This window comes from Ottowia sp., from assembly GCF_035444425.1.
GTDB lineage: Bacteria > Pseudomonadota > Gammaproteobacteria > Burkholderiales > Burkholderiaceae_C > Ottowia.
In genome coordinates, this window is the sequence record NZ_DAOMOQ010000017.1 from 1 (window position 1) to 53,629 (window position 53,629).

General features: G+C 68.8%; 46 protein-coding genes. 22 read left to right on the plus strand and 24 right to left on the minus strand.

All coding sequences use genetic code 11. The features are described 5' to 3' along the window. Both PK606_RS08510 and PK606_RS08515 read right to left on the minus strand, forming a co-directional pair. Positions 1-303 (minus strand): ribulose bisphosphate carboxylase small subunit (locus PK606_RS08510; protein WP_324562766.1); only part of this gene is annotated, 303 nt, incomplete at its 3' end. 59 nt (positions 304-362) lie between these two features. Then, complete coding sequence (locus PK606_RS08515) at positions 363-1,835, minus strand: form I ribulose bisphosphate carboxylase large subunit (protein WP_324562768.1); 1,473 nt, start codon at positions 1,833-1,835, stop codon at positions 363-365. Between the two features lie 101 nt (positions 1,836-1,936). Between PK606_RS08515 and PK606_RS08520 the strand changes: the two genes are divergently transcribed. Next, the gene (locus tag PK606_RS08520; protein ID WP_324562771.1) at positions 1,937-2,917 is read left to right on the plus strand and encodes a LysR family transcriptional regulator; all 981 of its coding nucleotides are present in this window, start codon (positions 1,937-1,939) and stop codon (positions 2,915-2,917) included. A gap of 52 nt (positions 2,918-2,969) precedes the next feature. On the opposite strand, the gene ppc is transcribed toward PK606_RS08520, so the two are convergent. Both ppc and PK606_RS08530 read right to left on the minus strand, forming a co-directional pair. Continuing rightward, on the minus strand, positions 2,970-5,792 hold the full coding sequence (gene ppc / locus PK606_RS08525) for a phosphoenolpyruvate carboxylase (RefSeq protein WP_324562773.1): 2,823 nt from the start codon (positions 5,790-5,792) through the stop codon (positions 2,970-2,972). 220 nt (positions 5,793-6,012) lie between these two features. Next, entirely contained in the window at positions 6,013-6,948 is a 936-nt protein-coding gene (locus PK606_RS08530; protein ID WP_324562776.1) for a LysR family transcriptional regulator, read from the minus strand. Positions 6,949-7,037: 89 nt separating this feature from the next. On the opposite strand from PK606_RS08530, the gene PK606_RS08535 reads away from it, so the two are divergent. The 3 genes from PK606_RS08535 to PK606_RS08545 are packed head-to-tail and all read left to right on the plus strand — an operon-like array spanning position 7,038 to position 9,795. Then, positions 7,038-8,426 carry an acyclic terpene utilization AtuA family protein gene (locus PK606_RS08535; protein ID WP_324562778.1) on the plus strand — a complete coding sequence of 463 codons (1,389 nt, stop codon included), beginning with the start codon at positions 7,038-7,040 and terminating at the stop codon, positions 8,424-8,426. Next, on the plus strand, positions 8,423-8,788 hold the full coding sequence (locus PK606_RS08540; protein WP_324562780.1) for an AtuA-related protein: 366 nt from the start codon (positions 8,423-8,425) through the stop codon (positions 8,786-8,788). Before PK606_RS08535 ends, PK606_RS08540 begins: the two co-directional genes overlap by 4 nt. Before the next feature lie 44 nt (positions 8,789-8,832). Further along, positions 8,833-9,795 carry a Bug family tripartite tricarboxylate transporter substrate binding protein gene (locus PK606_RS08545; RefSeq protein ID WP_324562782.1) on the plus strand — a complete coding sequence of 321 codons (963 nt, stop codon included), beginning with the start codon at positions 8,833-8,835 and terminating at the stop codon, positions 9,793-9,795. 97 nt (positions 9,796-9,892) lie between these two features. Here the strand turns inward: PK606_RS08545 and PK606_RS08550 are convergent, their stop codons facing one another. The 7 genes from PK606_RS08550 to PK606_RS08580 all read right to left on the minus strand — a co-directional run bounded on the left by PK606_RS08550 (position 9,893) and on the right by PK606_RS08580 (position 18,658). Beyond that, positions 9,893-11,323, minus strand: a complete 1,431-nt coding sequence (locus tag PK606_RS08550; protein WP_324562784.1) for an MBL fold metallo-hydrolase RNA specificity domain-containing protein — start codon at positions 11,321-11,323, stop codon at positions 9,893-9,895. Further along, positions 11,320-12,861: an efflux transporter outer membrane subunit gene (locus PK606_RS08555; RefSeq protein ID WP_324562787.1), complete on the minus strand. Its 1,542-nt coding sequence runs from the start codon at positions 12,859-12,861 to the stop codon at positions 11,320-11,322. Before PK606_RS08555 ends, PK606_RS08550 begins: the two co-directional genes overlap by 4 nt. Next, entirely contained in the window at positions 12,858-13,976 is a 1,119-nt protein-coding gene (locus tag PK606_RS08560) for an ABC transporter permease (RefSeq protein WP_324562789.1), read from the minus strand. Before PK606_RS08560 ends, PK606_RS08555 begins: the two co-directional genes overlap by 4 nt. Before the next feature lie 4 nt (positions 13,977-13,980). Next, positions 13,981-15,150 (minus strand): ABC transporter permease, encoded by a 1,170-nt coding sequence (locus PK606_RS08565; protein WP_324562791.1) that lies wholly within the window; start codon positions 15,148-15,150, stop codon positions 13,981-13,983. Continuing rightward, the gene (locus PK606_RS08570; RefSeq protein WP_324562793.1) at positions 15,147-16,919 is read right to left on the minus strand and encodes an ATP-binding cassette domain-containing protein; all 1,773 of its coding nucleotides are present in this window, start codon (positions 16,917-16,919) and stop codon (positions 15,147-15,149) included. The genes PK606_RS08565 and PK606_RS08570 overlap by 4 nt, the downstream gene beginning before the upstream one ends. Position 16,920: 1 nt before the next feature. After that, the gene (gene hlyD, locus PK606_RS08575) at positions 16,921-17,961 is read right to left on the minus strand and encodes a secretion protein HlyD (RefSeq protein ID WP_324562795.1); all 1,041 of its coding nucleotides are present in this window, start codon (positions 17,959-17,961) and stop codon (positions 16,921-16,923) included. Between the two features lie 88 nt (positions 17,962-18,049). Beyond that, positions 18,050-18,658, minus strand: a complete 609-nt coding sequence (locus PK606_RS08580) for a TetR/AcrR family transcriptional regulator (protein WP_324562798.1) — start codon at positions 18,656-18,658, stop codon at positions 18,050-18,052. Between the two features lie 336 nt (positions 18,659-18,994). Here PK606_RS08580 and PK606_RS08585 point away from each other — a divergent pair, with 336 nt between their 5' ends. The 4 genes from PK606_RS08585 (at position 18,995) to PK606_RS08600 (ending at position 23,836) form a co-directional block, all read left to right on the plus strand. Continuing rightward, complete coding sequence (locus PK606_RS08585) at positions 18,995-20,752, plus strand: PHA/PHB synthase family protein (protein ID WP_324562800.1); 1,758 nt, start codon at positions 18,995-18,997, stop codon at positions 20,750-20,752. A 109-nt stretch (positions 20,753-20,861) separates the two neighbouring features. Continuing rightward, complete coding sequence (locus PK606_RS08590; protein WP_324562801.1) at positions 20,862-21,305, plus strand: hypothetical protein; 444 nt, start codon at positions 20,862-20,864, stop codon at positions 21,303-21,305. A 141-nt stretch (positions 21,306-21,446) separates the two neighbouring features. Next, positions 21,447-23,396 (plus strand): alpha/beta fold hydrolase, encoded by a 1,950-nt coding sequence (locus PK606_RS08595; protein ID WP_324562803.1) that lies wholly within the window; start codon positions 21,447-21,449, stop codon positions 23,394-23,396. A 125-nt stretch (positions 23,397-23,521) separates the two neighbouring features. Further along, the gene (locus PK606_RS08600; protein WP_324562805.1) at positions 23,522-23,836 is read left to right on the plus strand and encodes a hypothetical protein; all 315 of its coding nucleotides are present in this window, start codon (positions 23,522-23,524) and stop codon (positions 23,834-23,836) included. A 197-nt stretch (positions 23,837-24,033) separates the two neighbouring features. Here the strand turns inward: PK606_RS08600 and glmS are convergent, their stop codons facing one another. Then, complete coding sequence (gene glmS / locus PK606_RS08605; protein ID WP_324562807.1) at positions 24,034-25,953, minus strand: glutamine--fructose-6-phosphate transaminase (isomerizing); 1,920 nt, start codon at positions 25,951-25,953, stop codon at positions 24,034-24,036. 151 nt (positions 25,954-26,104) lie between these two features. On the opposite strand from glmS, the gene PK606_RS08610 reads away from it, so the two are divergent. From PK606_RS08610 to PK606_RS08640, 7 genes are all read left to right on the plus strand, one after another. Continuing rightward, positions 26,105-26,584 (plus strand): Lrp/AsnC family transcriptional regulator, encoded by a 480-nt coding sequence (locus PK606_RS08610; RefSeq protein WP_324562810.1) that lies wholly within the window; start codon positions 26,105-26,107, stop codon positions 26,582-26,584. A gap of 244 nt (positions 26,585-26,828) precedes the next feature. Next, positions 26,829-27,629, plus strand: coding sequence for an ABC transporter ATP-binding protein (locus PK606_RS08615; RefSeq protein ID WP_324562812.1), 801 nt, complete (start codon positions 26,829-26,831; stop codon positions 27,627-27,629). Then, positions 27,619-29,568, plus strand: coding sequence for an AMP-dependent synthetase/ligase (locus tag PK606_RS08620; protein ID WP_324562813.1), 1,950 nt, complete (start codon positions 27,619-27,621; stop codon positions 29,566-29,568). Before PK606_RS08615 ends, PK606_RS08620 begins: the two co-directional genes overlap by 11 nt. Then, positions 29,565-30,443 carry a branched-chain amino acid ABC transporter permease gene (locus PK606_RS08625; RefSeq protein WP_324562816.1) on the plus strand — a complete coding sequence of 293 codons (879 nt, stop codon included), beginning with the start codon at positions 29,565-29,567 and terminating at the stop codon, positions 30,441-30,443. The genes PK606_RS08620 and PK606_RS08625 overlap by 4 nt, the downstream gene beginning before the upstream one ends. Further along, on the plus strand, positions 30,443-31,516 hold the full coding sequence (locus PK606_RS08630) for a branched-chain amino acid ABC transporter permease (protein ID WP_324562818.1): 1,074 nt from the start codon (positions 30,443-30,445) through the stop codon (positions 31,514-31,516). Before PK606_RS08625 ends, PK606_RS08630 begins: the two co-directional genes overlap by 1 nt. A 71-nt stretch (positions 31,517-31,587) precedes the next feature. Then, positions 31,588-32,853 (plus strand): ABC transporter substrate-binding protein, encoded by a 1,266-nt coding sequence (locus PK606_RS08635; RefSeq protein WP_324562822.1) that lies wholly within the window; start codon positions 31,588-31,590, stop codon positions 32,851-32,853. Further along, entirely contained in the window at positions 32,850-33,641 is a 792-nt protein-coding gene (locus PK606_RS08640) for an ABC transporter ATP-binding protein (protein ID WP_324562824.1), read from the plus strand. The genes PK606_RS08635 and PK606_RS08640 overlap by 4 nt, the downstream gene beginning before the upstream one ends. 87 nt (positions 33,642-33,728) lie before the next feature. Here the strand turns inward: PK606_RS08640 and PK606_RS08645 are convergent, their stop codons facing one another. Genes PK606_RS08645 through PK606_RS08675 form a run of 7 tightly spaced genes read right to left on the minus strand, consistent with a single transcriptional unit; the run spans position 33,729 to position 38,894 of the window. Continuing rightward, positions 33,729-34,910 carry a DSD1 family PLP-dependent enzyme gene (locus tag PK606_RS08645; RefSeq protein ID WP_324562826.1) on the minus strand — a complete coding sequence of 394 codons (1,182 nt, stop codon included), beginning with the start codon at positions 34,908-34,910 and terminating at the stop codon, positions 33,729-33,731. Continuing rightward, positions 34,894-35,544 (minus strand): histidine phosphatase family protein, encoded by a 651-nt coding sequence (locus PK606_RS08650; protein WP_324562829.1) that lies wholly within the window; start codon positions 35,542-35,544, stop codon positions 34,894-34,896. Before PK606_RS08650 ends, PK606_RS08645 begins: the two co-directional genes overlap by 17 nt. Before the next feature lie 31 nt (positions 35,545-35,575). Beyond that, on the minus strand, positions 35,576-36,250 hold the full coding sequence (locus tag PK606_RS08655) for a hypothetical protein (protein ID WP_324562831.1): 675 nt from the start codon (positions 36,248-36,250) through the stop codon (positions 35,576-35,578). 52 nt (positions 36,251-36,302) lie between these two features. Beyond that, positions 36,303-37,253 carry a tRNA 2-thiocytidine(32) synthetase TtcA gene (gene ttcA, locus PK606_RS08660; protein WP_324562834.1) on the minus strand — a complete coding sequence of 317 codons (951 nt, stop codon included), beginning with the start codon at positions 37,251-37,253 and terminating at the stop codon, positions 36,303-36,305. 41 nt (positions 37,254-37,294) lie between these two features. Continuing rightward, the gene (locus PK606_RS08665; protein WP_324562837.1) at positions 37,295-37,690 is read right to left on the minus strand and encodes a dihydroneopterin aldolase; all 396 of its coding nucleotides are present in this window, start codon (positions 37,688-37,690) and stop codon (positions 37,295-37,297) included. Next, complete coding sequence (locus PK606_RS08670) at positions 37,687-38,097, minus strand: dihydroneopterin aldolase (protein WP_324562839.1); 411 nt, start codon at positions 38,095-38,097, stop codon at positions 37,687-37,689. Before PK606_RS08670 ends, PK606_RS08665 begins: the two co-directional genes overlap by 4 nt. After that, positions 38,094-38,894, minus strand: a complete 801-nt coding sequence (locus PK606_RS08675; RefSeq protein ID WP_324562842.1) for an SDR family oxidoreductase — start codon at positions 38,892-38,894, stop codon at positions 38,094-38,096. Before PK606_RS08675 ends, PK606_RS08670 begins: the two co-directional genes overlap by 4 nt. A gap of 271 nt (positions 38,895-39,165) precedes the next feature. Between PK606_RS08675 and PK606_RS08680 the strand changes: the two genes are divergently transcribed. Next, positions 39,166-40,251: a class I SAM-dependent methyltransferase gene (locus PK606_RS08680; RefSeq protein ID WP_324562891.1), complete on the plus strand. Its 1,086-nt coding sequence runs from the start codon at positions 39,166-39,168 to the stop codon at positions 40,249-40,251. Positions 40,252-40,261: 10 nt separating this feature from the next. Continuing rightward, positions 40,262-40,465, plus strand: coding sequence for a DUF2905 family protein (locus PK606_RS08685; protein WP_324562844.1), 204 nt, complete (start codon positions 40,262-40,264; stop codon positions 40,463-40,465). Between the two features lie 38 nt (positions 40,466-40,503). On the opposite strand, the gene fdhD is transcribed toward PK606_RS08685, so the two are convergent. From fdhD to rodA, 5 genes are all read right to left on the minus strand, one after another. Continuing rightward, on the minus strand, positions 40,504-41,397 hold the full coding sequence (fdhD, locus tag PK606_RS08690; protein WP_324562846.1) for a formate dehydrogenase accessory sulfurtransferase FdhD: 894 nt from the start codon (positions 41,395-41,397) through the stop codon (positions 40,504-40,506). Continuing rightward, entirely contained in the window at positions 41,394-44,180 is a 2,787-nt protein-coding gene (locus PK606_RS08695; RefSeq protein ID WP_324562848.1) for a molybdopterin-dependent oxidoreductase, read from the minus strand. Before PK606_RS08695 ends, fdhD begins: the two co-directional genes overlap by 4 nt. 436 nt (positions 44,181-44,616) lie before the next feature. Further along, positions 44,617-46,284, minus strand: coding sequence for a phospholipase D family protein (locus tag PK606_RS08700; protein ID WP_324562851.1), 1,668 nt, complete (start codon positions 46,282-46,284; stop codon positions 44,617-44,619). A gap of 145 nt (positions 46,285-46,429) precedes the next feature. Next, complete coding sequence (locus tag PK606_RS08705; protein ID WP_324562853.1) at positions 46,430-46,768, minus strand: YegP family protein; 339 nt, start codon at positions 46,766-46,768, stop codon at positions 46,430-46,432. 183 nt (positions 46,769-46,951) lie between these two features. Further along, complete coding sequence (gene rodA / locus PK606_RS08710; RefSeq protein ID WP_324562855.1) at positions 46,952-48,106, minus strand: rod shape-determining protein RodA; 1,155 nt, start codon at positions 48,104-48,106, stop codon at positions 46,952-46,954. Between the two features lie 511 nt (positions 48,107-48,617). On the opposite strand from rodA, the gene PK606_RS08715 reads away from it, so the two are divergent. Genes PK606_RS08715 through ruvC form a run of 5 tightly spaced genes read left to right on the plus strand, consistent with a single transcriptional unit; the run spans position 48,618 to position 53,547 of the window. Further along, positions 48,618-49,202, plus strand: a complete 585-nt coding sequence (locus PK606_RS08715; RefSeq protein WP_324562857.1) for a YqiA/YcfP family alpha/beta fold hydrolase — start codon at positions 48,618-48,620, stop codon at positions 49,200-49,202. Positions 49,203-49,253: 51 nt separating this feature from the next. Beyond that, positions 49,254-51,329, plus strand: a complete 2,076-nt coding sequence (locus tag PK606_RS08720; RefSeq protein WP_324562860.1) for a ribonuclease catalytic domain-containing protein — start codon at positions 49,254-49,256, stop codon at positions 51,327-51,329. Beyond that, positions 51,326-52,231, plus strand: a complete 906-nt coding sequence (locus PK606_RS08725; protein ID WP_324562862.1) for an energy transducer TonB — start codon at positions 51,326-51,328, stop codon at positions 52,229-52,231. The genes PK606_RS08720 and PK606_RS08725 overlap by 4 nt, the downstream gene beginning before the upstream one ends. Continuing rightward, on the plus strand, positions 52,231-52,956 hold the full coding sequence (gene mtgA, locus PK606_RS08730; protein WP_324562864.1) for a monofunctional biosynthetic peptidoglycan transglycosylase: 726 nt from the start codon (positions 52,231-52,233) through the stop codon (positions 52,954-52,956). Before PK606_RS08725 ends, mtgA begins: the two co-directional genes overlap by 1 nt. A 51-nt stretch (positions 52,957-53,007) precedes the next feature. Further along, complete coding sequence (gene ruvC / locus PK606_RS08735; protein WP_324562866.1) at positions 53,008-53,547, plus strand: crossover junction endodeoxyribonuclease RuvC; 540 nt, start codon at positions 53,008-53,010, stop codon at positions 53,545-53,547. Positions 53,548-53,629: the final 82 nt, after the last annotated feature.

The following is a 53,629-nucleotide window of genomic DNA, read 5'->3' on the forward strand; positions in this document are numbered from 1 at the left end:
GGCGATGCTTTCCACGCCGCGCGTGGAATCGAAGGCCATCAGGCGGATGTAGTGGCCGGGGAAAGCCTTGCGGCAATCCTTCAGCTCGCCCAGCACGCCGGCGGCGTCCTTGAGGTCGAACATCGGCATGCCGTACATCTCCCAATAGGTGTTGCGCGGGTGCGGGTCGTCGGTGTATTCCACGCTCCAGGCGTAGCCCTTGTTCAGGCCGTATTCGATCTGCGCCGTGATCTCGGCATCGGTCAGGTCGGGCAGGAAGCTGAACTGGCCTTGCGTGAGGCGGCCGGTGGGGTTGGTCATCATGGCTAGTGCTCCTGATTTAATAGCTTGTTGCGCTTGTTTGGCGGCGGCTGGATGCCTTTTCAGGCCACAGCCGGCGTGACGGCGTAGTCGCTGGTGTCGGTGCTCGCGTAGTTGAAGGTGATGTCGCCCCACGTATCCAGCGCGGCCTTCAGCGGGCCGCAGTGCCTGGCGGCGTCCTTCAGGATCTGCGGGCCTTCGTTGGCGATGTCCTTGCCCTCGTTGCGCGCCTTGATCATGGCCTCCAGCGCCACGCGGTTGGCCACGGCGCCGGCCTGGATGCCCTGCGGGTGGCCGATGGTGCCGCCGCCGAACTGCAGGATCACGTCGTCGCCGAACAGTTCCAGCAGCTGGTGCATCTGGCCCGCGTGGATGCCGCCCGAGGCCACGGGCATGACCTTCTTGGTGTCGGCCCAGTCCATGTCGAAGAACAGGCCGCGCGGCAGGTCGGTTCGGGTGTAGCTGTCACGGCAGACGTTGTAGTAGCCCTGCACGGTGAGCGGGTCGCCCTCCAGCTTGCCGACCGCGGTGCCGGTATGCAGGTGGTCGCAGCCGGCCAGGCGCAGCCACTTGGCGATCACGCGGAAGCTCACGCCGTGGTTCTTCTGCCGCGTGTAGGTGCCGTGGCCGGCGCGGTGCATGTGCATGATCATGTCGTTCTTGCGGCACCAGTTGGCCATGCTCTGGATGGCCGTCCAGCCGATCACCAGGTCGACCATGACGACCACGCTGCCCAGGTCCTTGGCGAACTCGGCGCGCTCGTACATGTCTTCCATGGTCGCGGCGGTGATGTTCAGGTAGCTGCCCTTCACCTCGCCGGTGGCGGCGCTGGCCTTGTTGACGCCGTCCATCACGTACAGGAAGCGGTCGCGCCAGTGCATGAAGGGCTGCGAGTTGATGTTCTCGTCGTCCTTCATGAAGTCCAGGCCGCCCTTCAGGCCCTCGTAGATCACGCGGCCGTAGTTGCGCGCCGACAGGCCCAGCTTGGGCTTGGTGGTGGCGCCCAGCAGCGGGCGGCCGAACTTGTCGAGGCGCTCGCGCTCGACGATCAGGCCGGTGGGTGGGCCCTTGAAGGTCTTGACGTAGGCCATCGGGATGCGCATGTCCTCCAGCCGGGCAGCCTTCAGCGGCTTGAACGAGAACACGTTGCCGATCAGGCTGGCCGTCATGTTGGCGATCGAGCCTTCCTCGAACAGGATCAGGTCATAGGCGATCCAGGCGAAGTACTGGCCGGGGGTGTTCGGCACCGGCTCGACCTTGTACGCCTTGGCGCGGTAGCTGTCGCAGGCGGTGAGGCGGTCGGTCCAGACCACGGTCCAGGTGGCGGTGCTGGATTCGCCCGCGACTGCGGCAGCCGCCTCTTCGGGGTCGACGCCTTCCTGCGGCGTGATGCGGAACAGGCACAGGGTGTCGGTGTCCTTGGGCTGGTAGTCGGGCACCCAGTAGCCCATCTGCTTGTACTTCAGCACGCCGGCGCTGTAGCGCTTCCTGGCATCGGTGATCTGACCGGTCTCTTCCTTGGTGATGGCGTTCATGCGGCTCTCCTGCGCGGTTTGGTCGGGACTGGTGCCACTGTAGAAACATGATCAATTAAGGTAAAGTCAGTTTTCGTTTCCCCATAGTTAACGTTTTTTTAATGAAAAACGCCACCCTCAGGCAGTTCCGTGTCTTCAGCGAGGCGGCGCGCCACCAGAGCTTTGCCGAGGCGGCGCGCGTGCTGCACCTGACGCCGCCGGCGGTGTCGATGCAGATCAAGGAGCTGGAAGCCCACGTGGGCCTGCCGCTGTTCGAGCGCAGCGGCCGCAAGGTGGCCCTGACCACGGCGGGCGAGTACGTGCTGGTCTATGCGCGCCGCATCCTGGCCAGCCTGAAGGAGGCCGAGGATGCCGTGGCTCGGCTGCGCAAGCTGGAGGCCGGTCAGCTCACCATCGGCATGGTCAGCACGGCCAAGTACTTCCTGCCGCGCCTGCTGGCCCGGTTCCGGCAGGACCACCCGGGCGTCGAGCTGCACCTGGCGGTGGGCAACCGCGAGCAGCTGGTGAAGATGCTGCAGGCTGGCGAGGTGGACATCGCCATCATGGGCCGCGCGCCGAAGGAGTTCGCCACCCGCGCCGAGCCCTTCGCGGCGCACCCGCACGTGTTCATCGCCGCACCCGGACACCCGTTCGCGCAACAGGGCACGCTGGCGCCGCAGCAGTTGCGCGAATACCCCTTCATCAGCCGCGAGCCCGGCTCCGGCACGCGGGCGGCGCTGCAGCGCTTTCTGGACGAGCGGCGCAGCAGCGTGAACGTGGCGATGGAGATGTCCAGCAACGAAACCATCAAGCAGGCCGTGATGGCCGGCATGGGCATCAGCTTCCTGTCGCTGCACACCATCGGCCTGGAAGTGCGGCAAGGCCTGATCGCCGTGCTCGACGTGCATGGCAGCCCGGTCGTGCGGGCCTGGAACTGCGTGCACAGCATGGCCAAGCTGCTGTCGCCGGCGGCCGAGGCGTTCCGCTACTTCATGCTGGAGCGCGGCGAGGCCTTTCTGGCCGCCGAGTTCGGTGAGCTGCACGCAGGCACCGGCAGCGACGCCGGGCAGGCGCCCGTCGAAGCCCCGGCTGCATCGGGCTGAACCCGTCTGCCTGCTGATCGGCACACGCCCGGCACCGCCGCAGCGAACAGCCTCAACCAGTGTTGCGCAAGGCCGCCGCGATGCCGTTGATGGCGATGTGGATGCCACGCTGCAGGCGCTCCTCGGTGCTGCCGGCGCGGTGGCGGCGGATCAGCTCGATCTGCAGATGGTGCAGCGGGTCGATGTAGGGAAAGCGGTGGCGGATCGAGCGCGCCAGCGCCGGGTTGCCGGCCAGGCGCTGCCGGTCGCCGGTGATGCGCTCCAGCGCCGCCACGGTGCGGTGCCATTCGGCCTCGATCGCGCTGAAGACGCGCTGGCGCAGTTCGGCATCGGGCACCAGTTCGCTGTAGCGGCGTGCCAGCGCCAGGTCGCTCTTGGCCAGCACCATGTCGATGTTCGACAGCAGGGTGGCGAAGAAAGGCCAGTCCCGATACATTTTCTGTAGCAGCAAACCCTTGTCCGAGACTGGTGAATCGCCTGCATCGCCCAGCATCTCGGCGACGGCGCTGCCGAAACCATACCAGCCGGGCAGCGTGGCGCGGCACTGGCCCCAGCTGAAGGCCCAGGGAATGGCGCGCAGGTCCTCGATGCGCTGCGTGGCCTTGCGCGAGGCCGGACGCGAGCCGATGTTGAGCTGCGTGATCTCGCGCAGCGGCGTGGCGGCGAAGAAGTAGTCGGCGAAGCCGGGCGTTTCGTACACCAGCGTGCGGTAGGCGCGCATGGCGGCCTCGGAGATCGCCTCGGCCATGGCCAGGAACTCCGGCGGCACCGCCTGCGCCGGCGGCAGCAGGGTGGCTTCCAGCGTCGCGGCGACCAGCGTCTCCAGGTTGCGGCGACCGATCTCGGGGTTGGCGTACTTGGCACCGATCACCTCGCCCTGCTCGGTCAGGCGCAGCTGCCCTCGCACCGTGCCGGGCGGCTGCGCCAGGATGGCCTGGTAGCTGGGCCCGCCGCCACGCCCCACGGTGCCGCCGCGGCCGTGGAACAGGCGCATGCGGATGCGCGGCGCCGCGCCGTCCTCGCCCCGCACCACAGGCGAATCGAAGAAGCGCGCCAGCGCCACCTCGGACCGGTACAGCTCCCAGTTGCTGGTGAAGATACCGCCGTCCTTGTTGCTGTCGGAGTAGCCCAGCATGATGTCCTGCACACCGCCGCTGGCACGCACCAGCTCAGGCACGCCGGGGATGGCGTAGAACGCCTGCATGATGTCGGCGGCCTGGCGCAGGTCGGCAATGGTCTCGAACAGCGGCACCACGATCAGTTCGGCCATGGCGGTGCCCTTCCCGCCTGCGCCCGGCTCCAGCACGCCGCGCATCAGGCCGACCTCCTTCTGCAGCAGCAGCACCTCCAGCAGGTCGCTCACGCTCTCGGTGTGGCTGATGATGCAATGGCGGATGGCGTCGGCGCCATAGCGCTGGCGCAGCTGGCGCGCGGTCTCGAAGATCGCCAGCTCGGCGCTGGTCCAGTCGCTGTAGGCAGCCAGCGGCACGCGCAGCGGCCGCGGCTCGCGCAGCAGGCGCACCAGCAGCTCGCAGCGCCGCGCCTCGTCGAGGCCGGCGTAGTCGGCCTCGACACCCGCCACCTTCAGCAGTTCGGCCACCACCGCTTCGTGCTGGTCTGAGCTCTGCCGCAGATCCACCGTCGCCAGGTGGAAGCCGAACACGCGCACCGCGCGCATCAGCGCCTGCAGGCGCTCGCCGGCCAGCGCCTGCAGCGAGGACGCCGCCAGTGCGTCGGCGATGATTTTCAGTTCGTCTAGGAACGCCTGGGCGTCAGAGTAGGGGTCCTGCGGCTCGACCGCGTGGCGTGCCGCATCGCCCTGGGCCAGCTGCTTCAGCGTCGCCGCCAGGCGGGCGTAGATGCCGATCAGCGCGCGCCGGTACGGCTCGTCGGCGCGGTGCGGGCTGGTGTCGGGCGAGGCCTCGGCCAGCGCCTGCATGGCCGGCGTCGGCGGCACCAGCAAGCCCGACATCGACAGCTCGCCGCCGAGCCGGTGCACCTCGGTCAGGTAGTGGCGCAGCACCACGTCGGCCTGCAGGCACAGCGCCTCGGCGAGCGTCTGCGCCGACACGTTCGGATTGCCGTCACGGTCGCCGCCCATCCAGTGGCCCATGCGCAGGAAATCGCCCACGTCCTCGCCGGGCAACTCGGCCTCGACCGCAGCATAGAGCCGCGGGATCTCGCGCAGGAAGGTGGCGTGGTAGTAGCCGAGCGCGTTCTCGATCTCGTCGTGCACCGTCAGCTTGCTGAAGCGCAGCAGCCGCGTGTGCCACAGCTGCAGCACGCGCACGCGGATTTGCGCCTCGTTGGCGGCCAGCGCCGCCGCGCCCTCGGCGCGGCAGGCATCGCGCTGCACCAGCAGGCGGGCGATGGCGCGCTCGGCCTGCAAGATGCTCTGGCGCTGCACCTCGGTCGGGTGCGCCGTCAGCACCGGTGACAGGTGCGCCTGCGCCAGCATGCCGGTGATCGCCGGATCCGGCACCCCAGCCTGCCGCAGCCGCTGGAACGAATGCGCCAAGCCGGCCTCGTGCAGCGTGCCCTGGCTTTCGTGCAGCATGCGGCGGCGCACGTGGTGGCGGTCCTCGGCCAGATTGGCGAGGTGGCTGAAATAGGTGAAGGCGCGAATCACGCTGCTCGCCTGCGCGGCACTCAGCGATTCGAGCAGCGTCTTCAATCGGCTCTCCACGGCCGCATCCTCGTCCCGGCGAAAGGCGACCGAAAGCTGGCGGATCTGCTCCACCAGCTCATAGGTCGCCGCGCCCTCCTGTTCGCGGATCACGTCACCCAGCAGGCGACCGAGCAGGCGGATGTCTTCGAGCAGGGGTGCTTCGCTGGCGAGTGCGGTGGTGGTTGCGTTGTTTGCTGGATCGGTCATGAATCGGTTGTCGCCGTCGGACTGTGGTCAGGGCCGAAGGGTACCGCGTGCGTGTTCATCGATCAGCAAGCAGCGACCGCACCCGGCACACATGGGTGCGGCGCAGCGCCATGTTGATCTGACCGCACGTCGAGTCAAGGCCGTCGATGCACAGCCGGCACGGCTCGCGATCCACCGTCTGCGTGCAACCGAGCCGAGAACCTGGATGAGAAACCTCGCTCTACCCGAGCCTGTCGGAGCTTGTCTCGCGACCAGGGCGCGCCCCAAAGCGTTCCACGACCAGATCGTGCATGGCCTGCGCAGCACTGGACAGACTGGCATCGCGGCGTATCAAGACAATCGAGCGGGTCAGCGTGGGCAGTGGGAGCGGACGCACCACGATGCGAGGACTGCGGAACTGATACAGCGTGAGCGTCGGGACGGCGCTGATTCCCAGCCCTGCCTCGACCATGCCGCCCACAGTGGCCAACTGCTCCACCTCCAAGATCGTCTTCATGGACAACGGATGCAGTGCTGCATCGAGCGCCTGACGAACGCTTGTGCTGCGAGCCATCTGGATGAACGGATACCCCGCGAGCGACGCGAGTGTCAGGCGTCGTTGCTGTGCCAGTGGATGTCCCGCCGGGCACAACAAATGAAAGCCGTCGCTGCGCAAGACACGCGACACCAGTCCATCCACACCATTGACCGGTAGCGCGCCCGAAGCCAGTGCGAAGTCAGCCTGGCCACTTCGCACCAGTTCGATGCACGGATCGGACAGCACATCGGACAGGCGCAATTCAATCCCCGGAAAGCGCGCCCGGAAATCCGCAAACACCTCCGGCAACCAGCCTGCCGACAGCGAGGGCAGAGCGGCCAGGTGGACACGCCCCCGACGGCGCTCCACATGGTCGGCGAGGTCCGCAAGAGCCAACCGGGTGTCCTGAAGCAGGCGCCGCGCGGCTTGCTCGAAGCGTTTGCCCTCGACCGTCAGTCGCACGCGGCGCGTGTCGCGGTCGAACAGGCGCACGCCGACGGATTCTTCCAGGCCGCGGATCAGCGCACTGAAGGCTGGCTGCGACAGATGGCAGGCCTGCGCCGCACGCGTGAAGTTGAGCAACTCCGCCAAACACACGAAAGCACGCAACTGGCGCGTGGAGAAGTCCGGACGGTCCACTTATTTGGATAACAGATCAAATGATCAGAACTTTCTATTTTACGGATCATTTCGCGAAGCTTACATTGGGCTGGAAACACCGCTAGGACATGGTAAGTTCATCACCCTCCCCTTTGCTGATCGGCTGCGCCGCAGGGTTCTCAGGTGACCGCACGGATGCTGCTGGCCCGGTTGTCGACACCTTGATCACTCGCCTGCAAGGCGGCCCAACGGGGCAGCGCGCGTTTCTCATCTTCGAGACGCTCGCGGAACGCACGCTGGCGCTGGCCCAGCTGCGCAAGCGCGCTGATCCTGCCGCAGGTTACGAACCGCTGCTTGATGAGATGCTGCGCCCGGTGCTGGCACGCGCCCTGGCCGCGGGCATCCGCATCGTCAGCAACTTCGGTGCAGCCAACCCCCGAGGGGCTGCGTTGCACATCGCCCGCATGGCACGCGAACTGCGCGTGCCGCAGCCTCGCATTGCGGTGGTTGAGGGCGATGATCTCGCGGCGCCGGCACAGCAGGCACTGCTGCGTGAGCGACTCGGCAGTACGCTGGACGGACTGCGGGTCGTCAGCGCCAACGCCTATATCGGCGCCGAGGCGATCGCCGCTGCACTGCGCGACGACGCACAGATCGTGGTTTGTGGGCGTGTTGCCGATCCCTCGCTGGCGGTCGGTCCCGCGCTGGCGCACTTCGGCTGGGCCGCCGACGACTGGAATCGCCTGGCACGGGCAACCATGGCCGGGCACTTACTCGAATGCGGTGCACAGGTTTGCGGCGGCTATTTCGCCGACCCCGGCTACAAGGATGTCGCCGACATGGCCCACATCGGCTTTCCGGTGGCGGAAATCGAAGCCGACGGCCATTTCATCGTCGGGAAGGCGGACCACACCGGCGGCCTGGTGACCGAGCGCACCGTAACGGAGCAACTGCTTTACGAGGTGCACGACCCTGAGGCCTATCTGACCCCCGATGTGGTCGCGGATATCAGCGAGGCGGAGGTCAGCGCCGTGGATCAGGACCGTGTCCGCGTGAGCGGTGTCCGCGGCCACCCACGGCCAACCGAGTTGAAGGTGAACGTCTGCCATGAAGGCGGTTGGTTGGCAGAGGGCGAGATCTCGTACGCCGGCGCTCGTGCGGAAACGCGGGCCCGGCTGGCTGCCGACATCCTGCGCCAGCGCCTGCCCGATCTGGAGCTGCGTGTCGACCTGATCGGCGTGTTGAGCGTCTTCGGCGACGACGCTGGGCGCCTGCTCTCCGCCACGCCGAATGGTGATGCCCGAGACGTGCGTCTGCGCGTGGCCGCCACGCACGACGAGCGGCATGTGGCCGAGCGGCTCACGCGTGAGGTCACAGCACTGTATACCTGTGGACCGGCCGGCGGCGGCGGCGTGCGGACAGCACTCACTGCACGCTTGAACACCGTTTCATGCACGCTGCCACGCGAGGCCGTGCCGACCCGCCACGAGATCGTCCACGCAGGAAGTGCGGCATGACCAAGACCGTGACCGTTCCGCTCCACCGAGCCGCCCACGGCCGCACCGGCGACAAGGGCAACCGCTCCAACATCAGCGTGATCGCATGGCATCCGGCGTTGTGGCCGTTGCTGGTTGACCAGGTCACAGCCCAGGCCGTGACCGATCGCTTCATGGCACGCAGACCGAGCCAGGTGCGCCGCTATCTGCTGCCACGCCTGCACGCCATGAACTTCGTGCTCGACGATGTGCTGGACGGAGGTGTCAACGACGCCCTCAATCTGGATACACACGGCAAGTCACTTTCCTACTGGTTGCTCGAGATACCGATCCAGGTACCTCTCGATCTCGTTGCGCATCTCGCCGGGCACAGCGACCGCTGAAGGCTCGTTTCTCTCTTACCCACTTCGTCACAGGAGACATATTCATGACCAAGTTCCGCAACATGGCAATCGCTGCCACCTCCTTGCTGTTCGCGGCCAGTGCGCTGGCGCAGGACTTCCCCACCAAGACCATTACCTTCATCGTGCCGTTTGCCGCTGGTAGTGCCACCGATCAGCTGGCGCGCGCGCTGGGTCAATCGGTGTCCGATCAGGCCAAGCAAGCCGTCGTCGTCGACAACAAGGGGGGTGCCAGTGGCCAGATTGCGGCAGCGCACGTCGCGCGTGCAGCCGCCGACGGCTACACGGTGCTGATCACCACCAACACCACGCATGCCGCCAACGAGCACCTGTACAAGAAGCTCAGCTACGACCCGGTCAAGGACTTCGCTCCGATCACGGGCCTTGGCAAGGGCGGTCAGGTCCTGGTCGTGCGCACCGATGCACCCTACGGCAACGTGATGGATCTGGTCGCTGCGGCCAAGAAGGCGCCTGGCAAGCTCACTTTTGGAAGCGGCAGCTCGTCAAGCCGAACTGCGGGTGAGATGTTCAAGCAGTTGACGAACACCGACATCCTGCATGTGCCCTACAAGAGCAATCCGAACGCCATCACCGACCTGCTGGGCGGGCAGATCGACTTCATGATCACCGACACCTCCACCGGCGTGCCGCAGGTCAAGGGCGGCAAGCTGAAGGCGCTGGGCGTATCTACCACCGAGCGCAACGCACTGCTTCCAGACGTGCCGACGATCGCGGAAGCCGGCGTGAAGGGTTACGACATGGGCTACTGGTTTGCTGCCTACGCTCCCGCCGGCACCCCGCCAGCCGTGGTCGGGAAACTCCGCGATCTGCTGGCGAACGCCGCGCGAAGCACGGCAGCCAAGAGCTTCTTTGACGGCAGTGGCTCGGTAGCGTGGACCACGACACCGGAGGAATTGGCGAAGTTCCAGCACGCAGAAACAGCCAAGTGGGGCAAGGTCATCAAGGCCGCAGGAATCGAGGCTGAATGAAGGGCCAAAGCGCTGTTCACGCGTCGCTTCCCAGAGAGCTTGTTCACCCGAGGTGGAACAGGATGGAGACGATTGAAGAACGGCGCGCCGGCGCGCATCAGGATCCTGCGGAGGGTTCATCGTTCGTCCGCAGGAAGTCCGGCCAGCGCAATGCATGGCCATGCTCGGGCACCGTGACTTGCCAGCGCAGTTGCTGCTGCAGGAGCTGGGCGAAGGCCTGCGCGGCCAACGGCTCGCCATGCACCACGAAGGTTTGCCTGGGCGCACGGGTGAAGCCACGGGCCCAATCCAGCAGTGCTTTCTGGTCGGCGTGCGCCGACAAACCCTCCACGCTGTAGATCGCGGCACGCACCGGGATTTCCTCGCCGAAGATGCGCACCCGCGAGGCGCCATCGATCAGGCGGCGGCCCAGTGTTCCCTGCGCCTGGAAGCCGGGAAACACGACGCTGCACTCGCGCCGCGGCAGGTTGTGGCGCAGGTGGTGTCGGATGCGCCCCGCGTCGGCCATGCCGCTGGCCGAGATGATGATGGCACCCGAGCGGATCTGGTTCAGCGCCTTGGACTCCTTGACGCTCGCGGTGAAATGCAGCCGGGGCAGGTTCTCGCCGCGCGAGTGCCATCCGGCCAGTTGCCTGGCCTGTTCATCGAACAATTCAAGATGCTCGCGCGTGATGCGGGTGGCTTGCGCAGCCATGGGCGAATCGACATACACGGTCGGCTGCTGCAGGCGTCCTTCGCTGGCGAGACGGTGCAGGTGGTAGAGCACCTCCTGGGTTCGGCCCACGGCAAAGGCCGGCACGATGACGTTGCCGCCACGCTCGAACAAGGTGTGCTCGATGATGCCGATCATCTGCGCTTCGGTGGCCGAAAAGTCCTTGTGCCGGCGGTCGCCATAGGTGGACTCGATGACGAGGATGTCGGCGTCCTCGATGGGTGTCGGATCGCGCAGTATGGGGCGCCCCGGCTGACCAAGGTCACCGCTGAACACGATCTTGGTCGGATGGCCGTACTCCGTGACCCAGACTTCCACGATGGCCGATCCGAGGATGTGTCCGGCATCCCGAAACCGGACACGCACGCCGACACGGGGCGCAAACTCCCGCTCGTAGTCCACGCTTCGCACCTGCTTCAGGCAGGCGTGCGCATCCGGCAGGGTATACAGCGGCGTCGGCTTGGCCTCGCCCCGCAACCGCCTGGACGCCCGCTTCGCCTCGCTCTCCTGGATGTGCGCGCTGTCCGGCAGCATCACCTGGAGCAGGTCGGCCGTGGCCGGCGTGGCGTAGATCGGCCCGTGGAAGCCGGCACGCGTCAGCTTGGGCAAAAGTCCGCTGTGGTCGATGTGGGCATGGGTCAGCAGGACGAAATCGATCGATGCCGGGTCGAACCTGAAGTCCTCCTGGTTGCGCGCCGAGGCCGCGCGACCACCCTGGACCATGCCGCAATCCACCAGGAAGCGCGCATTCACCGCCTGCACCAGGAAGCACGATCCGGTGACTTCGCGCGCCGCGCCCAGGAAGTTCAGCTTCATGGCGTGGCGGGCGCGCTGGCGATCGGCTCGGCATCACGCACCGGACCCACGCCTCGCGAGGCTGCTGCCGGAGCCTCCCAGCCGCCGCCGAGCGCCTTGTACAGCGCCACCAGCTGCATGGCTGCGCCGGTGTGCGCGCGCACGGTGGCGGTTTCGGCCTCGTGCACGCTGCGCTCGGCCGCCAGCAGCTCGATGAGGGCGATGTCGCCCGCCGCGTAGCGCGTCCGGGCGTGGCCGTGGCTGGTGCGGGCCGCATCGAGCGCCAGCCAGCGGCGCTCGAGCGTGCGCAGTCCGGCGTGGTAGTCGCCCAGCGCGCGCTCAGCATCGCCCAGCGCCGCCAGCACGGCTTGTTCGTAGGCGAGCGCGGCCTGTCGCTCGGCGGCCTCTTTCGCCCGGATCTCGGCGCGCACGCGCCCGCCGTCGAACAGGCGCCAGGAAATCAGCGGCAGGATGGAAAAGCGCGCGCTGGAGGCCTCGAACCAGTCGCCCGTGCTGAGTGCCTGGAAGCCGCCGCCGAGCCCGATCGACAGCTTGGGGAACAGCTCGGCTGTGGCCACGCCGATGTCGGCCGAGCTGGCCGCCAGGCGCCGCTCGGCCGCCAGCACGTCGGGGCGCCGGCGCAGCAGGTCGGCGCGCTCGCCGACCGGCAGCGCGCGCAGCGTGCTGGGAGCCAGCGGTGCATCCAGCAAGGCCAGCTCACGCTCCGGCGGCGCGCCCAGCAGCACGCCCAGGCCGAGCACCGCCGCGCGTTCGCGCGCCTCGATGCCCGGCAGCAAGGCGCTCACCGCGGCCCACTGCGCGTGCGCCGCGTCGACGTCGGCGGCCGACGCATCGCCCTGCTCGTGCCGCAGGCGCACCAGTTCCAGGCTTTGCTGCAAGGTGTCCAGCGTGGCTTGCTGCACCTGCCATTCGTAGCGGGCGCCGACGGCGCTGAGCCAGCTGCGCGCGACCTCGGCGACGATGCGCATGCGCACGCCCTGGGCCTCGACTTCGGTGGCCTGCAGGCGGGCGTCGGCGCCCTCCAGCGCGCGCCGCTGGGCGCCGAACAGGTCGAGCTCCCAGGCCGCGTCGAAACCGGCGTCGTAGATGGTCTGCGTGGCCTCGAGCCCGGGGATGCTGCCGACCGGCAGGGGGCCGTTCTCGCTCTGCCGGCGTCGGTTCACGCTGGCGCCGGCACTGACCGCGGGGTACTGTCCGCCCGCCACGCGGTCGCGCAGCGCGCGCGCCTCGTCGACCCGGGCAGCCGCCTGGCGCAGCTCGAGGTTCTGCGCCAGCGCGGCCGCGATCAGGCGATCGAGGACCGGATCGTCGAACGAGGCCCACCAGCGCACCAGCTCGGCCGACTCCGACGCGCTGGCCAGCGACAGGGTCCAGCCGGAGCCGGTGTCGACCGGCGGCGGCGCCTGGTAGTCGGGACCGACGGCGGCGCATGCGGTCAGCAGCAGGCCGGACAGGGCCAGCGCGAGCGGATGCCAGCGCCGGGGCGCTGGCCCGGTATTTGCCGGGCGAACAAGGTGGCGGCAGGTATCAGAATTCATTGCAGGCGTCCTCGGACGAACACGGTCGCCATCGTCAGCGTGATCACGGCGATGACGGCCAGCGGCCACAAACTGGCCAGGATGTCGCTGGCCGGCATGGCCTTGAGAAAGCTGCCTTCGACGATGACCAGGAAATGCGTGAGCGGAATCGCCTGCGCCAGCCATTGCAGCACCAGCGGCATGTTCTCCACCGGCGTGGCGAAGCCGGACATCAGCACCGCCGGCACGCCGATCGCGAACGCGCCGAGGATCGCCTGCTGCTGCGTCATGCTGACCGCCGAGATCATCAGCCCGATGCCGACCACCGACAGGATGAACAGCATCAGGCTGAGCAGCAGCCAGCCGAACGAGCCGGTGAACGGGATGCCGAACAGGAACACGCCGGCGCCGATCATGAACAGGCCCAGCGCGGTGCCGATCGCCAGCGCCGGCAGCGACTTGGAGATGATGATCTCCGGCGTCGAGGTCGGCGACACCAGCAGCTGGTCGAAGGTGCCCAGCTCGCGTTCGCGCGCGATCGACAGCGAAGTGATCATCAGCGCGCTGAACAGCGCCAGGATACCGCTGAGCCCGGGCACGATGAACCAGCGGTAGGTCAGGTTCGGGTTGAACCAGTGGCGCGCCACCACCGGTGTCGGCACCTGCGCCTCCGGCACCACCTCGGCGCCGACGTCGGCCGCGATGGTCGAGAGGTAGGCGACCGTGATCTGGCCGGCGTTGCTGCGCCGGCCGTCGACCAGCACCTGCACGCGGCCGCTGTCGCCGGCGGCGATGGCGCGCGAGAAATCCACCGGGATCGAAAGCGCCGCGATCACTTCGCCGCGGTCGATCAACGTGTCGAGCTGGCGCTGGCTGTCCACGTGCCGCAGGCGGGTGATGAAGCCGGCGCTGTCCAGGCGCTGGATGAGTTCGTGCGACCAGCGGCCCGCGTCCTGGTCGTACACCGCGACGTCGACGTTGCGCACCTCCAGCGTCGCGGCGAAGGCGAAGATCAGCAGCTGCAGGATCGGCGGCACGAACACCACCATGCGGCTGCGCGGGTCGCGCAGCACGCTGAGCACCTCCTTGATGAACTGCGCCCGCAGGCGCGTGAAACTGAAGGTGGATCCGGACACGGCGCTACTCCAGATTCTTGCGCGTGGCGCGCTTGGCCAGCACGAAGAACACCACCCCGATCGCCGCCATCGCCAGCAGGTTGGGCAGGAACACGGCCCAGATGTCGCCGGCCAGGAACACCGTCTTCAGCGTCTCGACGAAGTAGCGCGCCGGGATCGCGTAGGTGATGGCGCGGATCGGCGCCGGCATGGCGTTGATCTCGTACAGGAAGCCCGAGAGCATGAAGGCCGGCAGGAAGCCGCTGAACAGGGCGATCTGCGCCGCCAGGAACTGGTTGCGCGCCAGCGACGAGATCAGCAGGCCCTGGCCCAGCGCCGGCACCATGAACACGCCCGACAGCAGCAGCAGCGCCGCCAGCGAGCCGCGCAGCGGCACCCCGAACACGAACACCGCCAGCGCGGTGGCGCCCAGCGTCGACAGCATGCCGAGCGCGAAGTAGGGCAGCAGCTTGCCGATCAGGATCTCGGTCACCGAAGCCGGCGTCGACAGCACCGCCTCCATGGTGCCGCGCTCCCACTCGCGCGCCACCACCAGCGCGGTCAGCATGGTGCCGATGATGGTCATGACGATGGCGATGGCGCCGGGAATCAGCGCGCGGCGGCTTTCCAGCTCGGCGTTGAAGCGGTAGCGCGGCTCCAGCACCACGGCCTGGGGCGCTGCCTGGACGTCGAGCCCCGCGCGCCAGGTCTGCACCACGCCGCGGGCGTAGTTCTCGACGTAGTTGGCGGTGTTCGGGTAGGAGCCGTCGGTGACGACCTGCACCAGCGGCTCGCTGCCCCGCTGCGCCAGGCGCCGCTCGAAATCCTGCGGGATCACCACGTAGCCGCGCAGTTCGCCGGAAACCAGCTTGTCGGCCACCTGGCGCCGGTCATGCACGAAGCGCGGGTCGACGAAGCGGGTGCCCGCAAACGCCGCCGCCAGCGACTGGGCCGAGGCGCCGGGCGACTCCAGCACCACGCCGATGCGCACGTTCCTGGCGTCCAGCGACACCGCGTAGGCGAACAGCAGCAGCAGCACCACCGGCAGCACGAAGGCGATCAGCAGCGTCGACGGGTCGCGCCAGGCCTGCAGGCTTTCCTTGTGAATCAAGGCCAGCAGGCGCCGCAGGTCGAAGCGGCGCAGGCCGGCCGGCTCCGGCCGCTCAGGCTGAGGGGGCTGCGCGGCGGTGTTCACGCGACGGTCTCCGTCTCGCGCTCGGCCGACTCCACCAGGTGGATGAAGGCGTCCTCCATCGTCGGATCCGGGCGCTCGGCGCTGACGGCGCTGCGCTTGAGCTCATCGGGCGTGTCGAGCGCGATCAGCCGGGCGCGCGAGAGCATGGCCACGCGGTCGCAGTACTCGGCCTCGTCCATGAAATGGGTGGTGACCATGATGGTCACGCCCTTGCGCGCCAGGCCGTTGATGTGGGTCCAGAATTCGCGCCGCGTGATCGGATCGACGCCGGAGGTCGGCTCGTCCAGGAACAGCACCGGCGGCCGGTGCATCAGCGCGCAGGCCAGCGCCAGGCGCTGCTTGTGCCCCAGCGGCAGCGAATCGGGCGTGGCGGGCAGCCACTCGCCCAGGTCGAAGGTCTCGATCATCTCGGCGATGCGCTCGCGCCGCGTGCCGCCGTCGAGCTCGTAGACGCCGGCCGAGAACTCCAGGTTCTGCCGCACCGACAGCAGACCGTAGAGCGAGAACTTCTGCGCCATGTAGCCGAGCCGGCTCTTGGCCGCGCCGGTGGCGTGGCGCAGGTCGTGTCCGACCACGTGCGCCTCGCCCTCGGTGGGCTTGAGCAGGCCGCACAGCATCTTGAAGGTGGTCGACTTGCCGGCGCCGTTGGGGCCGAGCAGGCCGAAGATCTCGCCCTTGTGCACTTCGAAGCTGACGCTGTCGGTGGCGGTGAAATCGCCGAAGCGCTTGGTCAGGTTGCGGCAGGACACCGCGATGTCCGAGCCCAGCTCGACCGGCGGCAGGCGCTCGGCCAGCGCGGAGGTGCCGCCGGGGCCGCCGCCGAGCAGGTCGATGAAGGCGTCCTCGAAGCGCGCCGGCACCGCGGCCAGTTCCACATGGGCGCGCTCGGCCAGGGCCTGGATCTGCGTCGCATCCGCGCCCTCGCGCAGCACCAGGCGCACGCCGGCGCCCTGGATCACGCCGTCGCTCACGCTCTCGAGGTCCAGCGCCTCGGTCAGCACCGCCCGGCGCTCGGCGCCCACGTCCTCGAGCCGGAAACTGCGCCCGTCGAGCTGCCGCGTCAGCTCCTGCGGCGGGCCGTCGAACAGCAGCTCGCCCTGGTTCAGCAGCAGCACGCTCTCGCAGCGCTCGGCCTCGTCGAGATAGGCGGTGGACCAGACCACCGCCATGCCCTCGTCGGTCAGCGCCTGCACCATGCGCCACAGGTCCTGCCGGCTCACCGGGTCGACGCCGACGCCGGGCTCGTCCAGCAGCAGCACCTTGGGTCGCGCCATCAGCGCGCAGGCCAGGCCCAGCTTCTGCTTCATGCCGCCGGACAGCTTGCCGGCCAGCCGCTTGGTGAACGGGCCCAGCCGCGTGAAGTCGAGCAGTTCGGCGAACAGCTCGGCGTTGCGATCGGCGTCCATGCCGCGCAACTGCGCGTACAGGCGCATGTTCTCCATCACCGACAGGTCTTCGTAGAGGCCGAAGCGCTGCGGCATGTAGCCGCTGGCGACGTGGATGGCGTCGTTGTCGCGCACCGCGTCGTAGCCGGCCAGGGTGACGCGGCCGGCGTCGGGCACCAGCAGGCCGGTCAGGATGCGCATCAGCGTGGTCTTGCCGGCGCCGTCGGGGCCGACCAGCCCCGTCAGCCGGCCGTAGTGGATGCGCGCACTCAGGGAGCGCAGGGCCTGCACGTTGCCGAAGTGCTTGTCCAGCCCGTCGATGACGACGGCAACCCCGTCGTCCGCTCGGGACGGCGCATCTGTGGCGACAGGGCTTGCCGTCATTTCAGCGTGCTCCCGCAGGCGCTCCGCTGCTGGCCGGGGCATCGGCCTCGATGGTCACCGGCATGCCCTGGCGCAGGCCCGCATCGGCGTCGGCCGCGTCGATGACGATGCGCAGGCGGTACACCAGGTCGGTACGCAGATCGGTGGTCTCCACCGACTTGGGCGTGAACTCGGCACGTGGCGAGATGAAGCCGATCTGGCCGCGATAGGCCTTGTCGGAGGAGTCGCTCATGACCCGCACCGCCATGCCGGGCGCGATGCGCCCCAGATCCGGCTGGCCCACGTAGGCACGCACGTAGACCGGCTTGTCCAGGCTCAGGCTGTAGATCGTGCTCTGGCTGGCGACCATGCTGCCGGCCTCGCGCACACGCGCGATCACGGTGCCGTCGCTGGGCGCCAGCAGCTCGGTGTCGGCCAGGGCAGTCGCGGCCTGCTCGCGTGCCGCTTGCGCCGCGGCAAGGCGTGCCTGCGCGGCGTCGATGTCTTCCTTGCGAAAGCCCTCGGAAGCGAGCGAGAGTGCGGCCTTGGCACTCTCGACACCCGCAGCCGCCTGGTCGCGGGCCGCGCGCGCGGCATCGACGGTGCGTTGGCTGCTGGCGCCCGAGGCCAGCAAATTGCTCTGCCGCTGGTGGTTGCGCTCGGCATCGACGGCGGCGGCCTGCGCGCGCTTGAGCGCTTCGCGTGCCTGGGTGACTTCCTGCGGCCGCAGGCCGCGGCGCAACTTGGTGAGTTCCGCCTGCGCCACCTGCACCGACGCTTCGGCGGCCGCCAGCGCGTCCTGGTAGGGCTGGGCATCCAGGGTCGCCATGCGGGCACCGGCGCTGACGGCATCGCCTTCGTCGAATGCCAGTTCGGCCACGCGCCCGGGCTGCCGGAACGCCAGTTGCACCTCGCGGATGTCGACGTTGCCGTACAGGCGCAGTGGGCCGTTGTCCCGATTCGCGCCTTGCATCCACCAATACGCGGCGCCCACGCCCAGCGCCGCGACCACCAGGATCACGATCAGCAGTTTCCCGCTGCGAGACGATGTGGGTTGGCTCATGACAGGTCTCCCAGGCGCAGGATCGATGAGTGTTCGGTGGCGTCCTGATCCGACCGTGGTGGGTCGACAACAGGCGCTTCATGCGCTTTCATGACGCCGCCTCGATGCCGCGGCGATAGATCGCGAACACGGCTGGCGCTGCACGGCGGATCTGGCTCACCTTGCCGGCCAGCAGCGACTGCATCACCAGGCCCTGAATGGTGCCGATGAACAGCACGGCAGCGGCTTCCACGTCCAGCTCCGCATCCAGTTCACCCTGCGCCTTGCCCGCTTCCATCAGGCGGCGCAGCCGCTGGTCGTACTGTCGGATCAGGGTCTGCACCATGCGCTTGGGAAGCGTGTTGCCGGCGCGCTGCAGCTCGCCGAACAGCATGCGTGGCACCCCGGGGTGCTTGGCCACGAAGTCGATGTGCGTCATGAACATGGCTTCGAGCGCCGCCACGGGGGACGCCGCGCCAGCCGCGGCCTTGTCCACGCTGAGCAGCAGGCGTTCGCTGACCCAGGACATGGTGGCCTCCAGGATGGCGTCCTTGGTCCGGAAGTGGCGGAACAGCGCGCCCTGTGTCAGGCCCATCCGGTCGGCAATCGCCGTGGTCGTGATCTCGGCCGGGTTCTGCTCGGCTGCCAGGTCGACCACGGCCTGCACCGTGGCGGCGCGCCGCTCTTCGGCAGGCAGGTATTGGGGGCGTTCATTCACGACCGACATCTCCTTAAAGTGAGTAACCTATTACTATCGTAATGCACATGAATACCTTTGATGACAAGAGGGGGAAGCTGGATTCCTCGGCACGGCGCGACGCTGGTCATTGGACCCGGCATCGCGTGTCCAGCGTCGCCTGGTGAGGGCACAGCCGTCGGTCTTGAGCCTCCCGCATCGGCGCTGCCGTCATGACCCGATGGTCCCGGCACGGACCTGACCCGGATGTACCGATGTTGGAAGAAGGGTTGTAGCCACACGGGTTCAACAATCCTCGTCAAGAGAATAGGATAGTAATAACTTACTCACTACTTCAAAGGGCTGGAAATGGAAATCATGTCCACGATGGAGAGGCCAGGAGGCACATCGCGCGAAGGCGGTCACCCCGATGCCCTGGATGCTCTCGCCAACGCCATGCGGGCGCGCGGCACCGGCGGACTGTCGCCGGCGGCCGCCTTGCTGGCGTGGTACGACTGGGCGCTGCATCTGATGCTTTCGCCGGGCAAGCAGCACAGCCTGCTGAAGCAGGGGCTGGAGAATCAGCAGCGCTTCGCGCGCTACGCCGTGCAGGCCGCGGGCACGCGCGACTGCCCTACTTGCGTCGAACCACTGGAGCAGGATCGGCGCTTTGCCGATCCGGCCTGGCAGCACTGGCCGTTCAACCTGATCCACCAGGGCTTTCTGCTGCAACAGCAGTGGTGGCAGGACGCCACCACCGGCGTGCGCGGCGTGTCGCACCATCACGAGAACATGGTCACTTTCGCCGGGCGGCAGTGGCTGGACATGTGGTCGCCGAGCAACTTCATCTGGAGCAATCCGGAGGTGCTGGCCGCCATCGCGAGCAGCGGCGGCGCCAACCTGTGGCGCGGCGCCATGAACCTGCTCGACGATGCGCGGCGGCTCGCGCTGGACGATGCACCGGCCGGGGTCGAGGGCTTCGAGGTCGGCAAGGACGTGGCGGTCACCCCGGGAAAGGTGGTGTTTCGCAACCATCTGATCGAACTGATCCAGTACGCGCCCACGACCGCCGAGGTGCATGCCGAGCCGGTGCTGATCGTGCCTTCCTGGATCATGAAGTACTACATCCTCGACCTGTCGCCGCACAACTCGATGGTGAAGTACCTGGTGGCGCAGGGGCACACGGTGTTCATCATCTCCTGGCGCAACCCGACCGCGGCCGACCGCGACCTCGGCCTGGACGACTACCGCAGCCTGGGCGTCATGGCTGCGCTGGAGGCGGTCGCCACCATCGTGCCCGAACGCAAGGTGCATGCGGTGGGCTACTGCCTGGGTGGCACCCTGCTGGCGATCGCCGCCACCGCGATGGCACGCGATGGCGACGATCGACTGCAGAGCCTGAGCCTGCTCGCCGCGGAGACGGATTTCCGCGAATCCGGCGAGATCGCGCTGTTCGTCGACGAAAGCCAGCTGGCCTGGCTCGAGGCGGCCATGTGGGACAAGGGCTATCTGGACGGCAGGCAGATGGCCGGCGCGTTCCAGATGCTCAACTCGCAGGACCTGATCTGGTCGCGGCGGGTGCGCGAATACCTGCTTGGCGAGCGCCAGACGCAGAACGACCTGATGGCCTGGAACGCCGACCTCACCCGCATGCCGTACCGCATGCACAGCGAATACCTGCGGCAGCTGTATCTGGGCAACGATCTGGCCGAGGGGCGCTACCGGGTCGATGGCAGACCGGTGGCGCTGGCCGACATCACGGTGCCCTTGTTCGTCGTCGGCACGGTGCGTGATCACGTCGCCCCGTGGCAATCGGTGTACAAGCTGCACCTGCTCAGTGATGCGGAACTGACTTTCGTGCTCACCAGCGGCGGGCACAACGCCGGTGTCGTCAGCGAGCCGGGCCACCCGCGGCGCAGCTTCCAGATCGGCACCCGCAGCGCCGGCGAGCGCTACCTCGACCCGCAGCAGTGGCGCGCCCAGACCCCGCTGCACGAGGGTTCGTGGTGGCCAGCCTGGCAGCAGTGGCTGGCGCAGCGTTCGTCCGCGCGCGTGGCACCACCCGCCATGGGCAGCCGACGCGGCGCGTACGCCCCGCTTGCCGACGCGCCCGGCACCTACGTGGCGATGAAGTGACATGACACCCCAGGTCCGCCACCGGTTCACCCCATTTCGACCGGGCCACGCCCATCAAGCTGACCCACACCCGCCCCGCCGGGGCATTTCATCACCGTGGAGCATTGCAATGAACAGCGAACTGCCCATCCATCTTTACAAGGCCAACGCCCAGCTGCAGTTGGAGGTCACCCGCCTGCTGCAGGAAAGCGGCCATCAGTGGCTCGAAGCCATACAACAGCTTAGTGCCGACAGCATGCAGGAAACCACCGTGGGCATCCAGGGCCTGCAGCAGGCGGCCGACTGGCAGGCACTCGCGACGCTGCCGTCCGATGTGTTCTGGCGTCTGTGCCAAGGCCGCATGAACGATGTCCAGGCACTTGGCCAGGTCGCGGCCAGGAACCAGACCCTCTTTGCCGATGGCCTGCGCCAGGCGCTTGCAAGCTGGCAGGCGTCGGTCTCCGAGGCGGTCGGCATCAGCACCGATATCGCCTCCTTCGGGCAGCCCTGGCAACCGTGGACGCAGCCGGCGACGGGGCCGGCTGCCACGTCCCAGGGCAAGACCGGGAAGTGAGGGTGAAGCGCATGCTGTCCGCTCGCCTTGACCAGCCGGACAGGTCTGCCGCATCGGCCTGACTGGCGCCGCATGCCGCATGCCGTATCCGGGGGAGTTCTTGACGTGATGACGTGTTTGCGCCACGCGTTCCACGGTCGCTTGATCGTTGCCGCCCTGGCATGGCTGCTCGGCGGTTGCGCAGCCCTCGCCGAGTTCCAGCCTTCCGTGGCGGTGCACGAGATGACGCCGAGCGAGTACGTCGCGCTGCGCCGCGGCGACTTTCTCGGCACCGGCCAGCTCAGCGCACTGACCGCGCAGACCATTCGCGCCGCCGGGTTCGGTGACCAGGCTTGCATGCCGACCACCTCGCCTGCCTGCATCGAGGCCATGACCAAGGCCGAGGGCATGGACGCCGAAACCCGGCTGTCAGCGCTGGCGGAACTCTGGCTACAGCGCGCGGTGACCCTATCGACTGTGCGCGCACCCGACGACACGGCTGCGGCACTGGCCTGGATAGAGACCGCGCGCCACGCCTATGCCTATCTGTTCTTCACGCCGCGGCCGCCCGGCGAGCGCGCGTTCGAGGAGCGGCAGACCCAGGTGCGCGACTGGTACAACTACGCCGTGCAGCAGACGGTCACCCAGTTGTTTCGAGCGCACGACTGGAGGCAGGGCGGGGGTGCCGGCCAGATCGAAGCGGCGCTGCGCCTGGGCAGCTGGACCCCGCGCGTCGACCTCCAGGCGCGTCTGGCCGGCGAAGCAACCGTGCCGCGCGAGCTGCTGCCGGCAAGCACCCTGGCATTCCAGGGACTGCGTGGCATCTACCGCCGGGACGGGCTCGGCGCCGAGCTGGTGGCGGTCACCGACACCGCGCCGAACGCGCTGCGGCAGTGGGCCGGAGCGTCGTCCGGCAACGAGCGCGGGCCGACTTTCGCGGCCTGGAGCGAAATGCCGACGCCCAACGTGACCATCGTGCTGCGCTTCGAGGCGCGCACACTGCAGGAGTTACTCAGCACGAACGAACTGATCTTCGGCGTGCACGACCCCTTGATGCAGGACCACCTGCTGCTCCATGGCCAGCGGGTGCCGCTTGCCGGCAACTTCACGGCGGGCTATGGCCTGTGGCTGGCGCGCGCCGACTTCAGCCGGCGATCGCTGCGTGGCCTATTCGGACGCGAACAGGGCATCGATCACCCGCAGCTCTACCTGATGCAACCCTTTGACCCCCAGCGCCGCGTCATCGTGATGCTGCACGGGCTGGCGAGCAGCCCCGAAGCGTGGGTCAACGTGGCCAACGAGATCCTGGCCGACGAAGCATTGCGGCGCGAATTCCAGATCTGGCAGGTCTACTACCCGACGAACATTCCCATGCCGGCCAGCCACATGGCGATCCGGCAGGCGCTGCTGGCCGCCCTGCGCCATTTCGACCCGGGCGCTGAAATGCCAGCCTCACGCGGACTGGTGCTGATCGGGCACAGCATGGGGGGCGTGATCGCCCGGCTGATGGTCTCGACGGCCGACCAGCAATTGTGGCAATGGGCCGAATCGGACCCCAGGATAGGTCTGGATCGATCCGGCCGACACCCGTCCCGGCTCGATGCATTCCTGCGCTTTCAGCCCCTGCCCGGCGTGGAGCGCGCGATCTTCATCGCCGCGCCCCATCGCGGCACCGCAGTTGCAGGACTGGAACCTGCGCGCTGGGTGTCCGGGTTGATACGCCTGCCGCTGATGCGACTGCAGAGCTTCGCCAACACCTTGGGCGCCCATGCCGATGCCGAGCTGAACGGCGTGGAGCAGTTCCTGCCCGACGTGCCCAACAGCCTCGACCAACTCGACGAGAACGACCCCTTCATCAAGGCGGCGAGCACGCTGTCGATCTCGGACCGCGTGCCCTATCACACGATCATCGCCAGGCGGCACGCGGAAGGCGCGCTCATGGACTCTGACGATGGCCTGGTTCCCTATCGCAGCGCGCATCTGGAGGGCGCGACGTCGGAACGAGTCATCGTGTCCGGACACAGCGTGCAGGAGGATGCCGCCGCGATCACGGAGATCAGGCGCATCCTGAAGGAAGACATCGCAAACGCTCGGTCGCCGGTCGCAGACTGATCCGCACCGCATCGGATGCATCACCGAACGGGGCAGGAACGAGGCGTTAAGCGCGGCTTCATGACCGCGGCGCAGACTGCGCTCACCCAGTCGATGACGGCTGTGGCCAGCACAGGAGATCCATCATGAAATCGACCGCAGTTCTCGCTTCCGTCGCCCTGCTCCTCGCCAGCGCCAGCACCGTGGTGCTGGCCAGCGACCACGATCGCGACCATGACCATCAGCGCAGCACGCAGGTGCGCACCACCTCTGCGACCCACACTGGCACGGCCATGCGGCCGGTGTTTAACCGGGCCGCACCAGGTGAGCAGGCGCATGGCTGGCGCTACTATTCCGATCCGGCGGCGGTTCGCGCGGTGGTGATCAGCCCGCAGGGCAACTACTACCTGAACGGGGGTGAAGGCCTGCGTCGCGTGACGCGTACACCCTCGGGCGCCTGAAGCCGCTCGGCTGCCAGGCTCATGCGGATTCGCGTTCGAAAATATTCAACCGCTCGGGCTGAGCTTGTCGAAGCCTCACGACAAGCCTGCACTTCGACAGGCTTGTCCTGAGTTCACCAAAGGGCTCAGTGCGAACGGGTTTCCATATTGCTGAGCGCCAATCCGGATCAGGCCGCGCCGTTGCCCGGCCGCCAAAATTACTCCACCGTCACGCTCTTGGCCAGGTTCCTCGGCTTGTCCACATCGGTGCCGCGTGCCACAGCCGTGTGGTAGGCCAGCAGTTGCAGCGGCACGACGTGCAGGATCGGTGACAGCGGGCCGTAGTGCTCGGGCATGCGGATGACGTGAAGGCCGTCGCCACCCTGGATGCGGGTATCGGCGTCGGCCAGGGCATACAGCACGCCGCCGCGCGCGCGCACTTCCTGCATGTTGCTCTTGAGCTTCTCCAGCAGCGCGTCGTTGGGCGCCACGGTGACCACCGGCATATTGCTGGTGACCAGCGCCAGCGGGCCGTGCTTGAGTTCGCCGGCGGCGTAGGCCTCGGCGTGGATGTAGGTGATCTCCTTGAGCTTCAGCGCGCCTTCCTGCGCCACCGGGTAGTGCAGGCCGCGGCCCAGGAACAGCGCGTGCTCCTTGTCGGCGAACTGCTCGGCCCAGTCGATGATCTGCGGCTCCAGCGCCAGCACGGCCTGGATTCCGGTCGGCAGGTGGCGCATCGCCTTCAGGTGCGCGGCCTCCTGCGCGTCGCTGAGCCGGCCGCGCAGCTTGGCCAGCGTCAGCGTCAGCAGGAACAGCCCGGCCAGCTGAGTGGTGAAGGCCTTGGTGCTGGCCACGCCGATCTCGACGCCCGCACGCGTCAGGTAGGCCAGATTGCATTCGCGCACCATGGCGCTGGTGGCGACGTTGCATACCGTCAGCGTATGGCGCATGCCAAGCGACTGCGCATGGCGCAGCGCCGCCAGCGTGTCGGCGGTCTCGCCCGACTGGCTGATGGTGACGACCAGCGTGTCGGCATCGGGCACCGAGTCGCGGTAGCGGTATTCGCTGGCGATCTCGACCTGCGTCGGCACCCCGGCAATGCCCTCCAGCCAGTACTTGGCGACGCAGCCGGCGTAGTAGCTGGTGCCGCAGGCCAGGATCAGGATCTGGCGGATCGACTGGAAGGTCGGGTAGGCGCCCTCGCCCGGCGCATGGTTGCCGGCCGCCTCGAACAGTTCGGGCACCACGGCCTCGACGCCTTCCAGCGTGTCGGCGATGGCGCGCGGCTGCTCGAAGATCTCCTTCTGCATGTAGTGCCGGTATGGCCCCAGCTCGGCGGCGCCGCTCATCGCCTGCACGGTGCGCACCGGGCGCGTGACGCGCTGGCGCCGGCGATCGCTGATCCAGAACTTGCCGAGCTGCACGTCGACCACGTCGCCCTCTTCCAAGTAGACGATCTGGTCGGTGACGCCAGCCAGCGCCATGGCGTCGCTGGCCAGGAAGTTCTCGCGGCCGTCGGCGCCGATGCCCAGCACCAGCGGCGAGCCGACCCGGGCACCGACCAGGCGCTGCGGCTCGTCGCGGTGCAGCACGGCGATCGAATAGCTGCCGCGCAGGCGCTGCACCGCGCCCTGCACCGCCGCCAGCAGATCGCCGTCGTAGAGGCTCTCGATGAGGTGCACGATGACCTCGGTATCGGTCTGGCTGGTGAAGTAGTAGCCGCGCGCCAGCAATTCGGCGCGCAGTTCGTCGTGGTTCTCGATGATGCCGTTGTGCACCAGCGTCACGCGCGCCGGCCGCGCCGCCGCCTGCTCGCCGTCCATGCCGGCCGGCACCGGGCCGCGGCTGACGTGCGGGTGCGCGTTGGCCACCGCCGGTGCGCCATGCGTGGCCCAGCGGGTGTGGGCGATGCCGGTGCTGCCTGCCAGGCCTTCGCTGTCGGTGCGCGCCGCCAGATCGGCCACGCGGGCGATGCCGCGCAGGCGCCGCAGCCGGGTGGCGGGCGCGGTGCTGGCGGACTCCATTGCATGCACGGCGACGCCGCAGGAATCGTAGCCGCGGTACTCGAGCCGCTGCAGGCCCTGCACCAGGATGGGGACGATGTTGCGCGTGGAAACCGCGCCGACGATACCGCACATGAATGAACACTCCAGACCAGCCGCCCTGTTGGCGGCGAAGACGTCATGCTAGGATGAGTTGCAAGAAATTTGACTTCAATTGCATGAACATTACGAAATCAATCGACGATCAACCCGATATCAGACGATTTATTTCATGATTCACTGATTCATGGAACTTGACGACATCGACTGGCTGCTGCTGTCGGCCTTGCAAGAGGACGCCAGCCAGAGCAACCAAAGCCTGGCTGAGCGCGTGCACGTGTCGCCACCCACCGCGCTGCGTCGCGTGCGGCGCCTGCGCGAGGCCAGCCTGATCGCCGCCCAGGCCGCACTGCTGGATGAGGACCGCATTGCCGCCCTGCAAGGCCACGGCCTGACGGCAATCGCCGAGGTGTCGCTGGATCGCCAGGGCGCCGAGCACCTGCAGGCCTTCGAGCGCCGCGCAGTGCAGGAGGCCGCGGTACGCCAGTGCTACCAGGTCACGCCGGGACCGGACTTCGTGCTGGTGCTGCGCGTCCCCGACATGCCGGCCTGGCAGGCGGTGGCCGAGCGCCTGTTCACGCAGGATGCCAACGTGCGCAACGTGCGGGTGTTCTTCTCGGTCAGGCGCGCCAAGTTTGATACCCAGGTCCCGCTGCTGCGCTCCTGACCGCACTCACCAGCGGCCGCGCGCCGCGCGGTGCCGCCGTCTTGGCGCAGCGGTCGGGGCGCGTGATCCGGCGGCGCGGGCCTTGCTTCTCGCAGCAACGCCATTCGCTTTGTCGCTGGGACGTCATTTGTTCGGGTTTATCGGGACTCCGGTGCAGTCAGATACCGGTGCCACGCGGCCATGCCTGCGCTACTCTATTGATTCGACCCCCAAAACCCTCCACCCGAACGACGAGGAGCGACGTTTGTCCACTGCGGCGCCCGCCGAGCGCGAATCCATCCTGAGCTGCGAGCATGTCAGCCGCTGGTTTGGCGGCGTGCATGCGGTGTCCGACGTGTCGCTCGACATCCGCAAGGGCCAGATCTACGGCCTGGTCGGCCCCAACGGCTCGGGCAAGACCACGCTGGTCAACGCCATCACCGGCTTCTACCCGCCGCAGAAGGGCAGCATCCACTTCGAGGGCCAACCGCTCACCGGCGTGCGGCCCGATCGCATCGCGCAGCGCGGCATTGCCCGCACGTTCCAGAACGTGGCCTTGTTCAAGGGCATGAGCGTGCTCGACAACATCCTGCTCGGGCGCCACATCTTCATGCGTCCGAGCGCGCTGGCTTCCCTGTTCTACTGGTGGTGGGCCGAGCGCGAGGAGATCACGCACCGCCTGAAGGTCGAGGAGATCATCGACCTGCTGCAGCTCGAGAGCGTGCGCGACGAGCCGGTGGAGGTGATTCCGCTGGGCCTGCAAAAGCGCGTCGAGCTGGCGCGCGCGCTGGCGGCCGAGCCGCGCATGCTGATCCTGGACGAGCCGATGGCCGGCATGAACCAGGAGGAGAAGGAATACATCGTCCGCTTCATCCTCGACGCCAAGGAGGCGCTGGACCTGACGATCCTGCTGATCGAGCACCACATGGACGTCATCACCGGCATCTGCGACCGCGCCCTGGTGCTGAACAACGGCCAGATGCTGGCCGAGGGGCCGGTGCTGGAGGCGGTGAACGACCCGCAGGTCATTGCCGCCTACATCGGAGGAGCGCCCGATGACCCCTGACATGCAGGCCCCGGCCACGGCGCACGACGAAGGCGACCACCTGATCGCGGTGCTGGCGGCCAACGCGCGCACGCACGGCAGCCAGGTCGCGATGCGCGAACGCGACCGCGGCATCTGGCAGGAGACCACCTGGCAGGCCTACCTGGAGCAGGTGCTGGCCGCCGCCGCCGGCATGGAAGCACTGGGCGTGGCACCGGGCGACAAGGTGCTGGTGGTCGGCGACAACCGGCCCGCGCTGTACTTCGGCATGCTCGGCGCGATCGCGCTGCGCGCCGTGCCTTCGCCGGCCTATCCGGACTTCACGCCCGAGCAGCTTCTGGGCCAGATTCAGCGCGAGAACGTGCGCTTTGCCATCGCCGAGGACCAGGAGCAGGTCGACAAGCTGCTCGGCCTGGCCACGCAGTACGACGGCCTGCAGTGGATCGTCTACGACGATGCGCGCGGGCTCGAGGGCAGCGCGCCGCAGCACGTGCTGGCCTTTACCGAACTGGCGCGGCGCGGCACCGAGCGCCTGCAGCACGAGCCCGGCCTGCGCGAGGACCTGCTGGCACGCCCGCGCGCCAGCGACGACGCCGTGCTGCTGCATTCGTCGGGCACCATGGGCGCGCCCAAGGGCATCCCGCTCAAGCACCGCCACGTGCTGTTCGCCGTGCGCAGCGCGGCCCAGGTCGGCTACTTCGGCGAGGGCGAGACGCACATGGCCTACATGCCGATCGCCTGGGTCGGCGATTTCATCTTCACCATCGCGGCGGCGCTGGCGCTGCGCTTCTCGGCCAACATCCCGGAGAAGCAGGAGACGGTGCAGCGCGACCTGCGCGAGATCGCGCCCACGGTGTACTTCACCTCGCCGCGCGCCTGGTCCACCATGCTGACGCGGGTGCAGGTCGGCATTGCCGAATCGACCGGCCTCAAGCGCCGGATCTACGAGCACTTCATGCCCTTTGCCATCGAGCTCGAGCGCCGCCACCTGGCGGGCCAGCAGCCCGGCCTGGCCCAGCGCCTGTGGCGCGGCCTGGGCGAGTGGCTGATCTTCGGGCCGATCCGCGACCAGCTCGGCCTGGCGCGCGCGCGTCACGCCTACACCGCGGGCGAGGCCATCGGCGAGGAGGTGTTCCTGTTCTTCCGCGCGCTCGGCCTGCCGCTGCGCCAGTTCTACGGCCAGACCGAGAACTCGGCCTTGTGCGCGGCGCAGGACGCCGGCACCGTCAAGCTGCACACCGTGGGCAAGCCGTTTCCCGGCATGCAGCTGCGCATCAGCGACAGCGGCGAGATCCTGGTGCGCGGCGGCAACGTGTTCGAGGGCTACTTCGACAACCCGGAGGCCACGGCCGAGGCGCTGCAGGACGGCTGGCTGCACACCGGCGACGCCGGCCACCTGGAGGACGACGGCCAGCTGGTGGTGCTGGGGCGCGTGTCGGAGCTGGTGCGCACGCGCGGCGGCGAGCGCTACATCCCCACCTTCATCGAGAACCAGCTCAAGTTCAGCCCCCACATCAAGGACGTCTGCGTGCTGGGCGACGGCCGCGACTGGCTGGCCGCGCTGGTGGCGATCGACTGGGAGGCGGTGGGCCACTGGGCGCAGGAGCGCGGCATCGCCTACACCTCGTTTGCCGACCTGTCGCAGCAGCCGTCGGTCTACGACCTGATCGAGGGCCTGATGCGCGCCGTCAACGCCAAGCTGCCCGAGGCCACGCGCATCCACCGCTTCGTCAACCTGCACAAGGAGTTCGACCCGGACGACGGCGAGGTCACGCGCACGCGCAAGCTGCGCCGCAACGTCATCGACACGCACTACAAGGACATCATCGACGCCATCTACGCCGGCCAGGCCGCGGTCGAATCGGTGGCGCAGATCACCTACGAAACCGGTGAGTCGGGCGTGCTGCGGCGCGAGCTCGCGATCCGTGACGTCGGTGCCACCGTGGGGGCCGCGGCATGAGCTACTTCCTGGAACTGCTGATCAACGGCGCCCTCACCGGGCTGATGTACAGCCTGGTGGCGCTCGGCGTGGTGCTGATCTACAAGTCGTCGGGCGTGCTCAACTTCGCCGCCGGCGCCATGGTCATGATGGGCGGCTACGTGGTCTGGCTGCTGGGCAGCTGGGGGCTGCCGATCTGGCTGGCGATCGCGCTGGCGCTGGTGGTGATGTTCGCCTTCGGCTGGCTCACCGAGCGTCTGCTGCTGCGCACCATGGTCGGCCAGCCGATCATCATGATCGTGATGCTCACCCTCGGCCTGGACGTGTTCCTGCGCGGCCTTGGCCCGGGCTTCCTGGGCACCGAGCCCAAGCACCTGGACATCGGCATCAGCATGGCACCGCTGATCGTGGGCGACATCCTCACCAACCGCACCTACGTCGTCGGCGGCGTGGTGGCGCTGCTGCTGATCGCGCTGGCCCTGCTGTTCTTCCGCACCCGCCTGGGCACCAAGCTGCGCGCGGTGTCGGACGACCACGTCGCGAGCTGGTCGGTCGGCATCTCGGTGGCGCAGGCGGTGGCCATCTCATGGGGCCTGGCCGGCCTGTGCGCGGTCGCCGCCGGCACCATGTGGGGCGCCGTGCAAGGGGTCGACTGGTCGCTCACGGCACTGCTGTTCCCGGCCGTGGCGGTGGTGATCCTGGGCGGCATCGACTCCATCGTCGGCGCGCTGCTTGGCGGCCTGGTGGTGGGCATCCTCGGCAGCGTGATCCCGGGCTATGTCGACTCACTGGTGGGCGGCAGCACGCGCGACGTGGTGACCTCGCTGGTGATCCTGCTCACCATCCTGATCCGGCCGCACGGCATGCTGGGCCGCGAAGATATCGAGAGGATCTGATGTTCTATCGCCTGTCCGGCACCCATCACACGCGCTACGCGCAGACGCGCCAGCTGTGGCCGATCCCGGCCGACCGCTGGCAGATCGGCCTGCTGCTGGCACTGGCGCTGGCCGCGCCCTTCTACATGTCCGAGCTCTACCTGTCGAGCTACATGCTGCCCTGGCTGGTGTTCAGCGCCGCCACGCTGGCACTGACACTGCTGATGGGCCTGGCCGGGCAGTTGCACTTCGGCTTTGCCGCGGTGATGGCGATCGGCGCCTACACCAGCATCCACGCCACGCGCGCCGGCGTGCCGTTCGAGTTGGCGCTGCTGCTGGCCGGGCTGGTGGCGGCGCTGATCGGCTGCCTGTTCGGCGCCGCGGCACTGCGCGTCAAGGGCCTGTACCTGGTCATGGCGACGCTGGCCATGCAGTTCCTGGTCGACTGGGTGATCGTCAACGTCAACGTGATTTCCGGCGGCGCCGTGGCGACGCTGCAGACGCCGCAGGTGAGCTTCCTGCTGATCCCGATCGACACCCTGCAGGCGCGCTACTACCTGGCGCTGCTGTGGACCGTGATCGTTTCCGTGCTGATCCTGAATATCAAGCGCACCAGCTACGGCCGCGCGCTGGTGGCGGTGCGCGACAAGGACTTCGCCGCCGCCGTGATCGGCGTCAACATCTTCCGCTACAAGCTGCAGGCCTTCTTCACCAGCTCGTTCCTGGGCGGCGTCAGCGGCGCCGTCCTGGCGTTCTGCTTCTACCAGGCGGTGACGCCCTCGCAGTTCAACTTCGACGTCACCATCCAGCTGGTGGCGATGGCGCTGGTGGGCGGCCTGGGCAGCGTGGTCGGCGGCTACCTGGGCGCCGGCTTCGTGCTGCTGGCGCCGATCGTGCTGCTGAACCTGATCGCACGTCTGGTCGAGGCCGGCTGGCTCAACGTCTCGACCTCGCTGATGGCGCACATCCCGCTGATGCTGTACGGTGCCATGATCATCGGCTTCCTGCTGTTCGAGCCGCTGGGCCTGGCCAAGATCTACGACAACGCACGCAAGTACCTGCTGGTCTGGCCGTTCCGCCACACCCAGAGTTGAGCAGGCCCCACCCGAGCCGCAGCAATGCCTTTCGAACCGTTCCCAGCCAACCCGCAAAGGAGACAACCGTCATGAAACAGACCCGCCGATCCCTGATCCGCAAGACCCTGCTGGCCGCCGCGCTGGCCAGCGCCGGCCTGGCCGCCAGCGGCATCGCCCAGGCCCAGGCCAAGGACGCGCTGCAGTTCGCCACCCTGCTCGATTTCACGCGCGTCTACACCTTCCTGACCAACGAATACAGCCAGGGCCAGCAGGACTACATCAAGCTGGTCAACGCCGAGGGCGGCATCGACGGCCACCCGGTGCGGCTCATCATCAAGGACCACGCCAGCTACCCTGAGCGCGGCATCGCCCAGTACAACGAGGCCAAGGCCGCCGGCGCGCTGTTCTTCGACTTCCTGAGCACACCGGTGGCCAACGCGCTGATGCCGCGCGCCAACGAGGACCGCCTGCCGATGATCGCCTTCGCGCACGGCCGCGCCGATGCCGCCGACGGCCAGGCCTTCCCCTACGTGTTCCCCTCGGCCGCCATCTACCGCTCGCAGGCGGCGCTGCACCTGCAGTACATCGACCAGCACGAGGGCGGCCTGAAGGGCAAGAAGATCGCCTTCGTGCACATCGACTCGCCGTTCGGCAAGGAGCCGATCGAGCTGCTGAACAAGGTCGCGCAGACCAAGAACTTCGAGGTCAAGCTGTTCCCCTACCCAGTCCCCGGCACCGAGCAGGCCGCCACCTGGTCCGAGGTGCGCCGCTACCGGCCCGACAAGGTCATCATCTGGGGCGCCGGCCCCGGCCAGGGCGTGTCGATCCGCGGTGCGCTCGGCAACGGCATCCCGGCCAAGGACATCCATTCCGTGGTCTGGCTCTCCGAAAGCGACATGCAGTCGTTCAAGGGCAACGAGGTGGTCGGCGTCAAGCGCGTCACGCTGGTCGGCACCGGCACCGACAGCCCGATCCTCAAGCGCATCAACCAGAAGGTGATCGACGCCGGCAACGGCACCGGCGACAAGGCCAAGATCGGCACCACCTACTACAACATCGGCGTCGCCAGCATGGCGATGACGGTGGAGGCGGCCAAACTGGGGCTCAAGAAGCTGGGCGCGCCGCTGACGGGCGAGAAGCTCAAGCAGGGCTACGAAATGCTCAAGGACTACGACGCCGAAGGCCTGATGCCCAAGCTCACCTTCACCACCCAGGACCACCAGGGCGGCGGCTGGGGCCGCATCTCGGAGTGGGACGGCAAGCAGTGGGCGCCCAAGAGCGACTGGTTCAACGCCTACCAGGACGTGGTCTGGGACCTAATCAAGGAAGACCAGGCCAAGGCCCAGAAGAAATGAGCCTGCTGACCCTGAACAATGTCGAGGTCACCTACGACAAGGTGTTCCTCGCCATCAAAGGGGTCTCGCTCGCCGTCGAGGAGGGGGCCATGGTGGCCCTGCTCGGCGCCAACGGCGCCGGCAAGTCCACCACGCTGAAGACCATCAGCGGCCTGCTGGCGCCCGAGCGCGGCGAGGTGCGGCGCGGCCAGGTGCTGTTTGGCGACCAGGACATCGGCGCGCTCAGCCCGCCCGAGCGCGTGCGCCTGGGCCTGGTGCACGTCATGGAAGGGCGGCGCATCTTCGAGCACCTGACGCCCGACGACAACCTGCTGGCCGCCTATCCGGGTCGCAGCGCCAGGACGCCGTTCAGCCGGTTGCGCGAGCAGGCCTACACCTACTTCCCGCGCCTGGCCGAGCGCGCCAGGAGCAAGGCCGGCTATCTCTCGGGCGGCGAGCAGCAGATGCTGGCGATCGCCCGCGCCCTGATCACCGAGCCGCGCCTGATCATGCTCGACGAGCCCTCGCTCGGCCTGGCCCCGGTGCTGGTCAAGGAGATCTTCACCATCATCCGCGAGATCAACCGCACCCAGGGCACGAGCGTACTGCTGGTCGAGCAGAACGCGCGCGCCGCACTCGACGTCGCCGACCACGCCTACCTGATCGAGAACGGCAACATCGTCATGAGCGGCAGCACCGAGGAACTCAAGCGCAACCCCGACATCCAGGAGTTCTACCTCGGCGGCGGCGAGCGTGTGGACTACCACAACGTCAAGCACTACCGCCGGCGCAAGCGCTGGTTGGCCTAGCCTCTGCGGCCCACGGGGGTTTTTTGCTACACGCAAAAGCAGGCGCAAGGGCCTGCAGCGGGTCGTGAGCAAACGCGAGGTGCCCGCTCACCAAGCGCCGCGCGCCTCCACCGGCACCACTGCCTCGACCACGCCATCCGCCAGCCCGCCGCGCACCGCAACGTACTGGTTGTGCAGGTTCACCGTCGGATCGCAATGGCCCGGGATCAGCCACACAGTGTCGCCCAGCGCCGGCAGCTTGCCGCCCTCATCACCCAGGCGCAGGACCCCGTGCTCGTCGCCGCCGTTGGCGAACTCCAGCGGCGCCTGGCCCGGCAGCACCCACACCTGCGGCAATCCGCTGTCGATCGCATGGCTCTTGTGCCCAGCGTCGCACACCGCGTGATCGGCGCCGGCGCTGATCACCTGCGACTTGACGAACAGCGCCGGCTCGAAGCACGGCTGCGAGGTGTCCCATTGGTTGCGCCGGTAGTCGGCGTCCATGAACAGGAAGCTGCCGGGCTGGATTTCGCCCCACAGGCCGCTGGCGGCTTCCAGCGTGAAGCTGCCGGTGCCGGCGCCGGTGACGAGCGGCGGCGCCAGGCCGGCCGCGTCCAGTTGCCGGCGCGTGTCGGCCAGCAGAGTAACCGATCGGCCGATCGCGGCTTGCCGTTCGGCCGGGGTGCGCAGATGCTGGGCGCCGCCGTGGTAGGCCTGCAAGCCGGCGTAGCGCAGGCGCGGCGCAAGCACGGCCAGTTCGCGCGCCAGCTGCACGGTCGGTGCGCCCGGCGCCACGCCACAGCGGCCCTGGCCGATGTTGACCTCGATGAAGACGTCGATGACCCCATCGATCGCGTCCGCGTCCTGCTGCATCGCCTGCGCCAGCCGCTCGATGCCGACGGCGCTGTCGACCGCGATGGCGAGCTGCCCGCCACGCGCCTTCAGCTGCCGGGCCAGCGCGGCAACCCGGCGCAGCTTGGCGGCACCGAGGATCTCGTTGCTGATGAACACGTCGTCGATGCCCCCGGCGGCCAGCGCCTCGGCTTCGGCCACGGTCTGCACGCACAGGCCGACCGCACCGGCCTGCACCTGCATGCGCCCGAACCAGGCGCTCTTGTGCATCTTGCCGTGCGGGCGCAGGCGCACGCCGCGCGCGGCGGCGAACTCGCTCATGCGGCGCAGGTTGCGCTCGGCAGCGTCCAGATCGACCACCAGCGCGGGCGTGTCGATCGCCTCCACGCCCCGTCCGAGCAGGGCGTGCCGATCCGCGGGCTCAGGCGACGCGCTCATCCAGCGCCTCGTCCTCCAGATGCATGGTGTCGGCCCAGCCGACTAGGCTGAAGCCGCTGTCGGGCGTCCACAGCAGGCGGTTCACCGCCGTGTTGCCGATCTGCCAGGTGCGCGGACTCTGCAACTCGAGGCCGGTGGCGGCACGGTACAGCACGTCCAGCACGCCGCCGTGGGTGAACAGCGCGATCGACTGACCGATGTGGCGCGCGGCCAGCGCCTCGGCGGTCGTCAGCACGCGCTGGCGGAATCGCAGCAGCGACTCGCCACCGTCGCCCGGCGGTGTCCACGCCGGCTCGCGGCGGCGCCAGCGCTCGGCCAGTGCCGGATCGGCGGCGCTGACCTCGGTGAACTTGCGACCCTGCAGCGCGCCGAAGCAGCGCTCACGCAGGCCGGTGCGAGTCTCGAGCGACGCGCCGGTGGTTTCGGCCACCGCGCGTGCGGTGGCCAGCGCGCGCGACAGGTCGCTGCTGTAGATGGCCTCGATCGGCTCGCGCCCGGCCAGCACCCGCGCCAGCCGCCGCGCCTGCTCGCGGCCGGTGGTGTTGAGCGGGATGTCGAGATGGCCCTGAACGCGCGTGTCCACGTTCCAGGCGGTTTCGCCGTGCCGGATGGCCAGGATGCGGGTCGGCTCCATGGGGCCGATCATGCCATGCAGGCGTGACGCGTCAGCGCACCGGCGGCGCCTGCACCGGCGCCGGTGCGTTGGGCGCAGCGGCCGGCGCAGGCGGCAGCAGCGGCACCGCCACGCGCCGCACCCCCTGCGCCGGCTGCGGATAGCCTTCCAGCGCAGCCACGAACAGCGCCGCCAGCACGTTCTCGGTGTCGTGCCAGGGGCCGTCATGACGCGCCCGGGTGTCGTAGACGATCTGGCCGGTGGACAGATCACGCATCAGCAGGCTGACCTCGCTGACGTAGGCAGGGGTCGACGGATCCCACATCGGCCAGCCGAAGCCCAGCCCCAGGCCGCCGCCGTGCCAGCCGCGCCCGACACCGACGCTGAGCGCCACGCGCGGGTTGCTCATGCCCCCGTACGGCAGGCCCGATTCGTCGATCCAGTAGGCGTTGACGTAGCCGCCCACCTGCACGCTGACGCGGGGGCGCACGTCGTCGCGCACGGCGCCGACACGCGCCAGCGCCGCCTGCGCCATGGCTTCGAGCTTCTCCGGCGCCGGCTGGCCGGCGACCAACTGGCCGCGCTCGAAACGGTAGTGCGCGCCCTGCAGCACCGCGTTGCCCGGCGGCTGCGCGGCGCTGGTGCGCACATCGGCACCAACCGTGCGCGGACCGGCGGCGCAGGCCACCAGCACGCCGGTCATCAAGACCAGGCTGATTCGCGCCATCCAATTCATCTGCGTACCTCTACGGCTCGGTTGCACACACTGGTTCAACGCATCAGGAGCCAACCAGGGGGACGCCCGCGAACGGCCGACCCACGGGTTCAGCGAAGCTCTCCTCGTCGAAAGCCTTGTCGCCATCCGGATCGAACACGCCGGTCGCCTTCAGGTTTCGGAAATCGTGCAAGGTTCCGTCCATCAGGTGCGAGGGCACGACGTTCTGCAGTGCGGTCGTCATGTTCTCGATACGGCCGGGGAAGCGCTTCTGCCAGTCGCGCAGCATGTCGCCGATCTGCTTGCGCTGCAGGTTCTCCTGGCTGCCGCACAGGTTGCACGGAATGATCGGGAAAGCACGGTGCTCGGCCCAGGCGACCAGGTCGCGCTCATCCACGTAGGCCAGCGGGCGGATCACGATGAATTCGCCGTTGTCGCTGGTCAGCTTGGGCGGCATGCCCTTGAGCTTGCCGCCGAAGAACATGTTGAGGAAGAAGGTCTGCAGCAGGTCGTCGCGGTGGTGCCCCAGCGCGATCTTGTTGCATTTCAGCCGCCGCGCCACGCTGTACAGGATGCCGCGGCGCAGGCGCGAGCACAGGCTGCAGGTGGTCTTGCCCTCGGGAATCTTGGCCTTGACGATGCTGTAGGTGTCCTGCGTCTCGATGTGGTGCTCAATGCCCAGCGATTGCAGGTAGCCCGGCAGCACCTCGGCCGGGAAGCCGGGCTGCTTCTGGTCCAAGTTCACCGCCACCAGCTCGAACGGCACCGGCGCGCGCGCCTGCAGCTTCATCAGCACGTCGAGCAGGCCGTAGCTGTCCTTGCCGCCCGACAGGCAGACCATCACGCGGTCGCCGGCCTCGATCATGTTGAAGTCGGCAATCGCCTGGCCGACCTGGCGGCACAGGCGCTTTTCCAGCTTGAGCGCCTCGCGCTCGGCCCTGGTGCGGGCTGCCGGGCCGGTCTCAGGCGCCGGCGGCTGGTCAAGTGTGGGGGCGTGCTGCATGGCTTCGATCATGCGGCGATTTTCCTATGGATGCCCAGCCACCGCTGGGCGGCTCACCAGCGCCCCGCCTCCATCCGGATCGCCACCTCGCAGTCATCGAAGATCTCCAGCTTGGTGATCTTCACCCGCACGCCCTGCACGCCGGGCAGCAGCAGCAGGCGCGCGCACAGCTTGCCGACCAGGCTTTCCAGCAGGTTGACGTGGCGCGCGGTGCATTCGTCGATGATGATCTGGCGCACCTTGCGGTAGTCGAGCACGTGCAGGATATGGTCGTCGCGGGGGCTGAGCGGCTGCACGCCCAGGTTCAGCTCGGCGTCGACCTCGATCGGCTGCGGTCCGCCCTTCTCGTGGTCGAGGATGCCCAGGTTGGCGGCAAAGCGCAGGCCGGTCAGGGTCAGGCTTTGCGCACCCAGATCAGGCGCGGCAGCGGGCGTGGTGTTCGGGTTCATGCGGAGGAAGGCAGCGCGTCCTTGGCGCGGAATACCTGCACGCCGACCTCGGCGCAGTCGGGGTAGACGTCGGGCTTGGCGGTGCTGACCTCGACCGCGGCGACCTGCGGGTGCGCCAGCAGGCGCTCGGCCAGGGCGTCGCACAGCGTCTCCTGCAGCTCGAAGCGGCGGCTGGAAACCAGCTCGCGCACCACCTCGCGCACGTAGTCGTAGTCGACCACCTCGGCCAGCCGGTCCTGGCGCGGTGTCGAATGCGCGTAGGGCACGTACAGGCTGACGTCGATGAAGACGCGCTGCGCCGCGCCCTTCTCGAAGTCGTGCACGCCGATCTCGGCCATCACCTCGTGCCGGCGCAGGAACAGCCGGCGGCAATGCAGCCGCAGGAACTCGCTCGGCATCGGATTCATGCCGCCTCCCCGGTGCCCGGATGCGGCGGCAGGAACATCACGTCGCAGGCCAGCGGCACCAGGTGCTGGCCGTTGTCGACGCTGAGCGTGGTGCCGGTGATGGCGTCGTTGCCGGCCAGGAACACCGCCGCCTGCGCCACGCGCGCCGGTTCGATCGGCCGCGTGAGCAGATTGACGTGGCCGGCAGCGGCGAAGTTTTCCGGCGTCTGCGGGCCGCTCAGGTACATCAGGCCGGGCGCCAGGCCGACCACGCGCAGCCCCGGCGCCAGCGCCTGCGCCTGCAGCGCGACAGCGCGCTCCAGCGCCAGCTTGGTCACGGTGTAGGAGAAGTAGTCCGGGTTCAGGTTGAACACCTTCTGGTCCAGCACGTGGATGGCGCAGGCGTCATCGCCCCGGCCGCCGGCGGCGCGCGCCCGCGCCAGCAGGCCGGCCAGCTGCAGCGGCGCCGCCAGGTTGACCTGCAGCAGGCCGGTCAGCAACTCGGGCGTGAGGCGGGTCTGCGCATCGCTGTCGGGCTCGAACTGTGACGCGTTGTTGACCAGCGCGTCGGGCGCCCGGCCGATCGCCGCCAGCACCTCGTCGAACAGGCGCGCCACCGCGCCGGACTGGCCCAGGTCGGCCTGTACCGCATGCGCCTGCCGGCTCAGGGCGCGCACGTCGGCGCAGGTCTGCGCGGCCTCGGTCGCCGAGTGACGGTAGTGGCAGACCACGTCCCAGCCGGCACGCGCAAAGGCAAGGCAGAACTCGCGGCCGAGCCGCGCCGCGCCGCCGGTGACCAGCACCCAGCGTGCGCTCATGCCCCTGCTCCAGGGTCGGCCGACCACTGGGCGGCGCGTGCACCGGGCAGGATCGGGCGGCGGGGATCAGGCACGTTCAGATGGCAGCGGCATGCGAAGCCTCGGATTATGCGCAAGGCCGTGAGCGCACCGGGGCAACAGCCGGCAGCAGCCCGATTGCAGTGACAATGCGGCGGTGCCCACCACGCCACCCGCCACCGCCCCAGGCCTGCCCGGCCTGATCACCCAGGCCATCGATGCCGCGGGGGGCTGGCTGCCGTTCGACCACTTCATGCAGCTGGCGCTGTACGCGCCCGGCCTGGGCTATTACGCCAACGCCTCGCGCAAGTTCGGCGCCCTGCCGGCCTCGGGCAGCGACTTCATCACCGCGCCCGAGTTGTCGCCACTGTTCGGCCAGGCGCTGGCCGAACAGATCGCCGACAGCCTGGCTGCCACCGGCACCGACGAGGTTTGGGAATTCGGCGCCGGCTCGGGCGCGCTGGCCGAGCAGATCATCAGCGCACTGGATGCGCGCGGCACGCGGCTGCGCCGCTACACCATCGTCGACGTGTCGGGCGCACTGCGCCAGCGCCAGCAGCAACGGCTGGCGACCTGCGCACCGCGCGTGGCCTGGGCCGACGCCCTGCCCGACGCCTTGCGCGGCGTGGTGATCGGCAATGAGGTGCTGGACGCCATGCCGGTGACGCTGCTGGCGCGCATCGGCGGCAAGTGGCACGAGCGCGGGGTGGCGGTGGCGTCGGCCGTCCCGCGCTTCAGCCCTCTCCCCACAGAGGCGAGGGTGTTCCAGGGTGACGCCGGCATGGCGCCGTGCGGCTTCGCCTGGGCCGATCGCCCGACCGATCTGCGCCCGCCGGTGGAAATCGAAGGCCAGCACGACTACCTGACCGAAATCCACCCGCAGCAGCGCGCGTTCATTGTCACGCTGGCCGAGAAGCTGGCGCGCGGCGGCGCCGGCGCAGCCTTCTTCATCGACTACGGCTTTCCCGAGGCCGAGTACTATCACCCGCAGCGCCACGCCGGTACGCTGGTGTGCCACCGCGCCCACCAGGTCGACGACGATCCCCTGCGCGATGTCGGCCTGAAGGACATCACCGCCCACGTCGATTTCACCGACGTCGCGGTGGCGGCGCAGGATGCCGGGCTGGAGGTGCTGGGCTACACCTCGCAGGCGCGCTTCCTGCTCAACTGCGGCATCGCCGAACGCATGGAGCAGGCCGACTTGCCGGCGCGCGCCAACGCCATGAAGCTGCTGGCCGAGCACGAGATGGGCGAGCTGTTCAAGGTCATCGGCCTGGCCACGCCCGGGCACGGCCCGGCGCGCGGTTTCGCGGCCGGCGACCGGACTCACCGGCTGTGAGGAACGCGACGTGATCCGCTGGATGATCGTCATCTTCCTGGCGCTGCTGCTGATCAACTGGTTCTCGCCGCTGCTCGGCAAGCTCGGCCTGGGCCGCCTGCCGGGCGATTTCCGCTTCCGCCTGTTCGGGCGCGAATGGTCGATCCCGCTCACCAGCACGATGCTGCTGAGCGCGGTCGCCAGCGTGATTGCGCGCTGGCTGGGTGGCGGCTGAAGGGGGTCACAGCGGCGCCGGTCAGCGGCCACCGCGCGTCACGTCTGCTCGGCGCAATCGCCGGCTGCACAGGGCCACGGCGCGGCGGCGGGGCCAGTGATCCGCTGGCCGTGGGTGTAGACGACCAGGCGGTCGCCCCGGGCAAAGCCGATCAGCGTCACGCCGAGCGCACGCGCCCGACGCACCGCCAGCCCGGTCGGCGCTCCGCGTGCCACCACCACACCGATGCCGACCGCCGCCGCCTTCTGCACCATTTCGAGGCTGGCGCGGCAGGTCAGCAGCAAGGCGCCAGGTGCCGGGTCGATACATGCGCGGGTCAGCGCGCCGATCAGCTTGTCGAGCGCGTTGTGGCGGCCGACATCCTCGCGCACCCAGGTGGGCGCCGTGCCGTGCTGCGCCAGCCAGGCAGCGGCGTGCGTCGCGCCAGTCAGCGTCCGCAGCGGCTGCCCCTCATCCAGCATCGCCATCGCGCCAACCAGCTGGCGCAGCTCGAAGCGGACTGCCACATCGACTACCGGCAGTTCGCGCTGCACCTGCTCGAGCTGCTCCAACCCGCACAGCCCGCAGCCGCTGCGGCCTTCCAGGCCACGGCGGCGCGCCTTCAGGCCCTGCAGCCGCTCGGGCGGCACCTGCAGCACGATGTACACGCCCTGCTCGGTGGGCTCGACGTGCAGCGCCTGCAACTCCGCCGCATCGCCGATGACGCCCTCGCTCAGGCTGAAGCCGACGGCGAAGTCCTCCAGCTCGGTCGGGCTGGCCAGCATGACCGCATAGGGCAGGTCGTTGTATTGCAGCGCCACCGGCACTTCCTCGGCCACCCAGTCGAGCATCTGCTCGTCGATGCCTTTACCCAGGCAGCGCACCGGCATGGGGCTGGCCGCGGCCAGTGGCTCGTCCACGGCCGTGCCGGCCAGCGGTTCGGTGGCGCTCATCGGCGCGCGGCCTTCGGCGCACGCGCCTGCTCGTGCGGCGCCAGCGGCCCGCGGACCTTGCGCAGCCGCACGCGCACGATGTCGGCACCGGAGCCGGTGGCGTCAGTCAGGTCGAGCGACTGGTCGGACATCGGCGTCACCGAATTGAGCGACGGGAAGTTCAGGTCCTTGGCGTAGGGCGTCTTCCAGTGCTCGAACTGGCCCGGAATCACCAGCGTGTCGGGCCGGCAGCCCTGCACCGGCTCGGCGCGCCCGCGCGTGATGCCGGTGGTCGACTCGACCTCGACCCAGTCGCCATCCGCGATTCCCATGCGCTCGGCCACGCCGGCGTTCATGATCACCCGGCCGTGGCCGCGCACGTTGGCGCCGACCTCGTTCATGAGCTGGATCGACACGTTGGCGCCGGCGCTGTAGGCCATGATCTTGGTGGTCAGGCCCCAGAACGGATAGTCGTCGGGGTTGCGCCCGGCGGCGGTGACCGCGCGCGTCCAGATGCCGGGAAAGTCGTGCCACTGCGGCAGCGCCGTGTATTCGGCCAATTGCTTGTCCCACCAGGCGATGCCCTGCTCGTGCAGTCGCGCCTTCAGCTCCTGGCCGATGCGCAGCAGCCGCTCCTGATACGGCAGCTCGTAGCGCAGGCCCAGCTCTTCCAGCGTCGGCGTCAGGTACCAGTCGACGCGGGTGAACGGCTGCACGTAGAAGCCGTGCTGCTTCATCCAGTCCAGGCCGTGGACATCGGCGCCGCCGCTCATCTCGGCCGTGGCGGCCTTGCACACGGCGTCCCAGATGGCGTCGACCTCGGGCACCTCGTCGGCCGGCAGCGAGTAGTCATAGCCCTCGCCGGCCAGCGGCGCCAGCAGCGCGCCGCGGTTGATGCGCGCGACGTAGCGCTCGAGCAGTCCGGTGCGGCGCGCCAGCTCGGTGGCGATCCAGCTGAAGTCGCGCGTGTCGCCGCGCGGCTCGATGGCCGGCTGGCGCAGCACCACGCCGCGGTAGTCCCAGGCCTGCTCGACGAACTTGGTGCCGCCGCAGCGGATCAGCTGCGTGCTCTCCAGGTCGGTCGCCTCGGGCAGCAGGATGTCGGCCATGTGGTTGGTCTCGTCCATGGTGTAGGCGAAGGCCACGATGAAGGGCATGCGCGCCATCGTTTCAGCCTGCATCGGGTTCTGCCAGAACGAGATCGCCGGGTTGGTGCGGTAGGCGAACCACAGCTCGGGCATGCTCATGGTGCGCCAGCCGGGCGGCGCCTTGCGCATGAAGGTCCAGGCCAGGTGGGTCGGGCCCAGGGCCTGGCTCCAGGGCGAGTTGCCGACGTGCGGTACCAGCGTGCTGTGCGCGTTGCGCCCGGTCGGTTCGGCCGCCCAGGCACCGCGCCGGGTCGGGTTGAAGCTGCAGTTCATGAAGCCGTCCTCGCCGGGCATCACGCTCAGCAGGCGGTTCTCGTGCGGCTTGTTCAGGCGCACCGTCGAGCCCAGGGTGCCGCCGGGCACCTCCAGCGCACCGACCAGCGCCGCCAGCACCGTGCGCGCCCAGCAGCATTCGAAGGCACCCCAGCCGTTGTTGACGGTCTTGCCCAGCGTCACCGCGACCGGGCGGAACGGCAGCATGCGGCCATCGATCTCGATAGTCTCGCCGATGCAGGCGTGGCCCAGGTAGTCCAGCGCCACGCGGCGGATGGTCGCCGCCGGCACGTCGCAGATCCCGGCCGCCCACTCGGGCGAGAACTGGCGCATGCCCTCGACGGTCATGTCGTGCGCGGTGCGCGCCGCCACCTGCTGGTACGAGGCGACCTCGCCGTCCGCGCGGTGGGTGACGGCCTCGGCCAGCGTCCAGCTGCCGCTGAGCGCGGGCACCGCAGCCGGCGTGTCGAAGGGCACGGCGCGCCCGCTGGCGCTGTCCCACAGCAGCGGCTTGCCGCTGGCCACGTCGCGCAGGTAATAGCCGTCGGGCCCGACCAGGTACGGCGCCGCGGTGCGGTCGCGCAGGAACGGCACGTCCAGCCGTTCCAGCTCGACCTCGCACACCAGCACGTGCACCATGGCCAGCATGAAGGCCGGATCGGTCTTGGGCTTGATCGGCACCCACTCGGCCGAGGTGGCGCCAGTGATCGACAGATGCGGCTCGACGCTGACGCGGTGGATGCCGCGCACCCGGGCATCGGCATGCCGGCGCACCGCGCAGACACCGCCCGAGACGTCGACGTTGGCACCGAACGACACCACGTAGTTGGTGCGCGGCGTGTCGGCGCAGACGGTGAAGCCACGGTGCCAGAACTCGCCGTACAGGTGCTCCGAGTGCACGCACTTGACGCCCTGGCCCGAGCCCAGGCTGTAGTCGATCGGCCCCCAGGCACCCAGGAAGGCCGGAAAGCTGCCCATGTAGCTGGCCGGCGTGCCGCCATGGCCGAAGGTCGCGGCCACGCGCGGCAGGTTCTGCTCGTCGAGCAGGCCGCGCGCACGGATGTCGTTGAGCCGGCCGCAGATGGTGTCCAGCGCCTCGTCCCAGGAGATCGGCACGAAGCCGGGGTCCTCGTCGCGCCCCTTGTTCGGGTTGGTGCGCTTCATCGGGCTGAGCACCCGGTGCGGGTTGTAGGTCTTCTGGATCAAGCCGTAGGCGCGCACGCACGGACGGCCGTCGCCCGGGTGGATGCCGACGCCGTCGGTGTTGGGTTCGATCTCGGTGGCGACGCCCTCCACCACCTTGACGCGCAGCAGGTCGGGGCCGGCGACGCACTGGTAGCAGTAGGTGGGGACGCTGTGGCTGGGCGCTGCGGCGCTGGTCACGGACGGGCTCCAGAAGCGGGCGCCGGCCTGGCGGCATGCAAGCAGGTGTTCATGGGGAAAGCTCCTTCAGTCGATCGATGAATGCGCGCCCGGCCGGCTGGCAGGTACCGCCGCCTCACCGGCGCCGCGCCGGAATGCTTGGTCGGAGTGAGACAGGCAAAACATCGCAATGCCGTACCCGAATGCCGATTAACGCTGTTGACAAGAAAACCGGCTTGGGGCCGGCTTGGAATCAAAATTACGGATCGGATGAAAGCGTAGCAGGAACCTTCGGTTTTAGGAATATGAAGGCGGCTGCATAACCACCTGCCAGCGGACGCGAGGTGCTCGCCACACAGCCATCCGCGGGTGCGGAGATGGTGCTGACCGAAGTGGCATCACGCCGGTGGCGATCAAGAACGCAGCAGACAGATCCGGCCGACGCGCGGGGTCGGCGTCACAGCATCTCGTCCGGCGCCAGGGGCCCCAGGATGTTCAGGATCAGACGCAGACCCAGGCTGGCATCGGGCTCGTCCTGCGCGTCGTCGAATTCGGCGCCGGGCGGAGCACGCCACAGCAGCCGACCTTCGGGAGTCAGCTCGAGGCGCCAGACGCTGTCGTCGAGCGCATCCTCCAGTTCGGCGGCGGCCTGACGCGACAGCGTGCGGCTGCGGATCACCAGCGCCACCTCGGTGTTCTGCAGCTTGGAACGCAGATCGAGGTTCATCGAGCCGATGCTGATCACGCGCCCGTCGATGATGAGCATCTTCGAATGCAGGCTGGCCTTGGAGCCGCCGGCGCCGGAGCCGAACACGGTTCGGTCTAGGTGCACGCTGTGTTGCGCACGCATCTCGTACAGCTCGACGCCGAGGTGGACCAGCTGCTTGCGGTAGCGCGCATAGCCGACGTGGGCCAGCGGCGCGTCGTTGGACGCCAGCGAGTTGGTCAGCACGCGCAGGCGCACGCCGCGCCGGCGCAGTTCGGCGAACACCTGCATCATGCGCGGGCCGGGCACGAAGTAGGGCGAGACGATCAGGGCGTCGGCGCGCGCCTGCTGCAGCAGCGACAGCATGCCGTCGACCACGGTGTCCTCGGTATGGGCGTCGTTCAGCTCGGGCACCAGCTTGGAGGGCTCGTCCACCAGCAGCGCCGCGGACGCCCAGATCAGCGGCAGCTGCGCCAGCTCGAGCGCGGCCGGCAATGCCGGTGGCGGCTTGTCGGCGCCATTGGCTGGCGCGGCCTCGTCGACCGCCATGCGCGCCGCCGCGGCGTTGGTCTGCACCGGCTCGGCACCGGCGCCGTTGGCGCCGCCGTCGACGCTCGCCCGCAGCGCGCGCAGCTCGGCCGGCGTGACCAGCGACTGCACCGGATAGGCCAGCGGATTGTTCCAGTAGCGGTCGAAGCTGGCCGACATGGCCTGCACCACCGGGCCCACCGCCAGCACGTCCATGTCGATGAAGTTGCTGCCGTCGGCAGTGCCGAAGTAGGCATCGCCCAGGTTGCGCCCGCCGGTGATGCCCCAGGCGTTGTCGGCGATGTAGAGCTTGTTGTGCATGCGGTGCTGCATGCGCTGGAAGTCGTGCAGCGAGCCGAGCGCGCGCAGCATGCCGGCGCCGCGCCCGCCCGGCAGCGGGTTGAACATGCGCATCTCGACGCCGGGCAGGAAGGCCATGCCCATCACCAGCGCATCCTGGCCGGTGCTGTGGAAGTCGTCCAGCAGGATGCGCACCCGCACGCCGCGCGCGGCGGCGGCGCGCACCTCGCGCAGCAGTTCGGCGGTGCTGGCGTCGGCGTGGATGGCGTAGTACTGGATGTCGAGCGTGCGGCTGGCCTGTCGGGTCAGCGCCAGGCGGCTCGAATAAGCCATGTTGGCCGAATCGATCAGCGCGAAGCCCGAATCGCGCTCGCGCGCCGATGGCGGGCGCCGCTGCGCCGCCAGCCGGCCCAGCGGCGTGGCGGTCGGCTCGGCCAGCGCCTGCGACACCGGGCGCTCGACATCCTTGGGCAGGCTGCCGCAGCCCGCCAGGCCCAGCGCCAGCATCGCGCCCAGCCACAGTGCCAGCACAGCGCGTCGCCAGCGCGCAGCGGGTGCGCGGGCAAGGCCGGCGGGCTTCGGTGTGAACATGGACAAGGCGCCTGGTGGCCATCCATGCTAGATGATCGCCCGGCCCGCGCCTGTCGGACGACGGCGCGCCCGCACGCCGTCGCCAGACATGAAAAAGGCCGCCCGCGGGCGGCCTGGCGTCAATGCGTCGCCGGCTGTATCCGGCTCAGGCGGCAGTCTGGTCGTCCACGCTGGCGCCCGGCGCGTTCTCGATGCAGGCGGCAACGCCGGCATCGCGCGTGGCCTCATTGGCGTACATCTGGCTCTGGCCGATCACCTGGCCATTGGTCGCCTTCAGGGTGAAATAGGGCGATCCGTCCTTGGCCACCAGCTTGTCGTAACGGGCGCTGTCGGCGCCGTTCTTCTTCACCGACTCGATGCCGTTGACCGCGCTGGCCTTGGCTTCGTACATCTCGCTGCTGAGGATCACCTGGCCATTGCTGGCGAGCAGGTTGAAAAAGAACTTGTCGTTCTTGGACTTCTTGAGTTCGAACTTGCCGGCCATGAAATCTCCTGTTGCGGTTGCGGTTGCGAATGCGGATGCGCCAGGGCACGCCTGGCTGGCGCGGATTGTGGCCTGTCGCGGCGGGCTTTTCAACCGTCGGCGCCGGCGGCATGTCCTGGGCCGCCCGGACGTGACATACCGCACACGGCTGTGGCGCGCCCGCGGCAGACCGGGCACGGATCGTCAGCTCTTCATCAGGCGCTTCGATTTGGCGATCGACATCAGCATGCCGAGCGCCAGCCCCAGCATGACCATGGCGGTGCCGCCGTAGCTGATGAAGGGCAGCGGCACGCCGACCACCGGCAGGATGCCGCTGACCATGCTCATGTTGACGAAGGCGTAGGTGAAGAAGATGGTGCCCAGCGCCCCGGCCAGCAGGCGCGCGAACAGCGTCGGCGCCTCGGCGGCGATGGCCAGGCTGCGGAACACCAGGAAGATGAAGCCGGCGATCAGCGCCAGGTTGCCGACCAGCCCGAACTCCTCGGAAAAGGCGGCGAAGATGAAGTCGGTGGTGCGCTCTGGGATGAATTCCAGGTGGGTCTGCGTGCCCTGCATGAAGCCCTTGCCCCATAGCCCGCCGGAGCCGATCGCGATCATGCCCTGCAAGGTGTGGAAACCGCGGCCGAGCGGGTCGCGCGTCGGATCGAGCAGGGTGCAAACACGCTGGCGCTGGTACTCGTGCAGCACGCGCCAGTCGACGCCGTCGGCGCACAACTGCGGCTCAAAAGCGATCAGCAGCACGATGCCAATGGCGCCGAGTACGAAGGGCGGCAGCACCAGCTTCCACGACAGGCCGGCAAAGAAGATCACCGCCAGCCCGGCGGCCAGCACCAGCACGGCGGTGCCGAGATCGGGTTGCTGAACGATCAGCCCCACCGGCAGCGCCAGCAGCACGAAGGCAACCGCGAAGTCGAAGGTCCTGGTCTGGCCCTCGCGCCGATGGAACCACCAGGCCAGCATCATCGGCGTGGCGATCTTCAGCACCTCGCTCGGCTGGATCACCACGCCGACATCGATCCAGCGCTGAGCGCCTTTCTTGGTGATGCCGAACAGCGCCACCGCCACCAGCAGCGCCACCCCCACGGCGTACAGCGGCACTGCCAGGCTGAGCAAGCGCTGCGGCGAGATCTGCGCCGTCACGAACAGCACGCCGGCCGCGATCAGCATGTTGCGGCCATGGTCGACGAAGCGCGTGCCATGGTCGAAGCCCGACGAATACATGGCCAGCAGGCCGCCGGCGGCCAGCAGCAGCACCGCCAGCAGCAGCAGCAGGTCGAACCCCGTCAGCAGCGGCCAGATGCGCTGCCACAGTGGGGGTTTCTCGAACACGATGGCCATCAATAATTATCCCCCGTGATCGAGCTCCCCCCTGAGTCGCTCACGCGCCTTCCCCCTGCGGGGGACAACGCTGGTGGTCGGGGAAACCCCGACCACGGCGTTCTCGTATGGCCTGCTCCGCGGCCCTTTCTGCGCTTGCTGCGCAGCGTACAGGAACTCCCTCAGCCGAGCGCAGCGATGGTCCGTGTCGACTTCCAATCCCCTCTGGCCGTGCCGAGAAGCGCAGGGCGTGGGCGGGCATGGGCTGCACAGCAAGCCCATGCTTCGTGATCTGACTCGCTGCGGCTGTCCGAGCGGAGCGGCGCAGCCGCGCAGTGAGTTTCGCAGCGCCGCCCCATGCCCGAGCATCGCAGGCTGCCCCGGAGCGAAGCGCAGGGGACACGGCCAGTGGGGTCGCCTTTTTCTTTGGTTACTTTCTTTTTGGCGACGCAAAAAGAAAGTAACTGCGCCGCCGGGCGCACATCCCGGCCAGCAACGCATCCGACACAGCCCCCCACTACCATCGCAACAAATGAGCACCACCCACCTCCTCTATCTCCACGGCTTCCGCTCCTCCCCCCAATCGACCAAGGCCCGGAAGATGGCCGCCCGCGTGCAGGCCGAGCACCCCACGGTCACCTGGTGGTGCCCCCAACTGCCCCCCTCGCCGCGCGAGGCCATGGCACTGATCGAAGAAGGCACCGCCGACTGGCCACACGAGCACATGGCCGTGGTCGGCTCCTCGCTCGGCGGCTTCTATGCCGCCACCGTGGCCCAGCAGCGCGGCTGCCGTGCGGTGCTGCTGAACCCAGCCGTCGACCCGGCGCGCGACCTGGCGGCACACATCGGCGAGCAGACCGCCTGGCACTCGCCCGAAGAGCGCTTCTTCTTCCGCGCCGAATACATCGACGAGCTGCGCGCGCTCGAATCGGGGCCACTCAGGCACCCGCACAACTTCTTCGCCGTCATCGCCAAGGGCGACGAACTGCTCGACTGGCGCGAGATGAGCGCACGCTACGCCGGTGCGCAGATCCGGCTGCTGGAGGGCAGCGACCACGCGCTGTCCGACTTCGACCAGCACATCGACGCCGTGCTGGTCTTTCTCGACCTGGCCTGACGGCGCCGCACCCGGTCCGGCACGACGGAGGATGGGACAATCCCGATCCTCATGCATGTACTGTTCGACGAGGCCGGCAAATTTCTCGCCGGCCGCATTCTTTCCGAGGCCGAAGCCTCGGCCCAGGTGGAACTGGACTCCGGCAAGCGGGTCAAGGTCAAGTCCGCCAACCAGTTGCTGCGCTTCGACAAGCCGGCGCCGGGCGAGCTGCTGACGCAGGCCGCCGCGCTGGCCGCCGAGGTCGAGTTGCCGCTGGCCTGGGAATTCGCGCCCGAGGATGAGTTCGGCTTCGCCGAGCTGGCGGCCGAGTATTTCGGCGGCACGCCGGGCGTGCTGGAGCAGGCCGCCATGCTGCAGGCGCTGCACGAGGCGCCGCACTACTTCCGCCGCGCCGGCAAGGGGCGCTTCCGCAAGGCGCCGGCCGACATCGTCGCGCAGGCGCTGGCAGCGATCGAGAAGAAGAAGCAGGTCACCGCGCAGATCAAGGCCTGGGCCGAGGAGCTGGCCGCAGGCCAGTGCCCGGCGCCGATCCGCGAGCAGCTCTACAGGATCCTGTTCCGGCCCGACAAGAACGCGCCCGAATACAAGGCCGTGGTCGAGGCCAGCCGCGCCGCCCAACTGGCGCCGCTGGCACTGCTGCGGCGCGCCGGCGCCATCGAATCGGCCTATCAGTTCCACTGGCAGCGCTTCCTGTTCGAGAACTTTCCCAAGGGCACGGGCTTCCCGTCGCTGCAGGCGCCGGCCATCACCGAGGAGCTGCCGCTGGCCGAGGTGCAGGCCTACTCGATCGACGACTCATCCACTACCGAGATCGACGACGCGCTGTCGCTGCAGGGTCTGGGCAGCGGCACCGTGGTGCTCGGCATCCACATCGCGGCGCCGGGGCTGGCGATCCAGCCGGGCGACGCGCTGGATGCGGTCGGCCGCGCACGCCTGTCCACCGTCTACATGCCGGGCTGCAAGATCACCATGCTGCCCGACGAGGTGGTCGATGCCTACACGCTGAGCGAAGGCCGGCCGGTGCCGGCGGTATCGCTCTACGTCACGCTGGATGAGATCACCCTGGCGATCCAGGGCAGCGAGACCCGGCTGGAGCGCGTGCCGATCGCCGCCAACCTGCGCCACGACCAGCTCGACCACCTGATCACCACCGACTGGCTGGACGCGCCGCCGGTCGAGGGCGGCGACGAGGCCTCGGCCGCGCTGCCGATCGGGCGCGACCAGCTCGGTTTCCTGTACCGGCTGGCGCAGCAGCTGAAGGCGCAGCGCGAGCAGGTGCGCGGCAGACCCGAGACCTTCACGCGGCCGGACTACAGCTTCAGGCTGACGGGTCAGGAAGGCCAGCTCCCCACCGGCGACGAGCAGGTGCAGATCACCACACGCCAGCGCGGCGCGCCGCTGGACCTGATCGTGTCCGAACTGATGATCCTGGCCAACAGCACCTGGGGCCAGTGGCTGGCCAACCTGGGCGTGCCGGCGATCTACCGCAGCCAGGCCAGCCTGCTTCCGGGCATCAAGGTGCGCATGGGCGCGCGCCCGCTGCCGCACGCCGGCCTGGGCGTGCCGAGCTACGCCTGGAGCACCTCGCCGCTGCGCCGCTACGTCGACCTGGTCAACCAGTGGCAGATCATCGCCGCCGCGCGCCACGGCCCGGCCGCCGCGCTGGCGGCGCCGTTCAAGCCCAAGGACGCGCAGCTGTTCGCCGTCATCAGCGCCTTCGACGCCGCCTACAGCGCCTACAACGCGCACCAGGCCAGCATGGAACGCTACTGGACGCTGCGGTACCTGCGCCAGCACGGCATCGGCGAGCTCACCGCCAGCCTGGTCAAGGAGCAGTCCGGCGGCGCCTGGCTGGTACGCGCCGACGAGCTGCCGCTGATGTTCACCGTCATGGGTGCGCAGGCGCTGCCGCGCGGCACCCGGGTACGCGTCAAGCTGGGCGCCATCGACGACATCGCGCTCGACGTGCATGGCACGGTGACCGAGGTCCTGGGCGCTGACATCGCCGCCGCGGCACCCGCCGATGATGAGGACGAGGACGACACGCCCGAGGCCGGGCCGATCGCGATCGCGGTCGACGTGAACGAGGCCGACGCGGCCGGCGGCGCCGATAATCCGGCCTCGTGAGGCCCCGCTTTCCCGCACCCGGACGCTTGAGCACGCTGCAATGGGCGCTGCTGGCGTCGGCGCTGCTGCACGGCGTGCTGCTGAGCGTGCGGCTGGTTGACAGCGAAGGCTTCAGACGCGCGTTCGCGCGCACCACGCTGGACGTGGTGCTGGTCAACGCGCGCTCGGATGAAAAGCCCGAGCAGGCGCAGGCGATCGCCCAGGCCGACCTGGCCGGCGGCGGCGAAGCCGGCGACCGGCGCCTGGCCAGCACGCCGCTGCCGCCGCACCCGCAGGCTCTGCCGGGCGACGACGCCGCCAGCGAGCACCAGCGCCGCATCGCCGCCATGCTGACGCAGCAGGAGGAGCTGCTGACCCAGGTGCGCAAGCAGCTGCACAGCGCGCCGGCCATCGAGCCGCGCCCGCCGAGCGACGACACCGAGGCGCAGGCCGAGGAAGAGCGCCGCCTGCAGCTGTCGAAGCTGCTGGCCGCGATCGAGCGCCGGGTCGAGGAATCCAACGCTCAGCCGCGCAAGCGCTACCTCAGCCCGGCCACGCTGGGCGCCACCTACGCGCCCTACTACGACGACATGCGGCGCAGGATCGAGGCGCGCGGCACCCGGCACTTCCCCGAGGCGGGCGGCCGCAAGCTGTACGGCGAGCTGCTGATGGCACTGCTGGTCAACCACGACGGGCGCATCATCGACGCCCGCGTGGTGCAGGGTTCGGGCAACCGCGCGCTGGATCGGCAGGCCGAGGCGATCGCCCGCGCCGCCGCGCCGTTCGGGCGTTTCAGCGCCGCCATGCGGCGCGACACCGACCAGTTCGACGTCACCGCACGCTTTCGCTTCACGCGCGAACAGACGCTGGAAACCAGCCTGCAGACGGGCCAGGGCAGGCCGGGCAGCCAGGGGGCGCGCTGATGCGCCTGCTGGGCCGTTGGCTGCTGCTGTCGCTCGCGGCCCTGCTGGTGCTGCAGCTGTTCTTCATCGGCCGCATCGCGGCGATGGCACTGCTGGATCCGCAATCGACCAGCTTCCAGCGCTCCGAGGCCTGGCGGCTGGCCAGCAGCGGGCAGCTGCGCTGGCGCCAGGACTGGCGCGACTACGACCAAATCGCCGACCACCTCAAGCGCGCCGTGATCGCCGCCGAGGACGATGGTTTCGTCACTCACGAAGGCGTCGACTGGGAAGCCATCGACAAGGCCTGGGAGCGCAACACCCAGGCCGAGCAGGTGGCGGCCGAGCGTGCGGCGCAGAACCGGCCGGCGCGGCCGCTGCGCATCCTGGGCGGCTCGACCATCACCCAGCAACTGGCCAAGAACCTGCTGCTGTCGGGCGAGCGTACGCTGCTGCGCAAGGGCCAGGAACTGGTGCTGGCCTATGCGCTCGAGCACCTCTTGTCCAAGCGCCGCATCCTGGAGATCTACCTCAACAGCGTCGAGTGGGGCGAGGGCGTGTTCGGCGCCGAGGCCGCGGCACGGCACTACTTCAAGAAGAGTGCGGCCGAACTCAATGCCTGGGAGTCGGCGCGGCTGGCGGTGATGCTGCCCAGGCCGCGCTACTTCGAGAAACTGCCGCGTTCGCGCTACCTGAACCACCGCACCAACACCATCGTGAGGTACATGCGGCAGGTCGAGTTGCCGTGAGGCCGTACCGAACAGCCGTACCCGGCACCCCGGTTCAATAAACTCGGCACCATGCGAATCCTCGGCATCGACCCCGGCCTGCGCACCACCGGCTTCGGCGTGCTCGACGCCGAGGGCGCGCAGCTGCGCTACGTCGCCAGCGGCGTGATCCAGACCGCGTCGGCCGAGCTGGGCGATTTGCCGGCGCGGTTGAAGATCCTGTTCGACGGCATCCGCGAACTGCAGAGCCGCTATCAGCCCGAGGTGGCGGTGGTCGAGATCGTGTTCGTCAACGTCAACCCGCAGGCCACGCTGCTGCTGGGCCAGGCGCGCGGCGCCTGCGTCACGGCGCTGGTGTCCTGCGAGCTGCCGGTGGCCGAGTACACCGCCCTGCAGATGAAGCAGGCCGTGGCCGGCCACGGCAAGGCCGCCAAGGCGCAGGTGCAGGCCATGGTGCAGCGCCTGCTGCAATTGCCGGCTGTGCCGCGCGCCGACGCCGCCGACGCGCTCGGCCTGGCGATCACCCACGCGCACGCCGGTCGCACGGTCGATCGGCTGCGCGCCGCCGGGCTGACGCGCACCACGGCCAGCATGTACCGGCGCGGGCGCTGACCGCCCGCGCCGCGTCAGAACATCCGATCGACGATCAGCACGGCGAAGAAGCCGAACGCCGCCAGCAGGGTCCACTTGAGGA

Excerpts from the sequence above, each read along its gene's own strand:
- PK606_RS08515 (WP_324562768.1), bottom strand. The coding sequence starts at position 1,835 with ATGAACGCCATCACCAAGGAAGAGACCGGTCAGATCACCGATGCCAGG.
- PK606_RS08520 (WP_324562771.1), top strand. The coding sequence starts at position 1,937 with ATGAAAAACGCCACCCTCAGGCAGTTCCGTGTCTTCAGCGAGGCGGCG.
- ppc (WP_324562773.1), bottom strand. The coding sequence starts at position 5,792 with ATGACCGATCCAGCAAACAACGCAACCACCACCGCACTCGCCAGCGAA.
- PK606_RS08535 (WP_324562778.1), top strand. The coding sequence starts at position 7,038 with ATGGTAAGTTCATCACCCTCCCCTTTGCTGATCGGCTGCGCCGCAGGG.
- PK606_RS08540 (WP_324562780.1), top strand. The coding sequence starts at position 8,423 with ATGACCAAGACCGTGACCGTTCCGCTCCACCGAGCCGCCCACGGCCGC.
- PK606_RS08545 (WP_324562782.1), top strand. The coding sequence starts at position 8,833 with ATGACCAAGTTCCGCAACATGGCAATCGCTGCCACCTCCTTGCTGTTC.
- PK606_RS08550 (WP_324562784.1), bottom strand. The coding sequence starts at position 11,323 with ATGAAGCTGAACTTCCTGGGCGCGGCGCGCGAAGTCACCGGATCGTGC.
- PK606_RS08555 (WP_324562787.1), bottom strand. The coding sequence starts at position 12,861 with ATGAATTCTGATACCTGCCGCCACCTTGTTCGCCCGGCAAATACCGGG.
- PK606_RS08570 (WP_324562793.1), bottom strand. The coding sequence starts at position 16,919 with ATGACGGCAAGCCCTGTCGCCACAGATGCGCCGTCCCGAGCGGACGAC.
- hlyD (WP_324562795.1), bottom strand. The coding sequence starts at position 17,961 with ATGAGCCAACCCACATCGTCTCGCAGCGGGAAACTGCTGATCGTGATC.
- PK606_RS08585 (WP_324562800.1), top strand. The coding sequence starts at position 18,995 with ATGTCCACGATGGAGAGGCCAGGAGGCACATCGCGCGAAGGCGGTCAC.
- PK606_RS08590 (WP_324562801.1), top strand. The coding sequence starts at position 20,862 with ATGAACAGCGAACTGCCCATCCATCTTTACAAGGCCAACGCCCAGCTG.
- PK606_RS08600 (WP_324562805.1), top strand. The coding sequence starts at position 23,522 with ATGAAATCGACCGCAGTTCTCGCTTCCGTCGCCCTGCTCCTCGCCAGC.
- glmS (WP_324562807.1), bottom strand. The coding sequence starts at position 25,953 with ATGTGCGGTATCGTCGGCGCGGTTTCCACGCGCAACATCGTCCCCATC.
- PK606_RS08610 (WP_324562810.1), top strand. The coding sequence starts at position 26,105 with ATGGAACTTGACGACATCGACTGGCTGCTGCTGTCGGCCTTGCAAGAG.
- PK606_RS08620 (WP_324562813.1), top strand. The coding sequence starts at position 27,619 with ATGACCCCTGACATGCAGGCCCCGGCCACGGCGCACGACGAAGGCGAC.
- PK606_RS08625 (WP_324562816.1), top strand. The coding sequence starts at position 29,565 with ATGAGCTACTTCCTGGAACTGCTGATCAACGGCGCCCTCACCGGGCTG.
- PK606_RS08630 (WP_324562818.1), top strand. The coding sequence starts at position 30,443 with ATGTTCTATCGCCTGTCCGGCACCCATCACACGCGCTACGCGCAGACG.
- PK606_RS08635 (WP_324562822.1), top strand. The coding sequence starts at position 31,588 with ATGAAACAGACCCGCCGATCCCTGATCCGCAAGACCCTGCTGGCCGCC.
- PK606_RS08640 (WP_324562824.1), top strand. The coding sequence starts at position 32,850 with ATGAGCCTGCTGACCCTGAACAATGTCGAGGTCACCTACGACAAGGTG.
- PK606_RS08645 (WP_324562826.1), bottom strand. The coding sequence starts at position 34,910 with ATGAGCGCGTCGCCTGAGCCCGCGGATCGGCACGCCCTGCTCGGACGG.
- PK606_RS08650 (WP_324562829.1), bottom strand. The coding sequence starts at position 35,544 with ATGGAGCCGACCCGCATCCTGGCCATCCGGCACGGCGAAACCGCCTGG.
- PK606_RS08655 (WP_324562831.1), bottom strand. The coding sequence starts at position 36,250 with ATGGCGCGAATCAGCCTGGTCTTGATGACCGGCGTGCTGGTGGCCTGC.
- ttcA (WP_324562834.1), bottom strand. The coding sequence starts at position 37,253 with ATGATCGAAGCCATGCAGCACGCCCCCACACTTGACCAGCCGCCGGCG.
- PK606_RS08665 (WP_324562837.1), bottom strand. The coding sequence starts at position 37,690 with ATGAACCCGAACACCACGCCCGCTGCCGCGCCTGATCTGGGTGCGCAA.
- PK606_RS08670 (WP_324562839.1), bottom strand. The coding sequence starts at position 38,097 with ATGAATCCGATGCCGAGCGAGTTCCTGCGGCTGCATTGCCGCCGGCTG.
- PK606_RS08675 (WP_324562842.1), bottom strand. The coding sequence starts at position 38,894 with ATGAGCGCACGCTGGGTGCTGGTCACCGGCGGCGCGGCGCGGCTCGGC.
- PK606_RS08680 (WP_324562891.1), top strand. The coding sequence starts at position 39,166 with ATGCAGCTGGCGCTGTACGCGCCCGGCCTGGGCTATTACGCCAACGCC.
- fdhD (WP_324562846.1), bottom strand. The coding sequence starts at position 41,397 with ATGAGCGCCACCGAACCGCTGGCCGGCACGGCCGTGGACGAGCCACTG.
- PK606_RS08700 (WP_324562851.1), bottom strand. The coding sequence starts at position 46,284 with ATGTTCACACCGAAGCCCGCCGGCCTTGCCCGCGCACCCGCTGCGCGC.
- PK606_RS08705 (WP_324562853.1), bottom strand. The coding sequence starts at position 46,768 with ATGGCCGGCAAGTTCGAACTCAAGAAGTCCAAGAACGACAAGTTCTTT.
- rodA (WP_324562855.1), bottom strand. The coding sequence starts at position 48,106 with ATGGCCATCGTGTTCGAGAAACCCCCACTGTGGCAGCGCATCTGGCCG.
- PK606_RS08715 (WP_324562857.1), top strand. The coding sequence starts at position 48,618 with ATGAGCACCACCCACCTCCTCTATCTCCACGGCTTCCGCTCCTCCCCC.
- PK606_RS08720 (WP_324562860.1), top strand. The coding sequence starts at position 49,254 with ATGCATGTACTGTTCGACGAGGCCGGCAAATTTCTCGCCGGCCGCATT.
- mtgA (WP_324562864.1), top strand. The coding sequence starts at position 52,231 with ATGCGCCTGCTGGGCCGTTGGCTGCTGCTGTCGCTCGCGGCCCTGCTG.
- ruvC (WP_324562866.1), top strand. The coding sequence starts at position 53,008 with ATGCGAATCCTCGGCATCGACCCCGGCCTGCGCACCACCGGCTTCGGC.